This window comes from Chenggangzhangella methanolivorans, assembly GCF_042648545.1.
Taxonomy (GTDB): domain Bacteria; phylum Pseudomonadota; class Alphaproteobacteria; order Rhizobiales; family Methylopilaceae; genus Methylopila; species Methylopila methanolivorans.
Genome location: NZ_JBHRXS010000003.1, coordinates 997,044 through 1,052,492 on the forward strand (window position 1 = coordinate 997,044; position 55,449 = coordinate 1,052,492).

Sequence of the window (55,449 nt, forward strand, 5' to 3'; positions counted from 1 at the left end):
TGCGGAAACGTGGGCCTTAACGGTCGAAAGCCCAACGTTGAGTTCGTAAGCGATCTGCTTATTGACCATGCCGTTTTTAATGCAGGTCAGAACTTTAAGCTGCGCACTGGTCAACGTGCGGATCCGCTCCGCCACTTCGGCTTCGCGCGTGAGAGCGGTTGTCAAAGGCCGTGAAGACCGCCTCCGGAGAGCGCTGGGCACGTAGACCGCACCAGTAAGCATTGCGTCCACCGCAGCGTCGAATGTTAACCGCTCGGCTCGCTTGCTCACAAACCCGGCCGCGCCGAACCTGAGCGCAGCCCGGATCATATTCGGATCGTCAAGCCCCGACAGAATGGCGACGCGTGCTTTTGGCAGTCGCTCTCGGATCCCAAGTAGGCCTTCGAAACCCGTGACGCCTGACATTGCCAATTCTGTCAGGATGAGATCGATCTCAAGCCCATATGCGGCGTCACAGGCGGCGGCGATAGAGCCAAACTCGAGAACTCCGCACTCGGAAAACCGGGTGCGGAGACGATTGGCGACGGCCTCCCGGAAAATCGGATGATCATCGATCAAGAGAAAGCGCATCGAAGGCGTCCGTCACTGGCGTTCAGGGGAATTGAGTGCTCCGACGCCGCGCCAGGAGAAATTTGGCGCGGCGTCGGTCCGGGCGGGACAGGGGAAGACTTCGCCCCGCCCGTGCTCGTGTCAGCGGATCGCGACTTCCTTGGGCAACTTGAAGGCCCAGAAAGATCCGCCCTGATTGATGCCGGCGGTGGTCTTCGCCACGTCGCCGCCCCACAACGGAACGGCGCCGCCCCACCCAGCCGCGAAGCCTATCCACTGCTCGCCGTCCTGTTCCCAGGTAATCGGCGACGAGACGACGCCGGTGCCGACGTTAAACTTCCAGAGTTCATCGCCCGTCTTGGAGTCGAAGGCCTTGATGTAGCCCTCGGACGTGCCGGTGAAGAGCAGTCCGCCTGCAGTGGTCAGAACACCGCCCCAGAGCGGAGCCTTGTTCTTGTACTCCCACACGACCTTTCCGGTCGCCGGATCCATCGCCTTGAGCGAGCCGATGTGGTCCTCGAAGGTCGGCTTGATTTCGAAGCCTGCGCCGAGATAGGCCGCGCCCTTCTTGTAAGCGATCGGCTCGTTCCAGATGTTCATTCCCCACTCGTTGGATGGAATATAGAACAGTCCGGTATCGGGGCTGTAGGAAACTGGGTTCCAGTTCTTGCCGCCGAGGAAACCCGGAGTCGCGCGAACCACAACGCCCTTCTTGCCATCGGCCGACTTCGACGGGTCGCCGGGACGGTTCGCCTCGATGTAGATCGGGCGACCCTCGGGCGTGTACCCACTGGCCCAGTTGACGTTCGCTACGAACGGCGTAGCGGAGATGAACTTGCCGTTGGTGCGGTCAAGGACGAAGAAGAAGCCGTTGCGGTCGGCGGTGGCTCCGGCCTTGATGGTCTTGCCGTCCTTCTTGAGGTCGAACGACACGAACTCGTTCACGCCGTCATAGTCCCAGCCGTCATGCGGGGTGGTCTGGAAGCCCCACTTGATCTCGCCGGTATCCGGGTCAAGCGCGATGCGCGACGACGTCCACTTGTTATCGCCGGGACGCATCCAGCTGTTCCACGGGCCGGGGTTGCCGGTGCCGAAGTAGATCAGGTTCGTTTCGGCGTCATAGGTGCCACCGAGCCACGTGGCGCCGCCGCCGTACTTCCACATGTCGCCCGGCCAAGTCTCGTTTGTCTTGCCAGTCACAGTCGAGGGCTTGCCGTTAAGCTCGCCCATATGACCCTCGATCACCGGACGCTTCCAGATGATCTCGCCGGTTTCCGGATCGCGTGCTTCGACGCGGCCCACGACGCCGAACTCGCCGCCTGAGACGCCCGAGATGAGCTTGCCCTTCACGATCATCGGTGAGGCCGTGTAGGAGAAGCCGGACTTAAAGTCGTCGATCTGCTTCTTCCACTTTACCTTGCCGTTTTTGGCGTCGAGCGCGACCATCTGCGCGTCGAGCGTGCCGAAGATGAACATATCTTTGTAGAGCACGCCGCCGCGGTTCACGACGTCGCAACAGGGCAGGATGCCCTCAGGAAGGCGGGCGTTGTATTCCCAGATTTTCTCGCCGGTGCGGGAATTGATTGCCCAGGCGCGGCTATACGAGCCGGTGACGTAGATCACGCCGTCCTTGACGAGCGCCTGGCTCTCCTGGCCGCGCTGCTTCTCGCCGCCGAAGGAGAATGAATAGGCCGGAATAAGGCCCTTGATGTTGTTGCGGTTGAGCGTCTTCAGCGGGCTGTAGCGCTGGCCCTGGTTGCCAAGGCCGTTGGTGACGACGTCGTTGGTCGTCGCGGCGTCGTTGGCGATGTCCTCGTCGGTGACCGCGAAAGCAGGCGTCGAAAGGCCTGCGAGGAGCGCCGTCGCGGCGCAGGCAGCGAGAAATGCGGAACGAGATGTCATTTAGGTCTTCTCCCGAATTCGTCCTTCTGGACGCTTTGTGTTCGTTTGATCGTCTGCAGAGGCCGTCGCCGCTTCGGCTTCGGGTCCGAGAACCCGAAGACCACCCCATTGTCGCGGCGGCGGTCGTTGTCGCGCCCTCTCGGGACGTCCCGTCGCTCGGGCGGGAAAGATCTCCTTTCAGGTCAAGACGGCTCTGAGCGCCGTCGATTGCGGAACCGCTCCTGCGGAGCCGACGTCGCGGCCGCGCGAGAGAATGAGAAACCGGGGCCTCGATCGATCGAGGAGGGTGCGGCCCCCGCGCGGTCCTGTCCGAAAGGACGGAAAGCGCGGGGGCCGCGAGGCGCGCCAGGCAGGAGCGCGTCAGCTCAACCCGCGAGGGTCACGCGTCAGTCGTCGAGCGCGAACACCCACACAGTGCCGCCCTGCGGGGAGTCCTTCTCCCAGCCGTAGCGATCGGCCATCAGGTTCTGAACCCACGCGGCGTCGACGCCCCAGCCGGAGACGACGGCGATGTACTGCTTGCCGTCGACAGAGAAGCTGGTGGGGGGCGAGATGATGCCGGAGTTGGTCTTGAACTCCCACAGCAGGTCGCCGGACTTGCCGTCATAGGCGCGGAACATGCGGTCGTTGGTGCCGCCGGCGAAGATCAGGCCGGTCGAGGTGGTCATGATCGACCCCCAGTTCCACGACCCGGGATAGGTCGTGCGCCACACTTCCTTCGTGCTGGCGGCGTCGACGGCCTGAATGCCGCCGATGAACTTGAAGCCTTCCTCGATCGTGATCTTGATGTCCTGAGGCTCCACGCCCGCGTACCACTGACCCGGAACGCGCTCCTGCACCTTGCCGCCGTAGGCCATGCAGTGGTTGTCGTTGAACGGGACGTAGAGAATCCCGGTCTTCGGGTTGTACGCTTCGTACGGCCAGTCCTTACCGCCCCAGATGCTCGGGCAGTACATGCGCTCCTTGCCCGTGCCGGGCTTGGCTTCTTCGTTGTAGGTCGGACGGCCGGTCTTGGGGTCGACGCTCTTGAAGACGTTGTTCTTCACGAACGGGCGGGCGTCGACGAAGTTGATCTTGCCGCCGTCGGCCGCGTGATTGAGGCGATACAGGTAGCCGTTGCGCTGCGCGCTGATGAGGTTGGGCTGTTTGACGCCGTTCTTCTCGAGGTCGATCAGGGTCGGCGGGTTCATGGCCGCCCAGTCCCAGGAGTCGTTCCAGTGATACTGGAAGTGGCTCTTGATCTTGCCGGTGTCGGGATCCATCGCGATCGTGGAGGCGACGTAGAGGTTGTCGCCCGGACGCTGGTCGCCGACCCAGGGCGAACCGTTGCCGACGCCCCAGTAGAGAACGCCGTTCTTTACGTCGTAATTGCCCGGCATCCACATCGTGGCGCCGCCGATCTTCCAGGCGTCCTTCCACTGGCCTTCATGCGGCCAGGTCTCCGAGCCGGGCTCGCCCGGGGCCGGAATGCCGTAGGTCGTCCAGACTTCCTTGCCGGTCTGGGCGTCGAAGGCCTTCAGGAAGCCGCGGACGCCGAACTCGCCGCCCGACGGGCCGATGATGACCTTGCCGTTCACCGCGACCGGAGCCGAGGTGATGTAGGCGCCGTCCTGCCAGTCGCAGACGACGGATTCCCAGGCGACCTTGCCGGTCTTGGCGTCGAGGGCGGTCAGCTTGCAGTCCGCGCCGCCGACATAGACCTTGTCGCCCCAGAGCGCGACGCCGCGGTTGGTGACGTGAAACGCGCTGAAGCCTTCCGGGAACTCGCGCTTGTAGCGCCAGATCTGCTCGCCGGTGGCCGCCTTGATGGCGATCACTTGGTTGTAAGGCGTGGCCACGAACATGACGCCGTCATTGACGATCGCAGGCGCTTCGTGACCGGAGGTCACGCCGGTCGAGAAGCTCCAGACGGGCCGAAGCTTCTTGACGTTCTTGGCCGTGATCTGATCGAGCGCGGTATAGCTCCAACCGGCGTAGTTGCCCTTGGCCATCAGCCAGTTTTCGGGCTCCGGATTGGACATTCTTTCTTGAGTGACGGGTTTATAGTGTTCAAGCGGACCCGCATTCGCCGCTCCCGACAGAGCCAGCGCGGCAATAGCCGTCGCCGTCGCGAACTTAAGCATAGATGCATTCCCCCTTTGTCTTTTCTTGAGAAGGTCCGGCGTCCCGGCGCTTACTTGCGTTGCGCGCCGATGGGGCCGGAGAACGGACCCGCGACCACGATCGCGTCTCCGGTCGTCTGCAGAGGGAGGTTCGAGAGCCGGCGCTCGGCCGGGCCGTGAACCACCTTGCCTTTGTCCGCGATGTCGAATTCCGACTCGTGGCACGGACAGAGCAGTGTCTTGTCGTTGCGCATGCCCGTGACCGGGCAGCCGTTGTGGGTGCAGATCGCCGAGTAGGCGACGACGCCGTTCCAGGAAACCGAGCGCGTCTCCACCGACAGGACCGCGGGATCGACGCGCGTCAGGACCACCTGGTTGGTCCGCGCCTTGCGGGCCTCGCCGGATTCGGGATCGGCCGGGTAGGCGAGCCTTGGCGAGCCGATGACGAGGTCTTCGGGAACGACTGGCTGGCCGGCCTTGGGTCCAGAGAGATGGACGAAGCGGTCGCCCGGCTGGGGCGGCATCGGCGAGGCCGGCGTCTGGGCCCAGGCGGGCGTCACGGCGGCGGCGGCGAGCGCCGCGGCGGCTGTGGCGAGAACGTCTCTGCGTCCGAACTCGGCGGAAGATCCGCAGCCGCAGGGCGTCGCCGTCGCGCCATCAGGTGTCGTGCGATCGTCTTGAGTTCGTGTCAAGGTCTTTATTCCTATACTCTGGATGTCCGTGGTTCGACGCCGCTGCTTTGGCGTCGGCGCCGATGTCGCCGTCTGTCCTGGAAGATCCCCGGGACGCGACGGGATCGGGCCCCCGGCCGATCCCGTCGCGCTTGTCCCGCCGCCGCCCGCCGAAGGCCGAAGCCGGATGCCCGGCGACGGCTTTCAGTCAGCGGTCACGCGGGCGCGCCGTCACCCGAGGCGGGTGGTGATGGCCTTGGTCTCGAGGTAGTTGTTGAGCACGGCCTGGCCCATCTCGCGGCCCCAGCCCGACTGCTTGTAGCCGCCGAAGGGCAGCGCGGCGTCGAAGATGTGGTAGCAGTTGACCCACACGGTGCCGGCCTTCAGGCGATGCGCGATCGACTGCGCCTTGGCCGTGTTGGTCGACCACACGCCAGCCGCAAGGCCGTAGATCGAGTTGTTGGCTTCGGCGATCAGCGCGTCGTCGACGTCGTCGAAGGGCGCGGCCACCAGCACCGGGCCGAAGATCTCCTCGGCGACCACGCGCATGGAGGGCGTGGTGTTGGTGAAGATCGTCGGCGGCACGAAATAGCCCTGACCGCCCACGCCCGCGCCGCCGCAGACCGCGGTCGCGCCCTGCTGCCGGCCCGAGGCCAGCAGACCCGTTACGCGGTCGTACTGCACCTGGGAGACGAGCGGACCCATCTCGGTGTCGGGGTTGAGCCCGTGGCCGAGCTTGATCTTGGCCGCTTCCGCCGCCACACCCTCGACCACGCGGTCGAAGATTGAGCGGTGGACGAAGAGGCGCGAACCGGCGTTGCAGCACTGGCCGTGGTTGAAGAACACCGCGGCGGTCGCGCCTTGGATGGCGAGTTCCACGTCGGCGTCGGCGAGCACGATGTTGGGCGACTTGCCGCCCAGCTCGAGCGAGACCTTCTTGAGATTGCCGGCCGAGGCCTTGACGATCAGGCGGCCGACGTCGGTCGAGCCGGTAAACGCCACCTTGTCGACGTCGGGGTGCGCCGAGAGCGCCGCGCCCGCGGTCTCGCCGAAGCCCGCGATGATGTTGACGACGCCTGCCGGAACGCCCGCTTCGAGGATCAACTCGCCGAGGCGGAGCGCCGAAAGCGGGGTCTCTTCGGCGACCTTCAGGACCACCGTGCAGCCGGTGGTGAGCGCCGGGCCGAGCTTCCAGGCCGCCATCAGCAGCGGGAAGTTCCACGGGATGATCTGGCCGACGACGCCGATCGGCTCCGGGCGGGTCGCAGAGAAGAAGTCGACGCCGGGCGCTGCGAGCGCCGAGATCGAGATCGTCTTGCCTTCGATCTTGGTTGCCCAGCCGGCCATGTAGTGGAACATGTCGGCCGAGAGCGTCACGTCGGCGGCGCGGGCGACGTGCTTGGGCTTGCCGTTGTCGAGCGCCTCGAGGGTCGCGAGTTCATCGGCGTGCTCGAGCACGAGGTCGCCGAGCTTATGGATGATGCGTCCGCGCTCGGACGGGGTCATGCGGGCCCACGGGCCGCTCTCGAAGGCGCGGCGGGCGGCCTTGACCGCAAGATCGATGTCGGCGGCGTCGCCCTCGGCCACGTCTGCGATCTTCTCGCCGGTCGCCGGGTCGAAGACCGGAAAGGTCTTGCCCGAGAGCGCCGGAACCCACTTGCCGTCGATCAGCAGGGGGCGGGGCTGCGCGAGCCAGGCTTCGATCGACGGGCAGACCTTGGGTCGGCTGGTCGGAATGTTGACGTTGACGTTCATTTGCGTTTCTCCCGTTTGGTTTCTGTCGGACGCCGGACGCGGCTTTCCTCACGTCTCGATCGAGCGTCGCGGCATTGACGTGTGTGCGGATGACTTCTGGTCGGCGGCGGGCTTCAGCCGAGGCCCGTCGCCTTTGCCACGATGATCGCGAGCAGCGCGCCGACAACCGGGCCCACGACTGGGACCCAGGAATAGCCCCAGTCTGAGCCGCCCTTGCCGGCGATCGGCAGCACCGCGTGGGCAAGGCGCGGCCCGAGGTCGCGAGCCGGATTGATGGCGTAGCCGGTCGGCCCGCCGAGCGAGAGGCCGATGCCCCACACGAGGAAGGCCACCATCAGCGGCCCGAGAACGCCCGCGGCCCCTACCGCCTTGGCGCCGATCGCCACCACCACGAAGACGAGCGCGAAGGTGCCGATCACTTCCGTGAGCAGATTGGCCTTGGCGTCGCGGATCGCGGGGCCGGTCGAGTAGCAGGCGAGCTTGAGGCCGCTGTCCTCGGTCTTGGCCCAATGGGCGAGATAGGCGAGCCACACCAGAGCGGCGCCCGCGAAGGCGCCTGCGAACTGCCCCGCCACATAGGTCGGGACCGTCGCCCAGGATCCGGAAGAGTAAGCGAGCGCGACGCTGACCGCCGGATTGAGATGCGCGTTCGAGCCCGCTGCGATCGCCACGATCACGCCGGCCAGCACGCCGAAGGCCCAGCCGGTGGTGATCACCATCCACCCACCGCCGTTCCCCTTGGATTGCGTCAGAAGCACGTTGGCCACGACGCCGTTCCCGAACAGAATGAGGACCATCGTCCCCAGAAATTCACCGAGAAAACCCGGACCCATAACACCCCCCCTTGAAGGGCTCCGTCGTCTCCGACGAGCCCTGTTCTCGTTTTCTGCCAACGCCGGCTCGACGACCTGCAAAGACGCCTGGTCTCAGCCGCTCGCCAAACGTTGGCGTGAAGGCAAAAGCAGAGGACATGCCATGGTGCGCCGCAAACGAACTGTTTTGGCGGCGCAATAAGGATAATTCCCTTGAAATCCTCGAGATTTCAGAAGGGCCGAAGTTTATAGGTCAGGAACGACGCTCTGGACGGCCCAGTCTTTTGATGACAAGATCGAAATATAGAAGAACAACTACGGACAAATTTGTTCCGTTATAGAACAGTTCGTTAGGGGTAAGAGGATGTTGGGAGGCGCTATCATGAAGAAAGCAACCGCTTCCGGCGCTATTCAAGATCGCGGAGCAGTGCAACCGGACCATATCCGCCGCTCGTGGAGCAGGTGCGAAGCGTCGGGGCTTGAGGGTGAGGCGCCGCCTAGGATTGAACCACTGACGTCACACGAGCTCCGCAGCCGCATCGAACAAAGCGAAGAGCTCTATCGACGTTGCCGCCCCGAACTCGAGACACTCCGCCGGGTCGCGGTCAGCGGCGAGGGGGTTGCGATCGTCGCGGATCCGCTCGGCGTGGTGCTGGATTGCGTCGGAGCAGAAGACTTCGCTCGCCGCGCTAACCAGGTCTCGCTCAGCCCAGGCTCTTTGTGGACCGAGCAGTTGCGCGGAACTAACGGCATCGGGGCTGTGCTGATGGAGCTGAAGCCGCTCGTCGTCAGAGGCTCGGAGCACTTCTTCGCCACCAATCGTTTCCTTGACTGCGCCGCCGCCCCCATAATGACGCCCTATGGCTCAGTTGCGGGCGTTCTCAATGTCTCTGCTCCGGCGTCGACAACTTCTGCCTATGCGCTTGGCCTAGTGGAGCTCGCGATTGACCAGATCGAACACCGTCAGTTTGCGGAAGTTTTCGCTCATCACCAAGTCGTTCGGCTCCATGCCGACCCGCAGCTTCTCGGCACGGCGAGGGAAGGCGTTCTAGTATTCAATGACGACTTGCGGCTCGTCGCGGCTAACCGTCACGGCCTTGCGCTGGTCGACATCGACTGGAAGGCGCTTGGAGGCCGCAGCTTCGGCGAATTGTTCGATGTTTCGCCAGAAGATGAACCAGGTCGATACGCTGGCCGCGAGCTTAGGAGCTGGAGGGGTCGGCGTCTCCACAGCGGCGGTCAGGAGAAAGCATCGCCCGCGCGGCCGCTGGCCGGCCTACCTCGGTTCTCCCGGGCAAGCCTAACCACGCCAATCTACGATGAAGCTACCCGCGCCGACATCGAGCGGGCGCGCAAGGTGATGGAGTCCGGCCTGCCGGTAGTGGTGACCGGCGAGACCGGTTGCGGAAAAGAGGTGTTCGCTCGCCATCTGCACGCGCTGTCGTCGCGCGCGCTATGTCCATTCGTGGCCGTCAACTGCGCCGCGTTGCCAGAATCCCTAATTGAGGCTGAGCTGTTTGGCTATGTCGAGGGCGCTTTCACGGGCGCGCTGAAGAAGGGCGCAAAAGGTCTGCTGCGAGAAGCGGATGGCGGCGTGCTGTTGCTTGACGAAATCGGCGATATGCCCCTCCCCGCGCAGGCGCGACTGTTGCGTGCGCTACAAGAGCGGGAGGTCACACCCCTGGGTTGCTCGAAAGCCGTGCCGGTAGACTTCGCGTTGATATGCGCTACCCATCTCAAGCTCGAGGATCTCGTGGCTTCCGGCCGATTCCGGCGCGATCTCTTTTACCGAATTTCGCAATTTCACGTCCGGCTGAAGCCTATCCGAGAACACCCTCAACTCGCGCGCGTTGTCTCCAATCTATGGAGCCAGACCACTTCGGAAGACCCCGAATACAGGCTCGCACCAGAAACCCTTGGCCGGCTTTCCGGTTACGACTGGCCGGGCAACTTTCGCCAACTCGCAGGCGTGCTCCGGACGTTGTTCGTGCTTGCAGAGCGATCCGTCGAAGTCCCGTGTTCTGCGCTACCTGTTGAAATTTTGTCTACACCGGCGGAATTGCGAAATGAATCATCGGACCTTCAATCGAAAACGCGCCTTATCCTTCAAGACGCTTTAGACCGTCATGGCGGCAACATTTCTCGCGCTGCCCGCAGCCTTGGGGTCAGCCGGGGCACGTTCTATCGTCGGCTGTTGCAGGCGCAGTCCGTCGCTCCCTCAGAAATGGATTGATTAGTCGTCCTGGCACCGCAGTGACCGCTTGCCAGCCGAGATTATGATCCGCGCGAACGGACGCCGCATCGACGAGCGGAGCCCAGACCGACAGCTGCGTGAGTTGCCGGACAGATGGCGTCGCCTTTGCGCGTGTGAACGCCGTCGCCGCAGGCGGACCATCTCGGCGACAGGTGCCATGCTAGCAAGAAAGTTTCCGGCTGAGACGCGCCACAAGCAGACGTTTAAACAACCGCCGAGACAAGCCCTACAACCGCCACGTGCGCCACAAGTCGCCAAGGCGACGGCTAACTCTACTTAAGAGCCCCATTCAGCGTTGCAGAAACGTCACTCGTCGATGGCGAGATCGCCCAGATGCGGCTTCTTAGAATGGATCTAAAATATTGAAGTTGAAAGGAATTTTCTATCCGCGTAACTGGCGTGGAATGGCCTGATGTTAAGGCTAATCGGGGACCACAATGACTGGACTGCTGGTGCGGAACCTGCAGCGTTCGGAAGAGAGCAGGCTGCGCCGATTCTTCCAGCGTCGGTTCCGATGCCGCGAGGAAGCCGCGGACGCCACGCAGGAAACATTCTTGCGCATGCTCTCGCTCGGCCCGGAGACTGCGATCGACAATCCGCAGGCCTATCTCTTTCGCGTCGCGCGGTCTGTCGCTTATGCGTGGTCGGCGAGGCGCGCGGCCGACGACCTGTTGTTCGACCGCGACGCCGCCCTTGACCTCGCCGACGACCAGCCCGACGCCGAACGCGCAGTCGATGCGCGCCAGCGCCTGCGCGCCTTCTCCGAGACTATCGCCGCGCTGCCGCCGCGCTGCCGTGAAGCGTTTGTGATGAGCCGCTTCGAAGGCCTCGCCAACAGCGAGATCGCGCTTCGGCTCGGCATCTCGCGCAACATGGTTGAGAAGCATGTGATGCGCGCGCTGCTCGCGTGCCGCGCGACGCGATCGAGGCTTTCTTAGAGTCGCACGTCAGGTCATAGCAGCTCGCCGCGCTCTTAAAGTGCAGTGCGAAGCGGCTTTCCGCGCGCGAGAGGACCGATGGCGTCGCAGGGACCGACCGGAGACGAAGAACGCATAGCTGAGGAAGCCGCGCTTTGGGTCGCGCGGTTGTCGTCGGCTGACGCCAGCGCGGAAGATCGACGCGCTTTCGAACGCTGGCGCTCAGCCTTGCCAGCACATGCGGCTGCGTTCGACGATCTTTCCGAACTTTGGGGCGAACTTGGGAAAATGGCGCCCGTCAAGCCTGCCAAGCCAGGCGGGGGCGGCTTGATGGCGCTGCTTGCGGTTCTGGGTTTCGGCGCAGCGCTTTATCAATCCGGATTGATCGACCGGCTAAGTTCGGACCACTGGACCTCCGTTGGTGAGATACGCGCCGTGCGACTCGCTGACGGAACCGAGGCGACGCTGGACACGGACAGCGCGATAGCGCTTCATTTCGTGGCGGGGGAGCGGCGCGTGGAGGTCCTTCGCGGCCAAGTTTTTTTCAACGTCGTCCCCGATGCTGAGCGGCCCTTCGTCGTGATGGTCGACGGTCTTTCGGCGACCGCGCTGGGAACGCGCTACGAGGTAGCGCGCTCGCCGCGTTCAGGCCCCGAGGTGGTAGTTGAAGAGGGCGTGGTTGAGGTGCGCGCCGGCGCTGATCTGCTGCGTCTTGGGGCCGGCGACGGGGCGGCCCGCGGGGCTGACGGGCGGCTCGTCGAGACCGATCCGCCTGGCGGCGCCAGCGACGCCGTCGCCTGGCGCGAGGGACGGATCGTCTTTTCGGGACGTAGGCTTGGCGATCTCCTGGCCGAGATCGGCCGCTATCGGAACGGACCCATCCTTGTGCTCGACGATCGGGCGGCTGACCTCAAGGTCAGCGGCGTGTTCGATCTCGGCGACCCCGAGGCTGCTCTCTCTGCGATTGAGGCGACGTTCCCCGTCAGGATGATGCGGTTTGGCCGCGCGCTGACCCTCGTGCGATCCGCGAGCTAATTTTTTTCGGCAGCGACGTCAGGAGGCTGGCAAGAGGTTCGCTCTTACTCGTCATGTGGCCGCCGTCGCGGTCCGTTCGCGTCGGGGGACGAGATGACTGGCAGTAAGGGCGCCCACAGAACCGCTGTCACGGCTGCGGCAGCGGCGGCGATTATCGTGATAAGCGCGACCTCTATCGGAGCGGCCGAGCGCGGCGCAGCGCCAACGGCCGAAATCGCGATCCCCGCTGGCACCCTTGAAGATGGCCTGCTTGCGCTCGGCCGACAGTCGAAAGTGCGTCTGCTCTATGCGTCCGACGCCACAGTGGGCAAGCGCGCGAAAGCCGTGAAGGCCGACACCTTCGAAAGCGCGCTGCGTGAGCTGCTCGAGGGCACCGGTCTCGTTTACGTCTACACCGCTCCAGGCGTCGTGACCGTGCAGGATCTCGTCAAGGTCCAGGCCACGGGAGCGGTGGAGCTTGAGGAGATCAACGTCGAAGGGCGCGGCTCGGACGATGCGGCGCTAAACGGTCAAGGGGGGCAAAATCCTGTCGGTCATGTCAGCGGTTTCAACGCAACGCGCGCCGTCACAGCCACCAAGACCGACACCCCGCTGATCGAGACGCCGCAGTCGATCTCGGTCGTTACAAGCGACCAGCTCAAGACCCAAGGTGTTGAGTCGATAAACAGCGCGCTGCGTTACACTTCAGGCGCGCTTGGAGAACGCAACGGTGCTTCCGACACTCGCTTCGGCGGTTTCATTCTTAGGGGCTTCGAGGCGACGGGCAATTCGTTCTACAAAGACGGTCTCCGTATGCCCGGCACCCAGTTTACCGAGTTCCAGGGCCTTGATCCGTACGGCGCAGAACGCATCGAATTTCTCAAGGGACCGGCTTCGGTTCTATACGGTCAGAATGGCCCGGGCGGGATCATCAACTACGTATCGAAGCGGCCGACCGACTACGCCTTCGGCGAGGTCTCAGCGAGCATCGGCAGCTTCGACCGCTATCAGGGCGAGTTCGACTTCGGCGGGCCGGTCGCCGGATCAGACGAATTTTCCTACCGCCTGACTGGGCTGGTGCGCGAGGGCAAAACGCAGGTCGACACCGTCGATGACGACCGCATCTTTCTCGCGCCGTCTTTCACGTGGAAGCCCTCCGACGACACGACCCTGACGGTGCTAGGCGCCTACCAGCGTGACCGCGCGGGTTGGGGCCTTCAATTCCTCCCGGCGGACGGAACGGTCTTTCGGCGAAACGGGCGGCGCATCCCGGTAAATCGCTTTCTCGGGGAGCCGGATTTTGATCGGTACGACACCGACATGGCGATGATTGGATATCTGTTCGAGCACAGGTTCAGCGACGCGGTCACCGTGCGACAGAACTTGCGCTATTCCTATCTTAAGAACGAGCAGGACCAAGTTTACGGTTTCGGCTATGTCGACGCGAGCAGCAACCAATTCGGACGCTTTTCCAGCGTCGGCCGATCTGAACTTGACACCTTCGCGGTCGACAACAACGCTCAGGTCAAAGTCGACACGGGACCTTTCAGCCACACCGCGGTAATCGGTTTAGATTACCGCTACACAAGCCTCTCGGACTTCGGCGCCGAAGGGACAGCCGACTCGATCGATGTCTTCGATCCGATCTACGGCGGCCCGATCACGGTGGGCGCGCCATATCAGGACATCAATACGAAGCAGCGTCAGATCGGCGTGTATGCGCAGGACCAGATCAAGATCGACAAGCTGTCGATCGTTCTGGGCGGACGTTACGACTGGGCCGACACGAAATCGAAGGACGCAGTGTCGGCCGAGCCTGAAACCGACCAGATGGATCGCGCCTTCACCGGCAAGGCCGGGCTGATCTACAACTTCGACAATGGCTTGGCGCCGTACGTCAGCTATTCTGAATCCTTCTTGCCTGTGGTGGCCTCTCCGGGCGGAACGGCGCTGAAGCCGGACACAGGGCAGCAATATGAGGCGGGCCTCAAGTTCCAGCCGCCGGAATGGAACGCGACCTTCACGGCGGCGGTTTTTGAACTCACGCGCCAGAACGTACAGCAGTCGACTGGGCCCGTGACTGGGAACGTGATCGGAGAGGTCCGATCACGTGGTCTGGAACTGGAAGGCGTCGCCACTCTCGCCAACGGCGTCAATCTGCGGGCCGCCTATACGTATCTCGATCTGGAGATAACCAAAAACCCCTCCGCCCCTGAGCGGGAGGGCAACATGACGTACGGCATCCCGAAGCACGCCGGGGCGATCTGGGCGGACTACACACTCCAGACCGGCGCGCTGAAAGGTCTCGGCTTCGGCGGCGGCGTCCGCGCGCAGAGCTCGACCTTCGGCGACAACGACAACTCGTTCAAGGTTCCGTCCGTCGCGGTCGTGGACGCCCTGCTGAGCTATAAGCGCGACAACTACAAACTCGCGCTCAATGTCAGCAACCTGTTCGACAAGCGTTACGTTGCCTCCTGCTTCTCGAGGGATTTCGGCTGCTTCTACGGCGAGGGCCGCAAAGCGATCCTGAAGGCCACCTACACATGGTGAGGGCGAGCTGAGCGGCTTCAACGTCTCCCGCCGCGCGCTCGTGGCGGGCGCCGGGGCGGCGTGCCTTTCTTCGGGGGCGCAGCCCGCACGGGCCGCGCCCCAAGTGGTCTGCCTTGAATGGACCGCCGCCGAGATGGCGATCTCGCTCGGGCTTCAGCCGCTCGCGGTCGGCGATACGACGGCTTACGCCGAATGGGCCGTGGCGCCCGCCTTACCGTCAGGCGTTGCCGATCTCGGCTCGCGGACCGAACCAAATCTCGAGATGCTCGCTGCTTTACGCCCCGGCCTCGCGATCGGCGCGACGGGCTATGGCTATGAGAGCCTTCCGATCGAGAGATTCGCGCCGCTGCACACGCTTTCCATGCTTGTGACGCCCGGCGGCTCGGCGTTCGATAACGGCGTCGGCGAGTTGCGGAAGCTCGCGGAGAGGCTTTCGCTGAAGGATCGTGGGGAGGCCGTAGCCGCCACGGCGCTCGCGTCGATCGCGGCGGCGCGCGGCAGCCTCGCCGGACGGTCGCGCGAGCCGCTGCTCGTCGCGTCGATCTTCGAAGACCGTCATGTGCGGATCTACGGCGCGGGCGGCCTGTTCGACGACGTGCTGCGGCGGCTTGGTCTTGTTAACGCCTGGGAGAAGCCGGCTGGCCGCTGGGGCTTCGTCTACGCCGACCTCGAGCAACTCTTCGCCGTCGATCCGCGCGCCCGCCTCGTGATCCTCGACCCGATCCCGCCTCACATCCGCATCCGCCTTGATCGCAGCAGGCTCTGGAACGAGCTGCCCTTCGTGCGCGATGGGCGCTGGACCATGATCGGCGCCGTGTGGCCCTTCGGCGGCCCGGCTGCAGCGGCGCGTTTTGCAAGTGAGCTGGCCGACCGGCTGCCCGGCGCATGAGCGCTTCGGAAAAGTCGGCCTCGTCGTGCTTCAGCCGGGTCCGCTCTCCAGGCCTGCTCGCGCTCGCCGTCGCCGCGCCCGCCTTGGTCGCGACGCTGATCGCCTTCGATCGGATGCTGCCGCCGGAGCTTTGGATCGACGCCGTCCTGCATCCGGATCTCACCGATCTGCGGCAGGTCGCCTTCGCCTATTCGGCCGTTCCCCGTGCGCTCGTTTCACTCGTTGCGGGAGCGGCGCTCGGTCTCGCGGGAGCCCTGCTTCAGATCGCGCTCCGCAATCCGATCGCCGAACCTGCGACGCTCGGGACCTTCGCAGGCGCGGGCCTCGCGCTGTCGGCCGCGACGCTATTCGCGCCGTGGATGCTCGGCGCCGGCGCGGAGCTCGTGGCGCTCGGCGGCGCGGCGGCGGCGACCGGCCTCGCCGTCACGTTGGCCGGGAGACAGGCGTCGCCGGTGCGGCTCGCGCTCGGGGGCCTCGTGGTGACGCTGACCTGCGGCGCCGCGACCGCCGCCATGGTCACGCTGACGAGCGATGACATGGCGCCGCTCTTCGTCTGGCAAAGCGGATCGCTCGCTCAGGACGGCGGACCAGCGGCCTTCGGCCTCACGCTGCGGCTCGCCTTGGGCTGCGCGCTCGCGTTAGTGCTTGTTCGGCCATTGTCAGTGCTCGGGTTAAGCGACGCTGCGGCGGGCGCGCTCGGCGTGAGGCCCGGGACGATCCGCCTGGCGGCGGTCACGCTCGCGGTTGCGCTCTCGGCCTCCGTCGCCGCGATGGTGGGGGTGATCGGCTTCGTCGGACTTGCGGCGCCGGCGCTCGCGCGGCTCGGCGGTGCCCAGAGCGTTGGATCGCGTCTGTTCTGGTCGTCTGTTCTCGGAGCCGCGACGCTCTGGCTGGCTGACCGGTTCTCGTCCGCGCTTCCGTTTCCGCAAGAGGTTCCAACGGGCGCGGTTACGGCTCTCGTCGGCGCGCCGCTTGTCGTTCTCCTCTTGCGACGGCTGCGGGCGGACCCCTGGCCGCTCGATCCGCCTCGCTCAACGCCGCGGGACGCCAACTCCGCATTCCTCCTTTTGCTTCTCGCCGCGGGACTAGCGGTCGGCGTCGTCTCGCTTACCTTCGGCTGCGGGCTCGACGGCTGGGACTGGACGCGCCTCGACGGCGAGATCGCGGCTCTGCGCGCCCCGCGGGTCGCCGCCGCCTTCGGCGCGGGTGCGCTGCTGGGGATCGCGGGCGCGATCCTCCAGCGCGTGACTCGCAATCCGCTCGCAGCCCCCGAGACGCTCGGCGTGTCAGCCGGCGCGATGCTCGGCGTGCTTGCGATGCTCGTCCTGACGACCGGCTTCGACCGCGCCTCAACCGTCGTGGCTGCAAGCATCGGCTCGCTCGCGACGCTGGTGCTGGTCGCGGCTGCCGGCCGAGGGTCGGCTGCGACCCCGGAGCGTATCCTGCTCGCGGGCGTCGCCGCAGCCACCATGGCCTCGGGGTTTGCGGCGCTGTTCCTCGCAAGCGGGGATCCTCGCGCGCTCCTCGCATACGCCTGGATGGCCGGCTCGACCTACCGGACGGGCGCGCTCGAGGCAGGCCTCGCGCTCACCGCCGGGCTTACGGCGATTGCAGTGAGTCCGCTTGCTTCGCGCGTCGTTGAAGCGCTTGGACTCGGAGAGACCTCGGCCGCGTCCCTGGGTCTGGCTGTAGGAAAGGCGCGGGCCGCGCTGGTGCTTGGCGCGGCCGTTATGACCGCGCTTGCAACAGTCGCCATGGGACCGCTGACCTTCGTCGGCCTGCTGGCACCGCATGCAGCGAGACTGTTGGGCTTTCGGCGAGCTAGCGCGCACCTCCCGGCCGCCGGATTGGTGGGCGGCGGGCTTCTGACGCTCGCGGACTTCGCGGGCCGCAATGTGATCTTTCCCTGGCAAATCCCTGGCGGCGTGGTGGCTTCACTTTTGGGTGGGGCGTACATGCTCGCGCGCCTATGGCGCGAGTCCAGTCAGCGATGAAGCCGTCCACCGCTCTATCGGTGACCGCAAGTGCACACCTTCGTAATGGCTGCTTTGGGTCAGCGGCTGCTCCCGCCGCCGCTGACTTTGTAAGGTCGGATTGCCTCGTCCAACGACGGAAGCGGACATCGGCTGATTGCCCTTGGGCTCCTTCCGAGTTGTCGGTCTTACCGATGGGGCTCAAAGCTCGAGTTGTTCGGACAGCGCTAGAGCGTCGTCGACCTCGATGCCAAGGTAGCGAACCGTGCTCTCGAGCTTTCCATGCCCCAGGAGCAACTGGCACGCCCTCAGGTTGCCAGTCTTCTTGTAGATCAGCGACACCTTCGTGCGGCGCAGGCTGTGCGTGCCATATGCCGTCGGCTCGAGGTCGATCATACGGACCCACTTGTCGACCAACCGGGCGTACTGGCGCGTTCCGATGTGTTGGCCTGGCGTGCTCCGGCTCGGGAACAGCCAGTCATCCGGTCGACCACCTCTCACCCGCAGCCGGGCCGCGAGCGCATCTCTTGCAGGCTCGGTGATCTCGAATGGAACCGGTCGGCCGGTCTTCTGCTGCATGACCGTCGACCTCAGGCGGATCGATCCGCCCATAGCCACGTCGCTGATCCGGAGTTTGACCAGGTCACATCCGCGAAGCTTCGCGTCGAGGGCGCAATTGAACATCGCAAGGTCGCGGACCTGAGCGTTGGTCTTCAACTGTTGGCGGATCGCCCAGATGTGCTTCGGCTTCAGCGGCGCTTTTGGTCCGATGAGACGACCGGCGTTCCATGGCTTCTTGGGTAAGCGGAACAAGTCGGGCTGGCGCATTGCCTCCTCCTAGAGGCGGCCCCTCAACCCGATCATACACCCGCAATCGTTCAGCGACGCGCCATCAGCAGACATTGCATAATCGCCGAGAAGCGGACTGGACTTCCCCCTCGCGGCAAGGCGCTAAAGCGCAATATTTCCCCGAAACCTCATCATGGCCTTGGGTTCGCTGTCGCCAAAAGCCATCACGTCATAGGATTCGGGATCACGTCCCTCGACCTCCATGCCAGGCGAGCCGATCGGCATCCCGGGCACGGCGAGGCCCCGCACCTTCGGGCGCTCGGCGAGCAGCCTCGCGATCGCCGCCGCGGGAACGTGGCCCTCGAGCACGTAGCCGTCGATCTCGGCCGTGTGGCAGGACCTCAGGCCGGGGGGCACGCCGAGCTTCGCCTTGACGGTGTTGATGGCCGCGACCTCGACGACCTGCGCCTCGTAGCCGGCCGCGCGGACGTGATCGACCCAGGCCTCGCAGCAGCCGCAGGTCGGATCCTTGTGGACGGTCATCGCCGGAGCGGCGCGGACCCCGCCTGGGACAAGCAGCGCGGCGCCGGCCGCCAACAGCGTGAACGTCCTGCGGTTCATCGTCATGGGCGTCGCCCTCCTTCTTTCCCGGCCACCTTCGCACACGCCCGGCTCACGTCCAGTTGTCCGCTGATGTGGGACTTTCCACCCGGCGTATCCGGGCCTGCCCGCATCGTGGTCCCAAGCTCAAGACGAGCTTCCACAAGGGAGTAACCCACGATGAAGACCATGATCGCCGCCGCCCTCGTCCTGATGTCCTCGGTCGCGGCCGCGACTGCGGGGACCGGGCCCGCCAACTCGACGAACCAGCACTTGCGCGACAGCGCCGACTTCTACGACAGCGTGCCGGACTTCAGCGTCCTGTCCGGCGAGCGGACGGGCAGCGTGGACCGTGAGGCGACCAACCGCCACGACCCCAGCCGCGTGATCGCGCGCTGATCCGAACCGGCGCCGTCATTGGTCTCCAACCCTGACGGCGCCGCAGGGCCAGCCCCTCCTGGGGCTGGCCCGCCCAAACTCAGGGGTTCCAGCTAGGTCCGACGAGCCTCAGGCCATGGCGCTCCTTGCGGATGGCGCCTTGCCGCTCGAGACGGCTTAGCTCCTTGGTCACCGCCTCCCGCTGCGTCGCGATGCGCGAGGCGATCTGCTTATGGGTCGGCAGCCGTCCGATCGCGCGGCCCGACGGGTCGCAGGCCGCGAGCCGAAGCAACTCGGCCTCCAGCCTGCCCGCCATCGGCAGCGTCATGACTTCCGACATCCTCTGAAGCGTTCGGCACTGCCGACGGCACATCGCGCGCACCACCGCCTTGGCGAAAGCGGGGTGGCGCTCGAACGCGGCCGCGAAGTCGCGCGCCTCGAAACACCAGGCCTCGGACGCCTCGTCGGCCACCATCTCGAACGGTGTGTCGCAGCGCTCGAACGCGAAGGCCTCGCCGATCACGTCGCCCGGCTCGACGTCGGCCGCGAAGGCCTCGTGCCCGTCGGACGTGATCGTCTCGGCCGACAGTCTTCCCGAGGCCAAGACCAGCGTGGAGCCGTGCCGACCCGGCAGGTCGAGCTTCGTCCCGCGGGGAAGCCGGATCCGACGGGCGAGCAGCTCGATCTGGTGGCCCTCGATGGTCGCGAGCAGGTCGAGGTCGTCCGCTTGATGCGCGGGGTGCGCGCAGGATGAGTGGGTGATCATGTCTTCGTTCCCGGAGTCGGTCCTGCGTCCCGCTGACGGCGTCGGCCGTCGCGTCAGGGACGCGTCGCTGAAAGCAAGGTCGGCGGAACGGCGTCGCCGCATCCGCCGGACGGCGCGATCAGGCGATCCGGGGAGGCGGAGTGGCGAAGCCGACGTGGACGCCGTCGAGGCCGGGGCAGGGACACCGGGCCGACGGGGACCGCTGGGCGATCGCCGCCCATGAACCGAGGGCGGCCGGAAGCGGGGCAACGCACGGGGCGGAGCACTCGGCGGCGCCCGAGCCGGCATGTCCGAGCGCCGCGGACGAGCAGGGCGCGGAGGTCACGAGCACGGTCTGCTGGCCGGAGGCCGGCGAGAGGCGGGAGGCGTGATCGATCTCGACGTGGGACACTGCGAGCAGCAGCATGGCGACCAGCGTCGCAAGCGCCGCCGCCTTGCCCGCGAGCGCGCAGAAGAAACCCGCGGCGCGTGTCCCGGTCTTAGACCGCATGGGCAGGGGCCAGCGGACAGGAGCCCGTCGCGAGCTCGATCTGGATCGTCGGGTGGGCGATGCCGAAGCGCTCCTCGAGCTCCTGGGCTATCAAGCGCATGGCCGCGTCGCCCGGATGGCCCGAGGGCATGACGAGATGCGCGGTGAGCGCCGTCTCGGTCGTGCTCATCGGCCAGACGTGGAGGTCGTGGACCTCCACGACCCCGGTACGCTCTTCAAGGAAGGCGGCGACGGCCGCGGGGTCGATGCCAGGCGGGGTCGCGTCGAGCGACATCGTCACGCTGTCGCGCAGCAGACCCCAGGTCCCGATGGTGATCACCGCGGCGATCGCGAGGCTGACGACGGGGTCGAGCCATTGCCACCCCGTCTGCAGCACCAGGAGCCCCGCCACGACCACGGCGACCGAGACGCCCGCATCCGCCAGCATGTGGAGGTAGGCGCCCTTGATGTTGATGTCGCCCTTGCGGCCCGACATGAACAGGAACGCGGTGAAGCCGTTGATCAGCACCCCGATCGCGGCCACCACCATGACGGTGACGCCTGCGACGGGCTGCGGGTCGGAGAAGCGCTGGATCGCCTCCCAGGTGATCATGCCGACCGCGATCAGCAGGAAGATCGCGTTGAACAAAGCCGCCATGATCGAGGACGACCGCAGGCCGTAGGAGAAGCGCGGTGACGGTGGGGGCTTGGCGAGCGTTGCCGCGACCCACGCGACCACGAGGCCGAGCACGTCGGAGAGGTTGTGGCCCGCGTCCGCCACGAGGGCGAGGGAGTTGCTGGCGTAGCCGTAGCCCGCCTCGACGATCACGAATGCCGTGTTGAGCGCGATGCCGATCGCGAACGCCTTGCCGAAGCTCGCAGGCGCGTGGGAGTGCCCGCCCGGCCCGTGGGCGTGGCCGGAATGATCTTCGCCACCATGGTCGTGTCCGGCATGGTCGTTGTGTGTGGTCATCGTCGCCCGTCCTCAGCCGCGGCCCTGGCGCGCGTCCTTGAGCATCCGCTCGAAGAACTCGTGGCGCTCGTCATGGTTCTCGACGACGCCCTTCACCAACGGCTTCGCCGTCCCCTCGCAGAGCGCCCTGACCCTGTCGGTCTGCTCCTCGACCGATCCGCCGGAGAGCGAGCGGATCATGCCGAGGCCGACCGCGCGGGCCGCGCCTGCGGCGCTGACGACGATCTGCGCGGCCTCGTCGCGCGTTATCGTCGCGATGATCTCGTCCTTCATGTGGGCGATGACCTTGGAGGCGTCGCCATCCTTGCCGCCCGTCTCGCGGGCGAAGTCGGGGTCGACCTGCACGCAGACGGCCGTGAAGTTCTGGGCGAGGAACACCGAGGACAGGACGTTGCGCATCACGTCCTCGTTAAGCGCCCGCGCCGGGGACAAGGTCCCCAGCGCGAGAGCGAGCGCAGCCGCGCCGACGGCCGCGGCCCTCATGACGCGGCCGCCACGGCTGCATCCGGCTCGGGAGCCGGGTCCGGCTTCCGGCGCCGCGTGAACAGCACGTAGAGCGCAGGGAGCACGAGCAGGGTCAGGATCGTGGACGACACGATCCCGCCGATCACGACGGTGGCGAGCGGACGCTGCACCTCCGCGCCCGGCCCGGTCGCGATCGCCATCGGCACGAAGCCGAGCGAGGCCACCATCGCGGTCATGAGCACCGGACGAAGCCTGGTCAGCGCGCCCTCCTTCACCGCCTCGACCAGATCCAATCCCTGGTCGCGGAGCTTCTGGATGAACGCGATGATGACGAGGCCGTTCAGCACCGCCACGCCCGACAGCGCGATGAACCCGATGCCCGCGCTGATCGAGAGCGGGATGTCGCGGATCAACAGCGCAGCCACGCCACCGGTGAGCGCGAGCGGCACGCCCGAGAACACGAGCGCCGCGTCCTTGAACGAGCCGAGGCTCATGAACAGCAGCACGAAGATCAGCCCGAGCGCGATCGGAACGACGATCGTCAACCGCTGTGTCGCGGAAACGAGCTGCTCGAACTGCCCGCCCCAGCCGATCCAGTAGCCGGACGGCAGCTTCACCTGTTCGGCGATCTGCCTCTGCGCCTCGCCCACGAAAGAGCCGAGATCGCGGTCGCGGACGTTCGCCGAGACCACGATGCGGCGCTTGCCGTTCTCGCGGCTGATCTGGTTCGGTCCGGGAGCCACCTCGAGCGAGGCGAGCGAGGAGAGCGGCACGTAACGCGTGCGGGAAGACGGCGGGCCTCCCAGGATCGCCGGACTGGCCTGCGCCTCGTTGCCGTCCGGGGTCGGCAGCGGGACCGGGATGTTCTTCAGCGCCTCGATGTCGGTGCGGAGCCGCTCGGGCAGCCGCACCACGATGTCGAAGCGACGGTCGCCCTCGAAGATCTGCCCGGCTTCCTTTCCGCCGACCGCGATCTCGACGATCTCCTGAACGTCACCGACGCTCACCCCGTAGCGGGAGAGAGCGGTGCGGTTGAGTTTCACCGTGAGGATCGGCAGGCCGGTGACTTGCTCGGTCTTCACGTCCGCGGCTCCGGGCACCTTTTGAAGCACGGTCTGGACCTCGCCCGCGACCTTCAGCAGCGTGTCGAGGTCGTCGCCGAAGATCTTCACGCCGACATCCGAACGCACGCCCGAGATCAGCTCGTTGAAGCGGAGCTGGATCGGCTGCGAGAGCTCGTAGTTCGAGCCGGGGATCTCCTCGGCGGCCTTCTCCACGTCCTCCATCAGCTCGGCCTTGGTCTTCTTGGGGTTTGGCCACTCCGACCTAGGCTTCAGCATGATGTAGCCGTCCGAGATCGAGGGCGGCATTGCGTCGGTCGCGACTTCGGCGACGCCCGTGCGGGCGAACACCTCCTTCACCTCGGGATGCTGCATGAGGCGCTTTTCGAGCGCTCCCTGCATCTCCAGCGACTGGGTGAGGCTGGTGCCCGGCACGCGCAGCGCCTGGATCGCTGCGTCGCCCTCGTCGAGGCTCGGGATGAACTCGCCGCCCATGCGGGAGGCCGCGATCCCGGTCACGACGACCAGCGCGACCGCGGCCGGGGCCACGACCCAGCGCAGCTTGATCATGAGGCCAAGCAGAGGTTCGTAGGTCACGCGCGCGCCGCGCATGAACCAGTTCTCCTTCTCCGACACCTTGCCGGAGACGAAGATCGCGATCGCCGCGGGGACGAAGGTCATCGAGAAGATCGACGCGCCGAGCAGCGCCATCAGCACGGTGAGCGCCATCGGCGTGAACATCTTGCCCTCGACCCCCGTGAGAGTGAGCACTGGCAGGTAGACCACCGCGATGATCATGGTGCCGAAGAGGCTCGGCCGGATGACTTCGCTCGATCCCGCCAGGATCGTCGAGAAACGCTCCTGCATCGTCAGCAGGCGGCCCCGCCGCTCCTGCTCGTGGGCGAGCAGCCTCAGGCAGTTCTCCACGATGATCACGGCGCCGTCGATGATGATGCCGAAGTCGATCGCGCCGAGGCTCATGAGGTTGGCCGAGACCTTGTTCTCGACCATGCCCGTGATGGTGAAGAGCATGGAGAGCGGGATCACGAAGGCGGTGACGATGGCGGCGCGGATGTTGCCGAGCAGCAGGAACAGCACCGCGATGACGAACAGCGCGCCCTCGACGAGATTCTTCTCCACCGTCGCGATGGTCGCCTCGACCAGCGTCGAGCGGTCGTAGACGGAGCGAGCTTCGATCCCCTCGGGCAGCGACTTCTGGATCTCACCGAGCTTGTTCGCGACGCGCTCGGCCACGGTGCGGCTGTTCTCGCCGATCAGCAGCATGGTGGTGCCGAGGACGACCTCGTGGCCGTTGAGCGTCGCGGCCCCGTTGCGGAGTTCGCGCCCGTCCTTGACCTCGGCGACGTCCGAGACGCGGACCGGAGTTCCGGCGTGGGAGTTCACGACGATGCCGCCGACGTCTTCCGCCGTCAGCGCCTGGCCGGGCGTGCGGACGAGATACTGCTCGCCGTTCCGTTCGATGTAGCCGGCGCCGACATTGGCGTTGTTGGTGGCGAGCGCCGTCATCACGTCGCGGAACGTCAGCCCGTAGGCCATCAGCCGCGCCGGGTTCGGCAGCACGTGGAGCTGGCGCTCGTAGCCACCGATCGTGTTGACCTCGACGACGCCCGGCACGGTGCGGAGCTGCGGCGTGATGATCCAATCCTGGATCGTCCTGAGGTCCGCGGGGCTGTAGTCCGAGCCGTCGGGCTTCTTCGCGCCGGGCTTGGCGTCGACGACGTAGTTGTAGATCTCGCCGAGGCCCGTGGAGATCGGTCCCATGGCGGTCTCGATCCCGGCGGGCAACTGGTCCTTGGCCTGCTGCAGCCGCTCGTTCACGAGCTGGCGGGCGAAGTAGATGTCGGTCCCGTCCTTGAACACGACCGTGACCTGGGAGAGGCCGTAGCGCGACAGCGAGCGGGTGTAGTCGAGGTCCGGCAGGCCGCCGAGGCTGGTCTCGAGCGGGAACGTGATGCGCTGCTCGACCTCGAGAGGCGAGAAGCCGGGGGCGGTGGTGTTGATCTGGACCTGGACGTTGGTGATGTCCGGCACCGCGTCGATCGGCAGGCGCAGGAAGTTGAAGACGCCGAACCCCGCGACGGCCAGGCACGCGAACACCACCATCCACCGCTGCGCGATGGAGAACGCCAGGATCCGTTCGATCAGGCCATTGGGTTTGTAGTCGCCCGCCTCGGTGCGCGTCGTATCAGTGCTCATGGCTCGCGCTTCCCTTTGCGAGCTCTGCCTTCACGACGAAGCTGTTCCTCGAGGCGTAGGCCTCGCCTCCCTTCAGGCCCGTGACGACCTCGACGGACCGTCCATCCCGGCGGCCGAGCGTCACGTCACGGGCGGCGAAACGGTCGCCCTCGCGGACGAACACGACGTCGCGGCCCTCGAGCGACTGCACGGCGTCGATCGACACGGCGAGCGGCACGGACTGCTCGGCGGTCGCGACCGCGCCCGTCGCGAACAGGCCCGGCCTGAAGCGGCCGTCGTTCGGGATCACGGCGCGCGCCACCGCGCTCTGGGTGTCCGCGGCCCCGATCGGCGACAGGTAGGAGATCTGCGCCTCGATCGGCTCTCCGCCGTCCTCGGGGTCGATCCGCACGGTCTCGCCGACCGCGACCTTCGCGAGGTCGCGGCGGTAGACCGAGAAGTCGACCCAGAGCGTCGAGAGGTCGGTGATGACGAAGGCGGGCTTCTGCTCGGAGACGTATTCGCCGAGCGAGGCCTGCCGCTCGGTGACGACGCCCGCCATCGGGGCCTTCAGCTCGTAGGTGGTGAGGCTCTGGTTGCTCTCGACGACCGCGAGCAGCTCGCCCTTCTTCACCTGGTCGCCGAGGCGCTTCGACAGCGTGCGGACCACGCCGGGGAAGCGCGGCGTGACCTGCACGACCGCTTCCTGGTTCGCTTGCACGATGCCGTTGAGCTGGAGTTCCTCGCGGAGCGTCGAGGCGCCCGCCTTGCCGAGCGCGATGCCCGCGGCCTTCACCTTGGCCTCGCCCAGCTCGACGACGCCCTCGGGGAGCTCGGCCCCATGGCCGTGGCCGTCGTCCTCCTTCTCGGCGCCGTGGCCGTGCCCGTCGACCTTGGCGTCGACGGCCGCGACCTTCAGGGGCGCTTCCCCCCCGGCGTCGGCCTTCGGCTTGTCGTGGCCGTGGCCGTCATCCGCGCCATGCCCGTGCCCGTCATCCTTGCCCGACCCGTGTCCGTGGCCGTCGTCCTTGGAATGGGCGTCGTCCTTCCCATGGCCGTGCCCATCATCCTTGGAGTGCGCGTCCTCCTTGCCGTGACCGTGTCCGTCGCCCTCCTTGTGGTCGTCGGCGGCCACGACCTGGATCGGGGCACCTGCGTCGGCCTTGGGCTTCGGCTTGTCGTGGCCGTGCCCGTCGTCCTTGCCATGGCCATGCCCATCGTCCTTGCCGGAACCATGGCCGTGGCCGTCGTCCTTGGAGTGGTCGTCCTCCTTGCCGTGACCGTGGCCGTCGTCCTTCGAATGGCCGCCGTCCTTGCCGTGGGCATGGCCGTCGCCCTCCTTGTGACCGTCCGCGGCGGCAAGCGCCTTCGGGGCTTCGGCGTGTGCGTGGCCGTCACCGCCCATCAGGCCGGAGTAGAGCGCGAGCGCCTGGGTTGCGACCGCGGACGGTCCCTGCTGGGCGGCGTAGAGGCCGCCGGCCCCGATGAGACCCCCGACCACGAGTACGGCGGCGTCGCGTGCGAAGGAGCGGCTCATGACAGGTCTCCGGACAGGGCGTTGCGGGTCGCGGCGGTCGCGAGGTCGGCAGGGGTTTCTGGTTGGGCGGAAGCGCGGCGCACGTAGCAGGGGGGCTTCGTCGGGTAGCCCTTGAAGTTCCGCTTCGACCACTTGTGGCCGTGGCCGAGGTGGGCGTGGTCGGCATGCGTGTCGGCATGGCCGTCACCCGCGAAGTGGCGGACGCGGATGTCGCGGGCGTTGCAGGTCGGCGGCGTGCGGCCGTCATAGACCCAGGCGCCGTCGTAGCCGGGCAGCGGAACGACGCGGGGCGTCGATGCGGGCGCTGCGAAGGCGGAAGTCAGCGAGGCGAGCAGGAGCGCGGCCGCCACGGAAGTGGTCTTGAACGAGGTCATTTGTCTCTCCGGGACAGAACGAGGGCGGATCCCGTCAGGCCTTCGAGACTGGCGAGCGATGAGTGGAAGGAGACGAGGGCGTCGATCTCCTTGAGCGAGGCTTCCGAGAGCGCGGCGCGCGCGTCGAGCAGCTCGAGCAGCGAGTAGCGGCCCTCGCCGTAGCCGGAGCGGATGCTGTCCCAGGCCTCGCGGGCGACGGGCAGAACGTTGGCGCGGGTGAGCCGGGCCTCGTCATAGGAGCCCCTCAACGCCTCGTAGGCGTTGCCGACGAGCACCGTCAGGGTCCGCTGGGCCGCGGCCTTCTCGGCCTCGGTCTTGGCGAGCGTCTCGTTCGCCTCGATCACGCCGCCCTGGTTTCGGTCGAAGACCGGGAGGGGCACGCTGAGCGAGGCCATGACGGCGTTCGAGCGGTCCTCACGGTAATGCCGCCAGCCGACGCCCGCGGTGATGTCGGGCACGGCCTTCGCCTGCGCGGCCGCGAGCAGCGCCCGGCGCTGGGCCCTCACGGCCGTGAAGCGCGTGAGCTGCGGGGTCTGCAGCGCCCGAGACATCAGGCTGTCGAACGAGGGCGGCGCGCCGATGCGCGAGAGGTCGCCGCCGACGGAGGCGAAGGACGGCGCCTTCTCCCCGATCAGCACCGACAGCTCTCGCCGCGCCGCCTGGAACGAGGCCTTCGCCTTGGCGAGTTCGACGCGCGTCGTCTCGGTGGCGAGTCGGCCGCGCGAGATCTCCGCGCTCGAGGACGCGCCCGCCTCGACCCGCCGCTGGAGCAGCGGGGTCAGGCGGTCGAGGTCGTCGACCTGTTCCTCGAGCTCCGCCACGCGACGCTGGGCGCCGAGCGTCCTTGCGTAGGCCTCGGCCGTCTCGGCGAGGACCTGGAGCCGGGTCGCGGCCCGGTCCCAGCGCGCAGCGTCGATGTCGGCGGCCGCGATCGCCATCCGGGCCTCGCGCTTGCCGCCGAGCTCGAAGAGCTGGCTGATCTGGAGCGTGGTCTCGGCGGTCTCGAGATTGCGCTTGAGCTTCGAGCCGAAGGCGTTGTCGAGCTCGGCGGATAGCTCGGGGTTGGGGAAGACGCCGGACTGGAGGCTCCGTCCACCCGCCGCCCCGATCTCCCGGTCGGCCGCGGCAAGACCAGGGGAGGAGGCGACGGCGCGCGACAGCGCCTGTGACAGCGTAAGCGACCGCGACGACGGCGCGGCGTGAGTCGCCGGCGCGGGAAGCAGCGCGATCGCCACCCCCAGCGCAAGCGCGCGGGTTCTGAAAAGCATGACCTGACCTGATGAACTGACGAGCGGAGGCGAGCGCGTTCAGACGCGCGTCGACACGGATTCCGTCAGGTCAGGCTCGAGGCGGAGGAAGGTCGACGAGGGGTTCGCGCCCGGCGGTCGAGGGCACGGAGGCCCATGCCGGGGACGAGCCGAGCGCGCTCGGCGCGGCGACGACCTGCAGCATCCGCTCCGGGATCGCCGCGCAGCCATGGCAGCCGTGGCCGACGATCTGGCCGCTCGTGTCCACATCGCCGGACTGACCGTCGACGTGAATGCCGGAATGGTCGGTCGTGACGCTGGCCATTGTGTCGGCCGAGACTGCGTAGGTGAGCGCCGAATCGAGGCCCACGTGGCCCGCGAAGCTGCGCTCGACGGCGTCACCGACGCCAAAGACGACTAGGCAAAGGGCGAACGCAACCCGGACGCAGAAGCGCCAGGCACGCGTTGATCTCGCCTTCGACAGAACGTCCATGCTGCAACGCATCCGGGGAAACGGGGGGCGGTGTCAAGTCCCGTGGCCGCCACGACTCCGCGATCCGATGGTGGCCGGAAGCCGTCAACGAGTCCTTAACCGGGCGCCGCGATCAGTGCGTCGCCGGGCGAAAGCGCCTCGATGATCCGGCAGTCGCGAACCGACCCGTGTCCGCATTGCCGCACCATCCCGCGAAGCTCGTCGCGCAGCGCCTCGAGGTCGGAGATCTTGCGCTCGACCTCGGCGAGGTGGCCCCGCGCGATCTCGTCCACGGCCTCGCAGGGGCGGTCGCGCTGGTCCGCGAGGTCGAGCAGCGCACGGACCTGGTCGAGCGAGAAACCGAGGTCGCGCGAGCGGCGGATGAAGCTCAGGCGATTGAGGTGGCCGCGGTCGTAGGCGCGGTAGTTGCCCGAGGTGCGCCGCGGCTGGGACAGCAGGCCGATGCGCTCGTAGTAGCGGACGGTCTCGACCTTGGTGTCGGTCGCCCGCCCGAGCTCGCCAATCGCGAACGTGTCAGGCATCGCTTGACCCTGTAGTTGCTACAGGGTCCATATCGTGCGTCACGTCGGAATTGTCGAGGTGACGAAATGGCTGCCGCGAGCGCCCTGAAGCTCCGCATCGAGGGCATGGACTGCGGGTCCTGCGCCGCGAAGATCGAGACCGCCATGCGCCGCCTGCCGGGCGTCGCCGAGGTCGAGGTGAGCGTCGCCGCGTCCTCGATGTCGATCACGGTCGACGAGGACCGCACCAGCCGCGAGGCGATCCGGGCCAAGGTCGACAGTCTCGGCTTCAAGGCGATCGATTCGGCCGCGGCCGGCCCCACGGGTCACGTTCATCCGGCGACTGAGGGCCCGTGGTGGTCGACCGCGAAGGGCAGGCTCGTTCTCGCCTCGGGCGCGCTCCTCGCCGGGGCCTGGGGCGTCTCGTGGCTCGAACCGCAGTGGGCGGCGTGGCCCTACGTGGTCGCGGCTGTCGTCGCGCTCGTTCCCGTGGCTCGGCGCGCCGTCGCCGGCGCGCTCAACGGGACGCCCTTCAGCATCGAGACCTTGATGGCCGTCGCCGCCATCGGCGCGATCGCGATCGGCGAGGCGCCCGAGGCCGCGGTCGTGGTGTTCCTGTTCGCGGTCGGCGAGCTGCTCGAAGGCGTGGCGGCGAGCCGCGCGCGGGCAGGGGTGAAGGCGCTCGTCGACCTGATGCCGCGCTCGGCCCGCCGAATCCGAGGCGGCGACGTTGAAACCGTCCCGGCGTCCGAACTCGCGGTCGGCGACGTCGTGCTGGTGCGTCCCGGCGACCGCGTCCCGTCCGACGGGACCGTGGTGGAGGGTGCGTCCGAGCTGAACGAGGCCCCGATCACGGGCGAGTCCCGGGCCGTCTTCAAGGAGGTCGGCTCGAGCGTCTATGCAGGCAGCGTCAACGCCAACGGCGAGCTCCGCGTGTCGATCACGAAAACGGCCGCGGACAACACCATCGCGCGCATCGTCCACATGGTCGAGGAGGCGCAGGCGACCAAGGCGCCGACCGCGCGCTTCATCGAGCGCTTCAGCCGCTGGTACACGCCCGCCGCCATGGCGTTCGCGCTGCTGGTGATCGTGGCGCCGCCGCTCCTTGCGGGAGGCGACTGGCAGACATGGATCTACCGCGGCCTCGCCGTGCTGCTGATCGCCTGCCCCTGCGCGCTCGTGATCTCGACCCCGGCGGCCGTCGCGTCGGCGCTCGCGGGCGGCGCGCGTCGGGGCCTGCTGATCAAGGGCGGGGCCGCGCTGGAAACGCTGGGCCGGGTGAAGACGGTCGCGTTCGACAAGACCGGAACCCTGACGGAGGGCCGCCCTCGGGTCGTCGACGTCGTTGCGCTCGACGGGACCGTCGACGAGACGCTTTCGAAGGCTGCCGCCGTCGAGCGCGGCTCCAGCCATCCGATCGGGCTTGCCATCCTCGAGGAGGCGCAGTCGAGGGCGTTGACCGTCCCAAACGCCTTCGGAGGGACGGCGGCGCCCGGCAAGGGGGTGACCGCGCGCCTGATGTCCGGCTTCGTCACCGTGGGATCGCCGCGCCAGGCCGTCGAGAAGGGCCTGCTGTCGCCGGAAGCCGCAGGTCGGGTGACCGAGCTCGAGGGCGCCGGAAACACCGTGGTGGCCGTCAGCGAGGGCGCCCGGTTGCTCGGCCTCGTGGCGCTCAGGGACACGCTTAGGCCGGACGCGGCCACGGGGCTCGAGCGCCTGCGTGCGCTTGGCCTGCGGACCGTGATGCTCACGGGCGACAACGCGCGGGCCGCCGCCGCGATCGCGGCCGAACTCGGCGTCGAGCACCACGCCGAGCTGCTGCCCGCGGCCAAGCTCGAGGCGATCGCCGACCATCGCCGGGATGGCCCGATCGCGATGGTCGGCGACGGCGTGAACGACGCTCCCGCCCTCGCCGCAGCCTCGGTCGGCGTCGCGATGGGCGGCGGGACGGACGTCGCGCTCGAGACGGCGGACGCGGCGCTGCTCAAGGACCGCGTCGGCGGGGTGGCCGAGCTCGTGGTCCTGTCTCGGGCGACCCTGTCGAACATCTGGACCAACGTCACGCTCGCGCTCGGCCTGAAGGGCGCGTTCCTGATCGCGACCCTCTTCGGCTTCACGCCGCTCTGGATGGCGATCCTCGCCGACACCGGGGCGACGGTGCTGGTGACGGCCAATGCGCTTCGGCTCCTGCGCTTCGATCCGTCTGGGCCGGCCCGGTGAGTGTCCTTCGCATCCTGCGCCTCGGCCTCTGGGGGCTGGTCGCCATGGCGCTGGTCGGGCTCGGTGGACTTGGCCTCGGAATCTGGCGCCTGCCGGCGCCCGAGACGAACCGCACGGTCTCGCTCGCGTCCGAGATCGGCGGGCCGTTCAGGCTGACGAGCCACCACGGCGACGTCGTTTCCGACGCCGACCTGCGCGGCAAGCCGTACCTGCTGTTCTTCGGGTTCACCCACTGCCCGGACGTGTGCCCGACGACGCTCGCCGAGCTGTCGCGCAGGCTCGAGCAGCTTGGTTCCGACGCAGACCGGGTCAGGACGCTGTTCGTGACGGTCGATCCCGAGCGCGACAGCCAGGAGGCGCTCGCCTCTTACATGACGAGCTTCGACCCGCGGATCCTCGCGCTGAGGGGTGACCAGGCGCAGACCGACGAGGTGGTGCGCTCGTTCAAGGCCGCCGCCCGCAAGGTCCCGACCAAGGGCGGAGGCTACACGATGGACCACAACGCGATCGTCTACACGATGAACGCCGACGGGACCTTCGTGGGCTCGCTCGACTCGCACGAGGCTGAGGAGATCCAGCTCCAGAAGCTGCGGCGGCTGATCGCGGACTGAGCTCTACTCTCGTCGCTGATCTGTGGCCCGCCTGAGTGCGGCGAAGGAGACGTCCCTAAGGTCGGCTATGGGTCAGCGACCGCAGTCCCATAGCCGTGGAGCGCCATCCGCGCTCAGAGGCGCACAGCCGCGGAGCGCCATAAGCGGCCCTCGGCGAACGGCCGAAAACCAGACATTCGATCTGGGTAGTTGCCTGCGTTCGAAGGCTCAGCGCGGTCGCTAACTCGGACTACCTTTATCTCATCGCGTGGTCGCGGATCGGAGCCACCCGGCTGCACGAAAGACTGGGTGAAGGGCTACGCTGGAGCCGCGCCTTTTGAGAGGCCTCGATCGCTATCTCGAACAAGTGGATGGCGCGCCGTCGGTGAGATATCGATCGGTTCTCTGCGCGTTCGTGCAGCGGCTCGCGTCAAGCAGCCAACTCATCAGAATGTCAGTCGGGCGTTCTCTTTGACCTCCTTCATGACAAAGAAAGTCCGAGTGTTCTGGACGCCTGGGAGCGCGATGAGGGTCTGGCTTTGGAGCTTGTTGAAATCGGCGATGTCGCGGGCGCGGATCTTCAAAAAGTAATCAAACTCGCCCGCCACTAGAATGCAGTCGAGGATCTCCTTCACCTTCAGCACCGCTTCCTCGAAATTGTTGCGGCTGTCGGGGGAGGAACGGTCGAGTATGACGCCAATCATCACCAGCGCTCCGAGACCTACCGAAACGGGCGCCACCTCTGCCCGAAACCCGGTGATGTGTCCGTTCTCTAATAACTGCTGCGTTCGCCTGTGGCAGGTGGCGGCGCTCACGCCCGCACGGACCGCGAGCTCGGCGTTCGTCAGCCGGCCATCGGCATGAAGCGCGCGAAGAATCTTCAGATCGATACGATCAAATTCAGCTGCGGAAGGATCTTTCATATCAGGCCTGATTGAGAAATTTTGTCGCTAAAAATTTGATGATTATGAATATAAAGCAAATGTAAAGACCAAAGTTAGGAAGCACCTTTCACGCGCGCTCCCTTATTGTCCGCCCTCTTCAGCGAAGGGGAAGCGCCTTGATCAACGCGATACAAACCACTGCCGCCGCCATTCTCACGAGCAAATCGCATCCGAAGCCGTTGCGTAGGAGACAAGCCATTCGCTTGTCCGCGCTCGCCGTGGCAGCGTTCCTTTCGACTGAGGTCGTCGCGGACCCTTCCGCCCACAAGCAGATGATCACCATCAAGGATGCGGCCGCGATCCAGTGGAAGCCTGCGCCGGCCGCCCTGCCGAAGGGGATCGAGATCAGCGTCATCATGGGCGATCCGGACAAGCCCGGCCCGTTCGCGCTAAGACTCAGGATCCCGCCCTCGACCGTGATCGCACCTCACACACATGCGACCGATGAGACCGTCACTTTGCTAGAAGGCGCCCTCGTCCATGACATGGGCGAGAAAATGGTTGAGAGCCGCGGCGAACCGTTTGGAGAAGGCGGCTTCCTCTATCTGCCGGCTCTAATGCCGCATTCGCTTTGGACTAAAGATCAGCCTGCGGTGATTCAGGTCAACGGAACCGGCCCATTCGGCCTGAACTACGTCAATCCCGCAGATGATCCGAGCAAGGCTCGCTAACCACCGCGCGTCCTCCAAACCATTCCTGGGGTCGATGACCCGCTAGCTCCGATGCGCGCAAGGCCTGACATCCAGCTCGTCCGCGTGCGGATGTTGGATGTCGGGAAACTCCGGGTTCAACCGGCCTGCGGCCTCAGCGGCGAGGAAGCCTATGCTGAGGTCGTCCTAGCCGACGCGGGTCGTGCGGATCGCATGAGAATGGCCGACCGGATCGCCACGTAGCCGACCACGAGGTTCGCCACCACGAACAACGCTGGGGCGATCGTGGCCGCCGGTCCCGTGTCGCTACGCGCAACGAGCTTCAGCGCCGTCGACGCCAGCGCCGTCGCGCCGAAGGTGAAAGCCAATAGGAAGGCGCAAAGGGCTGTTTCGCGATCCAGGGCAGAAGCCGGACGAGCACCAGCGCCTGAAGAACGCCGTAGCCGAGAAGCGCGTGGGCCAGAATGTCGGGCGGGCCTTGCGTCACGGCCAGATAGGCGAGCGCGCCCACAGGCGCCGGCGCGAGCTGGATGCCGAGCGTCGGCCGCAGAGGCGGCGGCAATGGGTCGGCCGTCAGCAGACGGTGGATCAGCACGGACTCGATCGCGAGCCATGAGAACAGGCCGGCTCCGAAGAAGGCCTGTCCCCAGTCTGCGAGACCCAGAGCGCCCAGCGACGCCGCGGTGACGAAGCTGCTCGCGACCCTCGGCAGGCACAGCACAGGGGTCATCGTTGTGGGATCGCGACCTCCATTCCAGAGCTCGCGAGAAAGGTGCGCTTCGGGAACGATCCGGCGCTAGATTGGTTGATGTGGCGCGCTTCGCGTCGGCCCCCGCCCACGAACGGCGCCGGACGCATTCCCGCCCCTCTGTGTCCGGACGAACGAAGCATGGCCCGGTCCGCCTGGGGAGCGGCCGGGCCGCTTGATGGACTCGACAGTTCACGCCTGGGAACGGCCAGCAGCTTATTTTGCAGTTCTAGGCACCGTACCACTCATTTCCCGCGCTAAGCCGATCAACGCTTTGAACGCGGCCGACGTGTTCCTTCTGCTCGGGTAGTAGAGACAGAGGGGCGCGATCGGAGGAGTCCAGTCTTCCAGCACTCTGACAAGCCGACCGGCGGCGACGTCCTCGCGGACGTCGGCCTCCATGAAGTAGCCAATGCCAAACTCCGCCAGCACGGCAATCCGAAGCAGGCTCGCCTCGTCGAGGGTCAGAGCTCCAGCGACATCGATTTGATGGACCTCTCCAGCCTTCTCGAACTGCCAGCGATAGAGGCTTCCGTTCGGAAGCCTCGCGCGGATGCAGGAGTGGCTCATCAGGTCTGGCGGGACCAGCGGCGGCGTATGCTTTTCGAAGTATGCCGGAGCCCCGACCACGGCGTGGCCGCGAGGCGGTCCAAGCGGCACCGCGATCATGTCGGACGGCACGAGATCGAGCCGTCTCACGCCGAGGTCGAAGCCTTCAGCGACGATGTCGACTAGGCGTCCTTCCGTGACGAGATCGACGTGCACTTGTGGGTAGCGCCGCAGGAACTCGAGGATCAGCGGCGCGAACATCTCGCGCGCGGCGGTCGCGAAGGAGTTGATGCGAAGCGTGCCCGACGGCGTCGCCTGGTGTGAACGGACCGCGTTCATCGCCGCCTGAATGTCGCGCAGCGCCGGCCCGACCTGATCGACGAAGTTCCGTCCGGCGTCGGTCAGGGACACGCTGCGCGTCGTCCGATTGAACAGGCGAACGCCGAGATCTCTCTCAAGTTTCCCAACTGCATTGCTTAAGGCCGTCGTCGAGACGCCAAGCTCCAGCGCCGCCGCCCTGAAGGAGCCCTTCCTGGCAATGGCGAGCACGGCGTCGATCTCGATCAGACTGTGCCTGGACATTGTCCCGATTTTCGAAATGATCCATCACGAATTATGCCGATAGTCGGGGCAAAAATCTACTGTAAATTACTCAAGAAAGCGAAGACGAGAGCGAGAACGCGCACAGCAGATCGCTCCGAATTCGGCGCTATCGATACAAATATCATCAGCATTCGAGGAGTTTCGGCATGTCCATGCGTTTACCTCCGGTAATCCACGCATACTTCGATGCAGAAAAATCCAGGGACGCGGAGGCCGCATCGCGTCGCTTCGCCGAAACTGCGATCGTCAGAGACGATGGCGAATCCTATGTCGGCCGCGACTCCATTCAAAAATGGATGGCTGACTCGATCGAGAAACACGCGTGCACCGTGGAGCCATTCTCGGTCGCCGACGACGGCAGCAGGATCATCGTCATCAGCCACGTCGCCGGCGAGTTCCCCGGAAGCCCGGTCGACCTGAGGTACTTCTTCATTCTCGAGAACGACCGGATCGTCGATCTGGAGATCGTTCTCTAACGACATCTGACAACTGCCGGCCGTCGCGGTCATCCTAAAGGACGACCAGTCCCGACATGCTCGGTTGCAGCGACGTCGCCTCCGCCCATGAGGCGTCCGGCGAACCGACGGCCCAAGCGATCTACCTCGCAAAGTCGAAGTTCTGAAAACGGCGACCTGGCGATTGCGCCAGCGGTCGGGCCGAAGGAACGCGATCGGCCAAATTCCAAAGCAGTGAAATGCCCCAATCGACGAAACAACAACCTCATACATCTGGAGATAAGCTAATGAACGACTTTCTGAACGTTGCTGGTAAGCGTGTACTCGTCTCGGGCGGAACGAAGGGCGCCGGCGCCGCCATGGTCACCCTATTTCGTGAGCTCGGCGCGCATGTCCTGACCGCCGCCAGATCTCGACCTGACGATCTGCCGAGCGAGCTCTTCATCGCCGCCGATCTCACCACGGACGAAGGTTGCGCGACCGTCGCCGACATCGCGCGTCAGCGGCTCGGCGGAATCGACGTCGTCGTGCATAACCTCGGGGGCTCGTCGGCTCCGGGCGGCGGGTTCTCCGCACTGACCGACGACGAGTGGCGAAAAGAACTCGACCTCAACCTGTTCCCCGCCGTCAGGCTCGATCGGCTGCTCGTTCCGGACATGATCGCCCGCGGGAGTGGCGTCGTCATTCATGTCTCCTCGATCCAGAGGCTCCTGCCCCTACCGGAGTCGACGACGGCGTACGCGGCGGCGAAGGCCGCCCTCTCGACTTACAGTAAGTGCCTCTCGAAGGAGATCTCTCCGAAGGGGGTTCGCGTCGTGAGCGTTGCGCCCGGCTGGATCCTTACAGAGGCCTCGCACGAGTTTGCGGCGCGTCTGGCGGAGCAGGCCGGCACCGACCTCGAGGGCGGCAAGCAGATCGTCATGTCGGCGCTCGGCGGCATCCCTATCGGACGCCCGGCCAGTCCGGAGGAGGTCGCGAACCTGATCGCGTTCCTGGCTTCCGAGCGCGCGGCGTCGATCACGGGAACCGAATACATCATCGACGGGGGAACGGTTCCGACAGTCAAATAGAACTCCGGTCAAATCTATGAGCAGGCAGATGCACGACTTTTAATTATAAACCAGGCAAAAGAGAACGAAGATGAACGCGAAGTCCATTCTTGCGGCCGCCGCTGCCGTGGGGATCTCAGCCGCCACGCCGGCAAACGCCGCCGAGCCCATTCCGGCCAGCCAACAGGTCCGAAACGTCGTCCTGGTGCACGGCGCATTCGCCGACGGCTCGGGATGGCGCAGGGTCTATGACGAGCTTACGCAGCGCGGCTACAAGGTAACCATCGTCCAGAACCCACTGACGTCTCTCGCCGACGATGTCGCCGCGACCAAGCGCGCCCTGAGCCGTCAGGATGGTCCGGCCATTCTCGTCGGCCACTCGTGGGGCGGCACGGTGATCACCGAAGCGGGAGTCGATGAGAAGGTCGCGGGCCTCGTCTACGTGTCGGCGCTCTCACCCGACGCCGGCGAGTCGACGGCGCAGCAGTATGCCGGTTTCGAGACCCCGCCGGAGTTCGTTCTGGACGTGACCGCCGACGGCTTCGGCTTCATCCTTCCGGGCACGTTCAAGGCCGGCTTCGCCGCCGACGCCAGCGACGTCGATGCGGCCTTCATGCGGGACTCGCAAGTCCCGATCAACATGTCGGCCTTCGAGACGAAGCTCACGCAGGCCGCCTGGAGGACTCGGCCGAGCTGGGCGGTGATCGCGACCGATGACAAGGCCTTTGATCAGCGCATGCTTCATGACATGGCCAAGCGCATCGGCGCGAAGGTGACCACCGTGCCCGCTAGTCACGCGGTGTTCATGACGCAGGCGAAGGTCGTGTCCGACGTGATCGACGAAGCCGCCCGCGCCTCGCGATCCGCCACTCGCTAAACTGAAGTCCAGGCCACGAATTATGCAGGTGGAACGAATGCTCCGCCTGCATCGTACTATGAGGCTACGCCAAAAAAAGTCTGCGGCCGAGGCGCGCCAGACACCGGCATTGTTGCCACCGCCGCAAACAGAAGTTCGGTCTACCTCGGAGAGCGCCGCTATGCCGTCGCGGCGCTTAGATCTTCGGCGCATAGAAACTGTTTACTTCCCCTCAGCCGGATGGTTGGCTGCGGACTCCGTGGGCAATCATTTTGCGGCGCGCAGTGCGGACCTTCATGATGGATGTTCTGGTACGCTCCTACCGTGACGAAGACGCGGAACCTCTTGCCGGGGTGCTTTTCGACGCAGTGCATGGAACGGCCCGCGAGTTCTACAATAAAGATCAGGTCGTCGCTTGGGCCCCTGAGGTGCCGGGCGTCAAGGCGCTCCATCGACGTCTAAACGATGGACGTTCGGTGTTGTGGCGGTCACGGGCGACGTCGCACTGTCGCATTCGGCGACTTTGAGAACGACTTCCACATCGACATGCTGTTCTGCCGAAGCGATTGGGGTCGCCGCGGCGTCGAAGCCGCGATCTACGCGCACATCGAAGCTCGGGGGAATGAACTCGCGCTTACCCGCTTGTTCGTGGAAGCGAGCGAAGCGGCGCGCGGACCTTTCGAGCGCTGGGGCTTCCGCGTGACTTGTCGGCAGGACCTCATCCGGATTGGGGTCGCCATCCACATTTACCAGATGGAACAGCGGCTTGGCTGAGGAGGCCTGCGCAGAGAGTTACGCTTTGGGTCGGATGGTATCCGGCGCTGCGACGGCAAGCTGCTGATTTTCGGTTTGAGACCGTCGATTCTGCCGGAATGAGCGTGGCGTCATGCCAAAGGCCGCGCCGAACAGTCGCCCGAAATTCGTCAGATCTGAAAAACCCCAGCCAAACGCGATCTCGCCGATCGTACGGTGATCCTGACTTGGATCTGCGAGCGCCTTTTTGCAACGCTCGAGTCTCAACCCGCGAATAAGCTTAGCGATCGAATTGCCATTGGCAGCCAACAAATCGTTGGCGTAGCGTACGCTCATGCCTGCTGCCCGCGCGGCTGACTCGCTGTTTAGCGAACTGTTCGACAATCGAGCGTCGATCGCCGACCGTAGCCTCATCAGTGCGAAGGTGCGCGGCGTCGTAAGTCGCTTGTTCTCACCAGCCATCGAACCAACGGCGTGGGTGAGAAGATCGACCAATTGGTTGCGAACCAGTTCCGACGTCGCCTCGTCGAAATCTGAAACGTGGGCTCTCAGGCCGTCGAGCAAATCGGAAAGAAAAGCGTTGAGTCCACTCTCGCTCGAAAGGCGCGCGCCAGCGAAATCTCTCATCGAACCAAAGCGGGATTCCAATATAATTCGAGGTATCTTTACCAATAGCATTTGCGACTTATCGGTAAAGCGAATGTTATATGCGAGATTTGAGTCAATGAGCGCCATGTCGCCGCGACGAAAGACATTGCGGCGCTCATTCTGGTCAAGCGCAAATTCTCCAGAACCATTACGACATAGGAAGAACTCACCTTCGCCGTCTGAGCGGATATGACGTCTCTCGCGCGCGCAGGCCATCGCTTGGTTCGTGAAGTCGAACATCCCGATGTCCGCGAGATCGGCGACCTTCAGCTCCGCGTCGAAGCGGTCGCGATGACTGGCTTGCGAGTCATGTCCCGTGATGATCTTGCCTGCGACCTCGTGCCAATAGGCGAACCGGTCGCGGGCATGGATGCCTGCTGTGGTGAATATCGGTTTCATCATCGCATTCCGACACTTTCACGCGAGCGGCAGACTAGAACACAAACCAACCAAACTTAACCCCCGGACGCGAAAATCGCGGCCCACCCCTAACGCCAATTTCGATCGTTGAGCCTCACTACGCACACGGCCCAAATAGTACTGAGCGGCCAGGACCTGAGCATTTGTTTTAAACTGCTAGCGGATCGCCCAGATGTGCTTCGGCTTCAACGGCGCTTTGGGTCCGATGAGGCGAATGGCGTCCATGGCTACTGAGGTAGCGGAACAAGTCGGGCTGGCGCATTGCCTCCTCCCAGAGGCGGCCCCTCAACCCGATCATACACCCGCAATCGTCCAGCGACGCGCCAAGAGCGGTCGTCGACGCCTTGCTCGGGATGCGACCTTTGAAAGTCTGCTGAACGCAGCTTGTCGATGACGTGCAGCGCCAGTCCAGCTATTTGCTGGTGGGCGCCTCCTACGATCCGGAGGCATTTCGAACAGGGCAATTGGGTTGCAGATTGCAGTTAGAGATGCGGAAGCCGGTCCGCGTCTGATCGGAGCCGGCGAAGTCGGCACGCTCGTTCTTGCTCAAGATTGGAGCAAGACGCCGCTTGGGCCAGTCGATGGCTGGCCGCAGGCGCTCCGCACCACCGTCGAACTGATGCTCGCCTCCAGACAGGCCATGTGCCTCATCTGGGGGCCAGAGCTCACGCTGCTTTACAACGACGCCTACGCGCCGATCCTCGGCCTCAAGCATCCCGCGGCTCTCGGACAGCCAATCCAGCAGGTCTGGTCGGAAGTCTGGACGGACATCGAGCCGCTCATCCAAAAGGCGCTCGCCGGCGAAGCCTTGTGGTTCGAGGACCTGCATCTCGTAATGGAGCGCAACGGCTACCGCGAGGACACCTGGTGGCAGTTCTCCTACAGCCCCACTCGCGACGACGACGGCCGCATCGTCGGGATGCTGAACGTCACCACGGAGACGACAGGCAAGGTCCAGGTCGAGGCGGCCTTGCGCGCCAGCGAGGCGCGTCTGCGCTTCCTAAGCGAGCTAGATGAAGCGCTGCGCTCGTCCCGGGACGCGCCGGCCGCCATGCTTTCAGCCGCAGCGCTGCTCGCGCGGCGGCTCGACGCCTCGCGTTGCGCCTATGCCGACGTAGACGCAGACAACGACCGCTTCGTCATACGCAACGACTTCACCGCGCCCGGCATTGCGAGTTCGGCCGGAACCTACAGTCTGGACCTCTTCGGCTCCCGCGCCGCGGCTGACATGCGTCTGGGTCGAACGCTCGTGGTCGGCGATGTCGCCCGAGAGCTCGCCCCCGAGGACGGTCGGGAGATGTTCCAGTCGATCGGCATCGACGCCATCATCTGCTGTCCCTTGATCAAGGACGGGCGCCTTGCGGTCATGATGGCCGTACATCAGGACCGGCCACGCGATTGGCGTGACGAAGACGTCGCCATCGTGGAAGCCGTGGTGGAGAGGTGCTGGGCGCATATCGAGCGCGTCGGAGCGGAGGCGCGGCTGCGGGAAAGCGAGGAGCGGCTGCGGCTTTCGGTCGAGCACGCGGAAATCGGCTTCTGGGATGTCGACCTTGTGCGCGACGAACTGATCTGGCCGCCGAGAACCAAGGCGCTGTTCGGAATAAGCCCTGACGTGCCGGTGACGATGGCGGACTTCTACGACGGGCTGCACCCGGAGGATCGCGACAGGACCAGCGAGGCGTTCGCGGCAGCCGCAGACCCACGGCGGCGGGCGATCTATGACGTCGAATATCGCACGATTGGCAAAGAGGATGGCGTCGTCCGCTGGGTCGCCGCGAAGGGCCGCGGCGTCTTCGACGATACGAAAAATGACGTGCGCTGTATCCGCGTCGCTGGCACGGCCGTCGACATCTCCGCGCGCAAGCGGGCCGAGGAGGAGCTGCGCGCTCTGAACACGCTGCTGGAGCAGCGCGTGGCCGAGCGAACCTTCGAGCTGCGCCGGTTCCGCGACATCGTCGATGCGACCCGCTCGCCGATCTGCGCCTTCGATCCCGAGTACCGGCTCATCGCCTTCAACAAAGCGCACAACGACGAGTTCCGACGCGTCAACGGTTTCGATACAAAGCTTGGCGACGTGTTCCCCGATCTCTTCATTCCCGAGCAGCGGCAGGTCATGCGCGCGCTGATGGCCCGCGCGCTGAGCGGCGAAAGCTTCACCGTGGTCGAGGAGTTCGGGCGGCCGGAATTCGGCCAGCCGTTCTGGGAGATCACTTACACGCCGCTGCTGGACGAGGAAGGTCGCATCATCGGCGCCTTCCATCTGGCGCTCGACATCTCGGATCGACTTCGCGCCGAGGTGGAACTCGAGACTGCCCAGGACGCGCTTCGGCAGAGCCAGAAAATGGAGGCGATGGGCCAGCTGACCGGCGGCGTCGCCCACGACTTCAACAACTTGCTGACTCCGATCGTCGGATCCCTCGACCTGCTTCAACGGCGGGGCGTGGGCGGAGAGCGCGAGCAGAGGCTGATCGGCGGCGCGATCCAGTCGGCGGAACGCGCCAAGACGCTGGTTCAGCGGCTTCTCGCATTCGCGCGCCGCCAGCCGCTTCAGCCGATCCCCGTGGACGTCGGCGGCCTCGTCGGCGGCATGGCGGAATTGCTCTCCAGCACCACCGGGCCGCAGGTTCGCGTCGTGGTCGAGGTCGCCGACGATCTGCCGCCGGCGAAGGCGGACCCCAACCAGCTCGAGATGGCGCTCCTGAACCTCGGCGTGAACGCGCGGGACGCGATGCCTGACGGCGGGACGCTGCGGATCACTGCGACGGGCGAGAGCGTCCGGACGCCCCGCGGCGATCTCAGGCGCGGCCACTACGTCCGCCTATCGGTCGCCGACACGGGCGTCGGGATGGACGAGGCGACCCTCTCCCGAGCCGTCGAGCCGTTTTTCTCGACCAAGGGCATAGGCAAGGGCACGGGTCTGGGGTTGTCGATGGCGCACGGTCTCGTCGCCCAGCTCGGCGGGGCGCTGACGATCCAGAGCCAGCCGGGCGTCGGCACGAACGTGGAGCTCTGGCTGCCCATCAGCTCTGCGACCGCGAGCGCCGCGGAGATTGCGCCGGCTCAGGTCGGGCCGGTTGGCAGCCGTGGCCTTGCGCTGCTCGTCGACGACGAAGAGATCGTCCGCGCCAGCACCGCAGACATGCTTGAGGAGATCGGCTACCGCGTGCAAGAGGCCTCTTCGGCCGAAGCTGCTCTTTCGATTGTTGCCGAGGGTGCGCGTCCGGACCTGCTCGTCACCGACCACCTCATGCCGGGGATGAGCGGCGTCGAATTGGCTCGCGTTCTTCGGGAGCAGATGCCCAGTCTGCCGGTGCTGATCGTGTCCGGTTATGCGGAGGTTGAGGGGATCGCGCTCGACCTGCCGCGGCTGACCAAACCGTTCCGGAGCGCTGAACTCGCTTCGAGCGTGGCGTCTCTGACGATAGGGCCAGATAGCGCTTAAGGGCTGGAAAATACGGCACAGCTCAAAAGTCTGCACGTATTCCAACGCCGCGCGCGAAAACGACGACGTTGGATTGAAGCTCGGCTGACCAACGGTATGTCCGGAGCGAGCCGCGGACGAGAGGGCTCGGCGACTCCTTTTCGCCGTCGCAGGCCGAAATGTCGGACGAGGCGGTCCGACGACCAAAAACGCGGCCGTTCCGTCTGATGGCGGTCGGAAAACCAAGAAAGCTAGAGGAAATGCTCATGAAGAAGCTGGTTCTGCTCGCCCTTCCCGCGCTCGTCGGCATGACCGCCGCTGCAGCTGCCACCGAGGTTACCGAATCCATCGAGATAAACGCCGCGCCAGGGAAAGTCTGGGCGGCGTCCGCCAAGGACTTCTGTGGCATCGGCCAGTTCCACCCTGCGGTGGAGAAGTGCGCGCTGTCGAACGAGGGCAAAACGCGCACACTTTCGCTCAAGGGCGGCGGCACGATCGTCGAGAACCAGACGGCCATGAAGGAGGGTAGCAGTTATTCCTACGTGATCGTCGAGAGCCCGCTTCCGGTCTCGGACTACAAGTCGACCTTCTCGATCAAGGGCAGCGGCGAGAGCTCGACGGTGACCTGGACCGGATCGTTCATGCCCAAGGGCGCCGACGAGGCGACCGCCAAGAAGGCCATCGACGGAATCTACACCTCCGGCCTGAGCGCGCTGAAGTCGAAGCTTTGAGTGCGTAATAGTAGATCGCCCGGGTCCAAGGCTTCAGCCGATGACCCGGGCTATCTCGAGTGCTGCGCGCCGGCAGGATCCAGCTTGTCCGCGCCCACCGCGGAAGTCGAAGGCGTTCCGGGAAGCGGATGTAGTTTCAGCCGGTATCTTCAGGGAGCGGACTTTCTTCTGAGCGACCTTTTCGCCAATACGTGAACGGCAGCACAGCCTTCCGGTTGATCTCCAGGTCTTCGATCTAGTAGCGCCGGATCGCTCTGAACGCTGCATATTCGAGGCTGGCCATGGCGTGGATGCGGACGTCGGCCGGGCATATGTGCCCACCGCTTACGGCGTCGACGAGCAGGCTATGAATACCTCCGCGACTGGGTGCGGAAAGAAGTACGTTGGGGGATTCGCGACCCGCATCACACCACGGTCTGGCCGCCTGCGACGGTGAGCAGCGCGCCCGAGGTGTAGCTCGCTTCGTCTGAGGCCAGCATGACGTAAGCCGAGGCGAGTTCGGCCGGCTGCCCGGGGCGGCCGAACGGCGTCTTTGAGCCGAAGGTCTCGACCGCCTCGGGCGGCATTCCCGCCGGGATGAACGGAGTCCAGATCGGACCGGGCAGGATCGCGTTCACCCGGATGCCGTTCTCGGCAAGCAGTTGCGCGAGGCCGACCGTCAGGTTCGCGATGGCTCCCTTCGTGGTGGCGTAGGGCAAGAGCTGCGGGGACGGATCCTTCGAGTTGATCGAAGCGGTGTTGATGATCGAGCCACCGGGCTTGATGTGGCGCGTCGCGAGTTGCGTCAGGTGGAAGGTCGCGTGGACGTTGGTGTCGAACGTCTTGGTCCACTCCTCGAGCGAGACCTCGTCGAGCGACTTAAAAGGTTTCTGGTACGCCGCGTTGCTGACCAGGATGTCGAGGCCGCCAAGCTCCGCGATGGCGCGCTCCACGACCTGTTCGCGGAAGCTCGCGTCGCTGATGTCGCCGGGCGCCATCACTGCCTTGCGGCCGGCCTCTTCGATATGGCGACGGCAGGTCGCGCCATCCTCGCCCTCGCTCGGCAGGTGCACGACCAATAGGTCGGCGCCCTCGCGGGCGAACGCGATCGCGACCGCGAGCCCGATCCCGCTGTCGCCACCCGTGATGATCGCCTTCTTGCCCGCGAGCTTGCCCGAGCCCTTGTAGCTCTCCTCGCCATGGTCGGGCCGAGGATTCATCTTCTCGGTCAGCCCCGGGAAGGACTGCGGCTGCTTGGGAAACGGCGGCTTCGGGAAGTGCTTCATCGAATGCTCCTGTGTCTTGGAGCAAACGGCCCACGCCCGGAATTCGTTCGGGCGCCGATCAGCGAAGAGCCCATCGCCGGGGTCATGCGACCGCGGCGACGGGCCCACGCTAGGTTCAGCCGATGAACTGGATCAGGTCGCGGTTCAGCCGCTCGGGATCGGTCGCGAACAGGCCGTGGGGCTCTCCGTCGTACTCGATGTAGGTCGAGCCCGGGATGCCCGCGGCGGCTGCCTTGCCGCTTGGCTTGATCGGTACGGTCGCGTCCGACGCGCCGTGGATGACCAGGGTCGGCTTGGTGAAGGACTTCAGGTCCGGCCGGAAGTCGGTCCGCCCAAACGCGTCCACGCAGTCGAGCGTTGCCTTCGGGCTCGCCATCAAGGCCAGCGTAAATGTCCAGTCGAGCAGCGCCGAGCTGACGGGTCGGGAGATCACGCCGACGCCGTAGAACTGTTTGGCGAACGTCTGCAGGAAGGCGAAGCGGTCCTTGCGGATCTCGCTCTTCATGTCCTCGAACACGCTCGCGTCGACGCCGTCGGGGTTGCTGTCGTCCTTCAGCAGGTACGGCACGACCGAAGCCATCAGCACGGTTTTCGCGACCCGGTCGGAGCCATGGCGGGTGAGGTAGCGGGCGATCTCGCCACCGCCCATCGAGAACCCAACGAGGTTCGCCTCGCGAACGTCGAGCTTGTCCAGCACGGCCGCCAAATCGTCGGCGAAGGTGTCGTAGTCGTATCCGGTCGCGGGGTGCGCGGACTGGCCGAAGCCGCGGCGGTCGTAGGTTATGACCCGGTAGCCCGCCTCGAGCAGCGCCAGCGTCTGGTACTCGAACATGTCGCCTGTCAGAGGCCAGCCGTGGATCAGGACCACGGGTTTGCCCTTTCCGGCGTCCTTGACGTGCAGATGCGCGCCGTCTCGGCTCTCGATGTGCATGCGTTCTCCTTGATGCGTTCAGTCGCGCCGGGTGATGCTCCGGTTTGCAGAAGCAACGCCGACGCGCGTCGAACGGTTCTCCGCCACCGCTCCTCGGGATCGAAACCTTGCCAGCGCCGTTGGTCAGGGCATTCGCACCCCGCGCCCGGAGAAGGCGCGCGGCATTCGCATGGAAGGAGACGGCCATGAGCCTTCAAGGCAAGAAGATCGCGATCCTGATCGCGCCGCGCGGCACGGAGGAGCCGGAGTTCGCTAAGCCCAAGGAGGCCGTCGAAAAGGCCGGCGGCGAGGTAACGGTCGTCAGCATCGAGGCTGGCGAGGCGAAGACGGTGAACAGCGACCTCGACCCGGGCGGCAGCTACGCCGTCGACAAGACGTTCTCCGAGGTCTCGGCCGACGATTTCGACGGGCTGGTCGTGCCCGGCGGCTGCGTGGGCGCCGACAAGCTCCGGGGCGATAAGGACGCGATCGCGTTCATCCGGGCGTTCTTCGAGCAGGCCAAGCCGGTCGCCGCAATCTGCCACGCGCCGTGGACGCTGATCGAGGCTGGCGTCCTGAAGGGCCGGACCATCACGTCCTACCCGACGCTCAAGATTGACGTCGAGAACGCGGGCGGGACCTGGGTCGACAAGGAGGTCGTGGTCGACAAGGGGCTCGTCACGAGCCGCAACCCGGACGACCTTCCGGCCTTCTGCGCCAAGCTCGTGGAGGAGTTCGCCGAGGGCAAGCACCCCGAGCAGGCCCGCAGCGCCTGACTTCAACCACAGCCACACACGACGGCCGGCGCCCCGCACATGATGCGGGGCGCTTTCGCCCGTGCGGCGTTCAGCTCAAAGGAGGCTGGCCGTTCGAGGCCGACAGGCCGCCATCGACGGGCAGGTTCACGCCCGTGATGTAGAGCGCGTCGTCGCTGGCGAGGAACGCGATGGCGCCGGAGATGTCGGACGGCTGCGCCCCGCGGCCCATCGGGATCCGCTCCTCGAACTTCGCGATCAGCTCGGGCTGGTCCTTCATGCCAGAGATAAGCGGGGTGTAGGTCAGCGACGGGTTGACCGCGTTGACCCTAACCCCGTTCTTAGCCTCGTCGATCGCCAGCGCGCGGGTGAAGTTCGTCACCGCGCCTTTGGCCGCGCAGTAGAAGCTGTGGTTCCAGTCGCCGCCGAGACCCGACACCGACGACACGTTGATGATCGAGCCCTTGCGAGTGCGCAGCGTAGCGATCGCCGCGCGGCTCATCTGGACCACCCCGTAGAGGTCGGTCTCGATGACCTTCGCGAAGTCCGCGAAGTCACCATCGTCGAGCTTGCCGAGGTGGTCGACACCCGCGTCGTTGACGAGCACGTCGATCCCGCCGAACCGCTCGACCGCGCGCGCCACCAAGGCTTCGCACGAGGCCATCTGGGAGACGTCGGTCTCAACCGTCTCGACCGCGTCGCCTGACAGGTCTGCGGCGACCTTCCGTAGTCCTTCGACGTCGATGTCGCCGAGGACCAGGGTCGTGCCCTCCTCGGCGAAACGACGCGCCGCTTCTTCGCCGATGCCGGAGGCGGCCCCGGTTATCATCACGACCTTGTTCTCGAATCTCATGGGGCTCTCCATCTGTCTTGCTTGGGCCGCCGTTCCACGAAGGCACGCTCGGCAGAGCGGCGATCTGAAAAGTCACGCCGCGAGCATGAGGTTCCCGCAGATCGGATTGCCCATCGGCTACTTCCGCATCGCTTGCCGTGGCGGCCGGCGACGATAACCTGGCCGGATGACGAGCATCCCGGATTGCCTTGCCGCGTTCTCGGTGGCGGCCATGACCAACACGCATGATGCGGAAGAAAGGGGCCGCGCGGCGATCGACGCGTACCTGCTCTGCGTGCCCAACGACCCGCTGCGTCGCCTCGCGGCGCTTCACGAACTTCTCGCCGCCTATGTGGAGCTCGCGCTAGACAGCACGGCCGCCATGGCCATCAGGGCCGACCTCGAAAACAGGATCGTCGAGGCCGCGGGGCCTCCAAAGGAGCAACTCGGCTCGGACCAGCACGCCTGAAGCAAGAAGACTGGCTCCAGCGGCCAGCCGTCGCGATGACCGCGTCCCTAATGCGCCATCCTGCGCATCATCGCGATTACTGCCGGGCGTTCGTACGGCTTCGAGAAATAGACAGCCCGCTCCGGCAGATTGAGATCAGCCGCGCTCAGGGACGCGCAGCCGTATCGGCGCCAGTTGCGGACATCCGCTGATGTCTGCAAAACGGTCACTCAGGTGAGCGATCAAAGCGCAAAGCTGCCCCACGGGGCGCTGGTCACTTCAGGGCATGCTCGGAAGTGACAAAAGTGCGGCGCGCGGTTAATTCTTTCGAAGGGTTGGAGTGCGCTCGCATTAGGCCCATGTCTTTTGATGTCGTACTATTCCAGCACGGATAAATCGGAACGATTCACCGCGAAGACCCTTGTCCTCCAGAGAACGACATTTGCATCGTTCGTGATGGGAGGACTTATGTCCAATATTTTCAAGCTTAGCGCCGCTGCTCTGCTCGTCGCCGCATCCGCTTCGGGCGCGTTTGCTCAGTCGACCGGCACTGAGAACAACGCGTCATCCAGCTCCGGCGCAAGTTCGTCGGAACAGCAGGGCAAGACCGGTTCGGACAATAAGGATGGAATGAGCACGTCTACCGGCATGGACACCAAGGGCGACAAGCCGACTTCGGCGGGAACCTCGAACGATCAGGCCAAGGACCTGCGCGGCCATAGCGAGACTCCGAAGGGATCGAGCAAATAACGTTCACCCGGATCACGCGGCCCCGGCTTTTAAGCCGGGGCTTCTCGTATCTGCTGCTCATCAGTGACGCGGAATCGAGTGATGGAGACCGACATGCTGGACGATCAGGATCGACCGTCGATCGAAACGGAAGAGACGCCGACGCCGCCGAAAGGGCAGAACATCAAGGCTTGGTGACACTCGGCGACGACGCAGTCGAGGAAGCGCAGCACGAAGAGGAAGCGCCTCCAAAGGGCGCGGCGGAAAATGACGCGGAGAAGCCGAGCGGCGAGCTAGCGAAAGACGCTCCAGCCTCGATCACCGGCTTGGCGGGCTGACGAGGCCGAACGAACTAGCCTGACCGGTCCGAGTGCTCCGCAAGGCACTTTTCGATCTCGGCGATGATGCGCTTGGTGTAATCCACCGCATCTGGAACACGGTCCATCTGCTGGCCTCGGGAATATTCGTAGGACCGCATGGTGCCGTCCTCGAGCCAGATCAGGCGCTGCCGAAAAATCGCCAGATCCTCTTTCAACTTCTCACGAAATTCCAAGTGTTCCTCCCTTGGTCTGAGGAGGGAAGCGCACTGGCGGCCGTTCGTTCCAGCGCGGATCACGATTGTCGGTCTGGTGAGTTCTATCGCCGGCCTGTGGAACGAAGGTGCTAGGCGCGTGTTTCGCGGATGACCCGATGCGCTCGGAGATCAGTCGAGGGAGCCACCGCAATGAGCCATCGAGAAACCCGTATCAAACAGCGCGCCTACGAGCTTTGGATTCAGGCGGGTGAACCGGAAGGGACCTCCGAGCAATTCTGGTATCAGGCGGAAAAGGAGATTGATGGCGATGATCCCGCCGCCTCTGGCAAGGGCGCGGCTCTGACGCCGGACGAAGAGCTTGAGAAGCAGCTGGAAGAAACGATCCCGGCGAGCGATCCGCCCTCGGCCACGCAACCGTAGGGCGACCATATCGCGCGCCATTGGTTTTGATCCCGGGCGCAAATTGCCCATTTGGTCGGGAGCTCGAATGAGGCAGCGCGGTGCATCTTCGTAGACCCGTTATTCTTTTCATGGGACTAGCGGTTCTCATTGCAGCGCTCTGTACGCTAATGTGGATGACAGTGCTTTAGTCATTCCCTCTCACATGACGGATCATCGGCCGGACGACCCGAGCATTCCGACAGAAGAAAAGCCTGCCAGACGAGCAGGTGGTTGGTTGATCGTAGCTGCGATAACAGGGACGTTTCTGGTTTTGGGCCTGTTCGCTTGGTTCGGGACGGACACATTCAATTATGATGGCCGTTGGCGCTGAGATCCGCGGACACGATGAACCAAGAGATCGAGCTGAATCGCTTTTTAAACGAGTGGGCGACCAGAGCGCTTGCGGCCGCGCGAAAAGAGACGGCCACGACGTGCCGCGAGAGTTGCATCTCAAGGGCGGCTGCGCGCCTTGGTGAGGATGCAAGGGCTGCAGGCATTTATGACCAGGTGAACGCCACCGCTCAGAAGCACGGCGGATTCATTCCATTTGTCCGCAGCTTGCTCTGATCGTGCAGACCATCTGTCTTTTTCTGATCACCGAGATTTGGGTAGTTGGCTCAGCGGCTCACGGTCGCCCTACGCGCGCTAACGCGGCTGTCCAGTTCCATGGCTGACTTGCGGGCCATTCTGGAGCCGCTCTCGCGCTTCATCGACGGAACGCAAACCATCCTCGGTCAGCAGCCAGTTATTGCCTTGGCGTTGGATCAGGCCGGTGCTTTCCACAGCGCGAAGAACGCTGTCGGACAAAAGGGGGCTGCCGGCACCCTTCATCAGGGTTTCCAAGATCGCGACGCCTTCAGGCGACAGCGTTCGCGTATCAACCATGTGGCGTTTCTCCCGAGAATTCGGTCCTAGGCACGGAGCACGCTGCCCGATCGGGGATCGGTGTTGCGATCGATCGCAAACTTGCCTGCCTCGGTGAGCGCCCACGCGCGCTCTGACCACTCAATTAGGCCTTCGTCCTCAAGATCTCGCAGAACAGCGTCGACCCCGTTCAGCCAGTGCGACTCCACCGCCTTGAGCGCGCAGACTGACTCAATGGAAAGATAGTCAAGGCGCGCGGTCATATGGTGGGTTCCGTGCTGCGATGCTGGCTTAACAGAACCGAGGAAAATTCGTTCCGCTGATAGCGTCGGAACATTTCGCGCCCGCGGGCCTTCTCCTATCGAGACTTAATTGAGGAGAGTGACATGGCCCCCGGTGGTGGAGACCTTTGGCTTTTGATGACAGTTCTTGGCGTGAGTCTGCTGGGCATCACGATCGCCTACGCCGCGTTCAAGAGCCGCCAGAATATGACGCCAGCCAAACGTGACGTTGCCGATCGCGGAGCCGAGCGTGTCTACGCGGAAGAACAGCGCGATCCGGCGAATCGAGGAGCTTGATATGAACGACCAGCCATCGGTCTACGGAACAGATACGTCCAAGCCGAAAGAGAAAGCTGGCGTTGAAGTCGGCGGTGGAGACAAGGCGGCTGCGGCCACCGATGCCAAGGCGCGGAAGGAAGCCGAGCCGGGAAGCGCCGACGATGATCGGGAGCCGCCGGCGCTGGAAGATTCCGAAGAGGCTTAGTCGCCGACGTAAGGCCGGGAACCCATCGCCCCGCCCGCGCGTCTAACGAGTGCGGCGGCTTTAGTCCCCGCTGCAAACTCCCAATGAGAAGCCCGGCGCGTCAGCCATCTTCGCGTCGGGCTTTCTGTTGCGCCCTGCGTGGTTGACTAGTCAGCAACCCCTAGCCATCACGTGTATCGGCGAAAATCACTCGTTTGGGCATCGACGGCTGAGGGCTTCGCGCTCACGGTCATTGACGCGGGAGACGCATGTGCCGCGCTACCATTTCAACGTACATGACGGTGTGGAAATCCCCGACAGTGTGGGCATAGACCTACCGGATATCAGGTCCGCCCGTCGTGAGGCCATGAAATACGCGGGCGTGCTGCTCGACGAAGCTGAAGATCGGGAAAGCCTTGGCGAAGAGTGGCGCCTGGACGTCACCGATGACAGCGGCACGGTACTTTTCAGCTTGAATTCGTCGTCAGAGAGCAGTCGCCATCCTAAGCGCTAGGTAGTTTTCCCTACGCGACCGGTGGTATGCCAGCCATGTCGCAATCGTTATGGTAGAGTGAATTATCACTCGTTAACTACGCGCCATGTCGTTCGTGATCACACATGGGCCCCTCGGCGTCGAGCACGAGGTGGGCTGCGAAAGTGCTGTCGAGGCGCTTTCGATTTTTCGGGATCTTATGCAGCAAGGCGCTGTCGGAGTGATGCTGACGGTCTTCGAGATCGGGGACGAGGCTCTTGCTTTGCTCCAGCTACTTGTTGAAGCTGAAAAAGGTCAAATCTCCGAGCCGGCGGCGTGAGCCGCTCTGCAAGAGCGGCCCGACCGCTCCCCAGCGACCGGGCCATGCTTCAGTTGTCTGGACAGAGAGGGGCGGAAACCTGTCCAGCGCCTTTTCCTGGCGGGGGCCACCCGAAGCACCGCGATCCTACCGCATCCGTGATGAACATAAGATAATTCTAAGATGCAGGTGGGGTTCACGAACCTGTCATCCGACAGTCAGCCGGCAGTCTGTTTGCGAGCTACATAATCGCTCCGATGCGTCCCATGCGTCGGGCTTTTTCATGCGCGCCCTGATAGAAGTTTCTCGCCGAAACGAGCTAGGGAGAGAGCGTCCCGCGGGCCCGCCGAGGGTTTCCCCCGATTCCTCTCGGCGGGCCTCATCCAGCGCCCCGGAACCGATCACATCGCTCGCGCGTATAGCTCTCGAAACGTACCTCCCCGTATCGTTTCGCCTTGAAGAGCCCGACGCGCCCGTCACCGTGCGTCGGGCTTTTTGCTGCGCTGGCGACGCTGAGGGCAGTCAGATACGGTCCCCAAAACTTCGCGGGGACACTGCCGGCAATGGCCGCTGACATCGATGGGACGCTTGCGGTCTTTGCTGTTGCCGCCTGGGCGGACGGGGACGAGGGCAGGCGCACGTGCGCCCAAGCACTGGACGCTTATATCGAAGCGGTCGGGGGAAGCGCCTCCGACAGGTACGACGCGCTTCAAAAGCTCCATCGCGAAGCGCGGTCGATCGTCGGATCTCAGGACCATTCGGCGATGATCATGAAGCTGATCAACGTGCGGCTCACCGAGGTCACTGCCTCGATGGTGGGCGTAGGTGTGCCGAGTGTGTCGTCGCCACTTTAAAGGGAGGCGGGGCTAGCCCTCAATCGCGCTGAGCATACACGTGGATATGTCCGTCCACGTTTGTGGTGTGTGATCCGGCGTGGAATTTTGACCCCGTAGGTCGGGGGATCGGCGTCCAATTTTGGGTCTGACTCATTCTCGATGAAGTTGGCTGGTGGCTTTCGCCTCCCTTGCGGAGGAGGACCGTCATGGCCTTTGGCTTTCGAACGAACGCGTTGGCGCCGGCCGGTCTTATCGTGGACCGGGTGACGGTTGAAGCGGACGCGATCGAGGTTTGCGTCCGATCGCCGGCGGTGATCGCCCGGTGCCCTCTCTGCTCTTCGCCAGCGCGGCGGATCCACAGCCGCTATGTCCGCCGGGTCGCGGACCTACCCTTCGGTGGGCGTCCCGTTCGGCTACGCCTGACGGCGCGGCGGTTTGTCTGTGAGCAGGCGCGGTGCCCGCGCCGGATCTTCGGCGAGCCCTTCGCCGGTGTCCTGGGGCGTGGAGCCCGCCGGGTCGAGCGGCTGGAGACCGTTGTCCATCATCTGGGCCTTGCGCTGGGTGGGCGGCCGGGAGCCGGCCTCGCCCGGCGGCTCATGCTGCCGGTCAGCAACGACACGCTGCTGAGGGTCGTGCGAAGGCGAACGATGAGGCCAGACGCTCCGCTGCGCGTCGTCGGTGTCGATGACTGGGCGTTCCGGCGCAACTGCCGCTACGGATCAATCGTCGTCGATCTCGAACGCCGGCGTCCTGTCGCTCTGTTGCCTGATCGAGAGATCGCGACCGTCGCTGCGTGGCTCGGCGATCATTCCGGTATCGCCGTCGTCGCCCGCGACCGCGGAGGAGGCTATGGCGAGGCGGCGGCGCGAGTTCTGCCCCATGCCGTCCAGGTCGCGGACCGCTGGCATCTGATGGAGAACGCCAGCGCCGCCTTCCTAAACGCCGTCCGCGCCGCCATGACGCCGATCCGCCGGACGCTCGGCGCGACGCGCATCGATCCGAAGCTGCTGACGGTCGCGGAGCGGCTGCAGTATGAGGGCTATCTGCGCCGCGCGAGAGCCGACGAAGCCGTTCTCAGCATGGCGCGCGAGGGACTGTCGATCAAGGCGATCGCCCGGCGGGCGGCGCTCGCACGCGGCACGGTGCGTAGGATCCTGCGTGGCGAGCACGGCGACGCCTTCCGAACGCGACAAAGCTCGCTCGAAGCCTGGTTGCCGGTCCTGGCCGCCGAATGGACCGAAGGCTGCGCCAACGGCGCAGAGCTGTGGCGGCGTCTTCGGCGGCGCGGCTTCCAGGGCTCTCTCCGCGTCGTGACAGAATGGGCGACCAGACGCAGGAGGTCGGAAGCCAAAGGCCTTCGCCAACTGCAACGGGCGCCGTCGGCGAAGACCATCGCCAAGGCGATGACGATTGAACGCGACCGGCTCACCAAAGGCGACGCGATCCTCGTCGCGTCGATCGAAGCGGCAGCGCCGGAACTTGCGAAGGCGCGCGTCCTGCTCGACCGCTTCCACGCGATGGTCCGGCGCCACGCCGCGCAGGAGCTCGATCCCTGGATCGCAGACGCTTCGCCCAGCCTGCTCGGCTCATTTACGCGTGGCGTGGTCCGGGACCAAGCCGCCGTCCGAGCGGCCCTGGGCGAGCCCTGGTCCAACGGACAGACCGAGGGCCAGATCACAAAGCTCAAGCTCATCAAGCGCCAGATGTACGGTCGCGCCAAGCTCGACCTGCTCGAGGCCCGCCTTATTGGTGCCGGATGATCCCGTCGCGCATCATCGAAAATGCGTCAGACCCAACATTGGACGCCGATAAGGGGTCAAAGTTCAGCGCCGATTGACAGCTCGCAGATCTCGATAGGCGCATTGAGAGGCAGCGGAAGGCTTTGGAGCGGCTTCACGCCCGGCAGGGCGCCACCGCAGTGGCCCAGGCGTCTTTGCGGCTCCTTGAACTCAATAGAGCGTTTGTCGAGGCTCACATCACATTGCTGATGGATGGTGAGGAGCCGTTGGCCGAGATCAACTCGCAGGCTTGAAGCGAAAACCGCCCCGCCGACCTTTATGGGCCAGCGGGGCGGGAGCTCTTCGCATCGAACTTGCGGGACCAACGAACCAACAACGGGTTCGTTCGAACGTCGGCTAGCCGTTACCAGCCGAACTTGTAGGCGACGCCCGCCATCACGCGGTGCTCGTCGTACTTGCTGCGGACCGGAACGCCGGCCAGGCGGAAGGTGTCCTTGCCGAGATCGGTGTAGCGATACTCAGCGCGGACCACGACGTTGTCGGTCACAGCCGACTCGACGCCGCCGCCGATCGTCCAACCGACCGCAGTCTTGTTGTCCTTGGCGCCAAGCCGACCGGCGCGGACCTTCACTTCGCGATCCGCATAAGCGACGCCGCCCGCTGCATAGAAGAGGACGCGGTCGA

General features: G+C 65.3%; 55 protein-coding genes (2 of these 55 running past the window's edge). 26 read left to right on the forward strand and 29 right to left on the reverse strand.

The window, feature by feature from the left end; genetic code table 11:
* From ACFOWB_RS05010 to ACFOWB_RS05035, 6 genes are all read right to left on the reverse strand, one after another.
* Positions 1-570, reverse strand: the 5' portion of a protein-coding gene (locus tag ACFOWB_RS05010; protein ID WP_378145993.1) for a response regulator. 228 nt of this gene lie to the left of the window's left edge; only the first 570 of its 798 coding nucleotides appear in the window; the start codon lies at positions 568-570; the stop codon falls past the left edge of the window.
* A 120-nt stretch (positions 571-690) separates the two neighbouring features.
* Positions 691-2,451: a PQQ-dependent methanol/ethanol family dehydrogenase gene (locus tag ACFOWB_RS05015; protein WP_378145995.1), complete on the reverse strand. Its 1,761-nt coding sequence runs from the start codon at positions 2,449-2,451 to the stop codon at positions 691-693.
* A 386-nt stretch (positions 2,452-2,837) separates the two neighbouring features.
* The gene (locus tag ACFOWB_RS05020) at positions 2,838-4,574 is read right to left on the reverse strand and encodes a PQQ-dependent dehydrogenase, methanol/ethanol family (RefSeq protein WP_378145997.1); all 1,737 of its coding nucleotides are present in this window, start codon (positions 4,572-4,574) and stop codon (positions 2,838-2,840) included.
* Between the two features lie 50 nt (positions 4,575-4,624).
* A complete protein-coding gene (locus ACFOWB_RS05025) occupies positions 4,625-5,245 on the reverse strand; it encodes a QcrA and Rieske domain-containing protein (protein WP_378145999.1) in 621 nt (206 codons plus the stop codon).
* A gap of 210 nt (positions 5,246-5,455) precedes the next feature.
* On the reverse strand, positions 5,456-6,979 hold the full coding sequence (locus tag ACFOWB_RS05030) for an aldehyde dehydrogenase family protein (protein WP_261405545.1): 1,524 nt from the start codon (positions 6,977-6,979) through the stop codon (positions 5,456-5,458).
* Between the two features lie 113 nt (positions 6,980-7,092).
* Positions 7,093-7,812 (reverse strand): MIP/aquaporin family protein, encoded by a 720-nt coding sequence (locus tag ACFOWB_RS05035; RefSeq protein ID WP_378146001.1) that lies wholly within the window; start codon positions 7,810-7,812, stop codon positions 7,093-7,095.
* 361 nt (positions 7,813-8,173) lie between these two features.
* On the opposite strand from ACFOWB_RS05035, the gene ACFOWB_RS05040 reads away from it, so the two are divergent.
* The 6 genes from ACFOWB_RS05040 to fhuB all read left to right on the forward strand — a co-directional run bounded on the left by ACFOWB_RS05040 (position 8,174) and on the right by fhuB (position 17,409).
* A complete protein-coding gene (locus tag ACFOWB_RS05040; RefSeq protein ID WP_261405543.1) occupies positions 8,174-10,024 on the forward strand; it encodes a sigma-54-dependent Fis family transcriptional regulator in 1,851 nt (616 codons plus the stop codon).
* 458 nt (positions 10,025-10,482) lie between these two features.
* Entirely contained in the window at positions 10,483-10,983 is a 501-nt protein-coding gene (locus tag ACFOWB_RS05045) for an RNA polymerase sigma factor (protein ID WP_261405542.1), read from the forward strand.
* A gap of 78 nt (positions 10,984-11,061) precedes the next feature.
* Entirely contained in the window at positions 11,062-11,997 is a 936-nt protein-coding gene (locus ACFOWB_RS05050) for a FecR family protein (protein WP_261405541.1), read from the forward strand.
* Between the two features lie 93 nt (positions 11,998-12,090).
* Positions 12,091-14,526, forward strand: a complete 2,436-nt coding sequence (locus tag ACFOWB_RS05055; protein ID WP_378146005.1) for a TonB-dependent siderophore receptor — start codon at positions 12,091-12,093, stop codon at positions 14,524-14,526.
* A 103-nt stretch (positions 14,527-14,629) separates the two neighbouring features.
* Positions 14,630-15,415, forward strand: a complete 786-nt coding sequence (locus ACFOWB_RS05060; protein WP_378146007.1) for an ABC transporter substrate-binding protein — start codon at positions 14,630-14,632, stop codon at positions 15,413-15,415.
* Positions 15,412-17,409, forward strand: coding sequence for a Fe(3+)-hydroxamate ABC transporter permease FhuB (gene fhuB / locus ACFOWB_RS05065; RefSeq protein WP_378146009.1), 1,998 nt, complete (start codon positions 15,412-15,414; stop codon positions 17,407-17,409). Before ACFOWB_RS05060 ends, fhuB begins: the two co-directional genes overlap by 4 nt.
* Positions 17,410-17,589: 180 nt before the next feature.
* Here the strand turns inward: fhuB and ACFOWB_RS05070 are convergent, their stop codons facing one another.
* Entirely contained in the window at positions 17,590-18,216 is a 627-nt protein-coding gene (locus ACFOWB_RS05070; protein WP_261405537.1) for a tyrosine-type recombinase/integrase, read from the reverse strand.
* A gap of 123 nt (positions 18,217-18,339) precedes the next feature.
* Positions 18,340-18,804, reverse strand: a complete 465-nt coding sequence (locus ACFOWB_RS05075) for a DUF411 domain-containing protein (RefSeq protein WP_261405536.1) — start codon at positions 18,802-18,804, stop codon at positions 18,340-18,342.
* Between the two features lie 153 nt (positions 18,805-18,957).
* On the opposite strand from ACFOWB_RS05075, the gene ACFOWB_RS05080 reads away from it, so the two are divergent.
* Positions 18,958-19,176: a hypothetical protein gene (locus ACFOWB_RS05080; RefSeq protein ID WP_261405535.1), complete on the forward strand. Its 219-nt coding sequence runs from the start codon at positions 18,958-18,960 to the stop codon at positions 19,174-19,176.
* Between the two features lie 79 nt (positions 19,177-19,255).
* Here ACFOWB_RS05080 and ACFOWB_RS05085 read toward each other — a convergent pair whose 3' ends face one another.
* From ACFOWB_RS05085 to ACFOWB_RS05130, 10 genes are all read right to left on the reverse strand, one after another.
* Positions 19,256-19,921 carry a Crp/Fnr family transcriptional regulator gene (locus tag ACFOWB_RS05085; RefSeq protein ID WP_378146012.1) on the reverse strand — a complete coding sequence of 222 codons (666 nt, stop codon included), beginning with the start codon at positions 19,919-19,921 and terminating at the stop codon, positions 19,256-19,258.
* Positions 19,922-20,039: 118 nt separating this feature from the next.
* Positions 20,040-20,411 (reverse strand): hypothetical protein, encoded by a 372-nt coding sequence (locus tag ACFOWB_RS05090; protein WP_378146014.1) that lies wholly within the window; start codon positions 20,409-20,411, stop codon positions 20,040-20,042.
* On the reverse strand, positions 20,401-21,363 hold the full coding sequence (locus ACFOWB_RS05095) for a cation diffusion facilitator family transporter (RefSeq protein ID WP_261405533.1): 963 nt from the start codon (positions 21,361-21,363) through the stop codon (positions 20,401-20,403). The genes ACFOWB_RS05090 and ACFOWB_RS05095 overlap by 11 nt, the downstream gene beginning before the upstream one ends.
* 12 nt (positions 21,364-21,375) lie before the next feature.
* The gene (locus ACFOWB_RS05100) at positions 21,376-21,846 is read right to left on the reverse strand and encodes a hypothetical protein (protein WP_261405532.1); all 471 of its coding nucleotides are present in this window, start codon (positions 21,844-21,846) and stop codon (positions 21,376-21,378) included.
* On the reverse strand, positions 21,843-25,055 hold the full coding sequence (locus tag ACFOWB_RS05105) for an efflux RND transporter permease subunit (protein ID WP_378146090.1): 3,213 nt from the start codon (positions 25,053-25,055) through the stop codon (positions 21,843-21,845). The genes ACFOWB_RS05100 and ACFOWB_RS05105 overlap by 4 nt, the downstream gene beginning before the upstream one ends.
* 40 nt (positions 25,056-25,095) lie before the next feature.
* A complete protein-coding gene (ihpB, locus tag ACFOWB_RS05110) occupies positions 25,096-26,622 on the reverse strand; it encodes a divalent metal ion exporter adaptor subunit IhpB (RefSeq protein WP_378146017.1) in 1,527 nt (508 codons plus the stop codon).
* Positions 26,619-26,996, reverse strand: a complete 378-nt coding sequence (locus ACFOWB_RS05115) for a hypothetical protein (RefSeq protein WP_261405531.1) — start codon at positions 26,994-26,996, stop codon at positions 26,619-26,621. The genes ihpB and ACFOWB_RS05115 overlap by 4 nt, the downstream gene beginning before the upstream one ends.
* Positions 26,993-28,264, reverse strand: a complete 1,272-nt coding sequence (locus tag ACFOWB_RS05120; protein WP_261405530.1) for a TolC family protein — start codon at positions 28,262-28,264, stop codon at positions 26,993-26,995. The genes ACFOWB_RS05115 and ACFOWB_RS05120 overlap by 4 nt, the downstream gene beginning before the upstream one ends.
* A gap of 70 nt (positions 28,265-28,334) precedes the next feature.
* A complete protein-coding gene (locus ACFOWB_RS05125) occupies positions 28,335-28,736 on the reverse strand; it encodes a hypothetical protein (protein WP_378146020.1) in 402 nt (133 codons plus the stop codon).
* A 95-nt stretch (positions 28,737-28,831) separates the two neighbouring features.
* On the reverse strand, positions 28,832-29,257 hold the full coding sequence (locus ACFOWB_RS05130; protein ID WP_378146022.1) for a MerR family transcriptional regulator: 426 nt from the start codon (positions 29,255-29,257) through the stop codon (positions 28,832-28,834).
* Positions 29,258-29,323: 66 nt separating this feature from the next.
* Between ACFOWB_RS05130 and ACFOWB_RS05135 the strand changes: the two genes are divergently transcribed.
* The gene (locus ACFOWB_RS05135) at positions 29,324-31,456 is read left to right on the forward strand and encodes a heavy metal translocating P-type ATPase (RefSeq protein WP_378146024.1); all 2,133 of its coding nucleotides are present in this window, start codon (positions 29,324-29,326) and stop codon (positions 31,454-31,456) included.
* The gene (locus tag ACFOWB_RS05140) at positions 31,453-32,067 is read left to right on the forward strand and encodes an SCO family protein (protein WP_378146026.1); all 615 of its coding nucleotides are present in this window, start codon (positions 31,453-31,455) and stop codon (positions 32,065-32,067) included. Before ACFOWB_RS05135 ends, ACFOWB_RS05140 begins: the two co-directional genes overlap by 4 nt.
* A 425-nt stretch (positions 32,068-32,492) precedes the next feature.
* Here the strand turns inward: ACFOWB_RS05140 and ACFOWB_RS05145 are convergent, their stop codons facing one another.
* Positions 32,493-32,969, reverse strand: a complete 477-nt coding sequence (locus tag ACFOWB_RS05145) for an Lrp/AsnC family transcriptional regulator (RefSeq protein ID WP_261405525.1) — start codon at positions 32,967-32,969, stop codon at positions 32,493-32,495.
* A gap of 137 nt (positions 32,970-33,106) precedes the next feature.
* Between ACFOWB_RS05145 and ACFOWB_RS05150 the strand changes: the two genes are divergently transcribed.
* Positions 33,107-33,661: a cupin domain-containing protein gene (locus tag ACFOWB_RS05150; RefSeq protein WP_261405524.1), complete on the forward strand. Its 555-nt coding sequence runs from the start codon at positions 33,107-33,109 to the stop codon at positions 33,659-33,661.
* A gap of 301 nt (positions 33,662-33,962) precedes the next feature.
* Here ACFOWB_RS05150 and ACFOWB_RS05155 read toward each other — a convergent pair whose 3' ends face one another.
* Both ACFOWB_RS05155 and ACFOWB_RS05160 read right to left on the reverse strand, forming a co-directional pair.
* On the reverse strand, positions 33,963-34,370 hold the full coding sequence (locus ACFOWB_RS05155) for an SLAC1 family transporter (protein ID WP_315855197.1): 408 nt from the start codon (positions 34,368-34,370) through the stop codon (positions 33,963-33,965).
* 234 nt (positions 34,371-34,604) lie between these two features.
* Positions 34,605-35,519 (reverse strand): LysR family transcriptional regulator, encoded by a 915-nt coding sequence (locus ACFOWB_RS05160; RefSeq protein WP_261405523.1) that lies wholly within the window; start codon positions 35,517-35,519, stop codon positions 34,605-34,607.
* 167 nt (positions 35,520-35,686) lie between these two features.
* Between ACFOWB_RS05160 and ACFOWB_RS05165 the strand changes: the two genes are divergently transcribed.
* The 4 genes from ACFOWB_RS05165 (at position 35,687) to ACFOWB_RS05180 (ending at position 38,674) form a co-directional block, all read left to right on the forward strand.
* On the forward strand, positions 35,687-36,016 hold the full coding sequence (locus tag ACFOWB_RS05165; protein WP_261405522.1) for a nuclear transport factor 2 family protein: 330 nt from the start codon (positions 35,687-35,689) through the stop codon (positions 36,014-36,016).
* Between the two features lie 266 nt (positions 36,017-36,282).
* Positions 36,283-37,065 carry an SDR family oxidoreductase gene (locus tag ACFOWB_RS05170; RefSeq protein WP_378146030.1) on the forward strand — a complete coding sequence of 261 codons (783 nt, stop codon included), beginning with the start codon at positions 36,283-36,285 and terminating at the stop codon, positions 37,063-37,065.
* Positions 37,066-37,135: 70 nt separating this feature from the next.
* On the forward strand, positions 37,136-37,921 hold the full coding sequence (locus tag ACFOWB_RS05175; protein ID WP_261405521.1) for an alpha/beta fold hydrolase: 786 nt from the start codon (positions 37,136-37,138) through the stop codon (positions 37,919-37,921).
* 444 nt (positions 37,922-38,365) lie between these two features.
* Entirely contained in the window at positions 38,366-38,674 is a 309-nt protein-coding gene (locus ACFOWB_RS05180; RefSeq protein WP_378146033.1) for a GNAT family N-acetyltransferase, read from the forward strand.
* A gap of 18 nt (positions 38,675-38,692) precedes the next feature.
* Here ACFOWB_RS05180 and ACFOWB_RS05185 read toward each other — a convergent pair whose 3' ends face one another.
* A complete protein-coding gene (locus ACFOWB_RS05185; RefSeq protein ID WP_261405519.1) occupies positions 38,693-39,700 on the reverse strand; it encodes an AraC-like ligand-binding domain-containing protein in 1,008 nt (335 codons plus the stop codon).
* 490 nt (positions 39,701-40,190) lie between these two features.
* Between ACFOWB_RS05185 and ACFOWB_RS05190 the strand changes: the two genes are divergently transcribed.
* Both ACFOWB_RS05190 and ACFOWB_RS05195 read left to right on the forward strand, forming a co-directional pair.
* Positions 40,191-43,166, forward strand: a complete 2,976-nt coding sequence (locus tag ACFOWB_RS05190; protein ID WP_378146035.1) for a PAS domain-containing protein — start codon at positions 40,191-40,193, stop codon at positions 43,164-43,166.
* A gap of 245 nt (positions 43,167-43,411) precedes the next feature.
* Entirely contained in the window at positions 43,412-43,876 is a 465-nt protein-coding gene (locus ACFOWB_RS05195; RefSeq protein ID WP_261405516.1) for an SRPBCC family protein, read from the forward strand.
* 404 nt (positions 43,877-44,280) lie between these two features.
* Here ACFOWB_RS05195 and ACFOWB_RS05200 read toward each other — a convergent pair whose 3' ends face one another.
* Both ACFOWB_RS05200 and ACFOWB_RS05205 read right to left on the reverse strand, forming a co-directional pair.
* On the reverse strand, positions 44,281-45,141 hold the full coding sequence (locus tag ACFOWB_RS05200) for an SDR family oxidoreductase (protein ID WP_378146038.1): 861 nt from the start codon (positions 45,139-45,141) through the stop codon (positions 44,281-44,283).
* A gap of 115 nt (positions 45,142-45,256) precedes the next feature.
* On the reverse strand, positions 45,257-46,072 hold the full coding sequence (locus tag ACFOWB_RS05205; RefSeq protein ID WP_261405515.1) for an alpha/beta fold hydrolase: 816 nt from the start codon (positions 46,070-46,072) through the stop codon (positions 45,257-45,259).
* A 185-nt stretch (positions 46,073-46,257) separates the two neighbouring features.
* Between ACFOWB_RS05205 and ACFOWB_RS05210 the strand changes: the two genes are divergently transcribed.
* Complete coding sequence (locus ACFOWB_RS05210) at positions 46,258-46,827, forward strand: type 1 glutamine amidotransferase domain-containing protein (protein ID WP_261405514.1); 570 nt, start codon at positions 46,258-46,260, stop codon at positions 46,825-46,827.
* Positions 46,828-46,897: 70 nt separating this feature from the next.
* On the opposite strand, the gene ACFOWB_RS05215 is transcribed toward ACFOWB_RS05210, so the two are convergent.
* On the reverse strand, positions 46,898-47,659 hold the full coding sequence (locus ACFOWB_RS05215; RefSeq protein WP_378146041.1) for an SDR family NAD(P)-dependent oxidoreductase: 762 nt from the start codon (positions 47,657-47,659) through the stop codon (positions 46,898-46,900).
* Between the two features lie 166 nt (positions 47,660-47,825).
* Here ACFOWB_RS05215 and ACFOWB_RS05220 point away from each other — a divergent pair, with 166 nt between their 5' ends.
* A complete protein-coding gene (locus ACFOWB_RS05220; protein WP_261405512.1) occupies positions 47,826-48,107 on the forward strand; it encodes a hypothetical protein in 282 nt (93 codons plus the stop codon).
* Between the two features lie 348 nt (positions 48,108-48,455).
* The gene (locus ACFOWB_RS05225) at positions 48,456-48,836 is read left to right on the forward strand and encodes a hypothetical protein (protein ID WP_261405511.1); all 381 of its coding nucleotides are present in this window, start codon (positions 48,456-48,458) and stop codon (positions 48,834-48,836) included.
* A 331-nt stretch (positions 48,837-49,167) separates the two neighbouring features.
* Here ACFOWB_RS05225 and ACFOWB_RS05230 read toward each other — a convergent pair whose 3' ends face one another.
* The gene (locus ACFOWB_RS05230) at positions 49,168-49,368 is read right to left on the reverse strand and encodes a hypothetical protein (RefSeq protein ID WP_261405510.1); all 201 of its coding nucleotides are present in this window, start codon (positions 49,366-49,368) and stop codon (positions 49,168-49,170) included.
* Between the two features lie 171 nt (positions 49,369-49,539).
* Between ACFOWB_RS05230 and ACFOWB_RS05235 the strand changes: the two genes are divergently transcribed.
* Positions 49,540-49,770, forward strand: a complete 231-nt coding sequence (locus ACFOWB_RS05235) for a DUF2934 domain-containing protein (protein WP_261405509.1) — start codon at positions 49,540-49,542, stop codon at positions 49,768-49,770.
* Between the two features lie 666 nt (positions 49,771-50,436).
* On the opposite strand, the gene ACFOWB_RS05240 is transcribed toward ACFOWB_RS05235, so the two are convergent.
* Together ACFOWB_RS05240 and ACFOWB_RS05245 are read right to left on the reverse strand one after the other, a co-directional pair.
* Positions 50,437-50,676: a hypothetical protein gene (locus ACFOWB_RS05240; protein WP_261405507.1), complete on the reverse strand. Its 240-nt coding sequence runs from the start codon at positions 50,674-50,676 to the stop codon at positions 50,437-50,439.
* Between the two features lie 26 nt (positions 50,677-50,702).
* Positions 50,703-50,918 carry a hypothetical protein gene (locus ACFOWB_RS05245; protein WP_261405506.1) on the reverse strand — a complete coding sequence of 72 codons (216 nt, stop codon included), beginning with the start codon at positions 50,916-50,918 and terminating at the stop codon, positions 50,703-50,705.
* A gap of 123 nt (positions 50,919-51,041) precedes the next feature.
* Here ACFOWB_RS05245 and ACFOWB_RS05250 point away from each other — a divergent pair, with 123 nt between their 5' ends.
* The 6 genes from ACFOWB_RS05250 (at position 51,042) to ACFOWB_RS05275 (ending at position 54,786) form a co-directional block, all read left to right on the forward strand.
* The gene (locus ACFOWB_RS05250) at positions 51,042-51,233 is read left to right on the forward strand and encodes a hypothetical protein (RefSeq protein WP_378146045.1); all 192 of its coding nucleotides are present in this window, start codon (positions 51,042-51,044) and stop codon (positions 51,231-51,233) included.
* Position 51,234: 1 nt separating this feature from the next.
* The gene (locus ACFOWB_RS05255) at positions 51,235-51,420 is read left to right on the forward strand and encodes a hypothetical protein (protein WP_261405504.1); all 186 of its coding nucleotides are present in this window, start codon (positions 51,235-51,237) and stop codon (positions 51,418-51,420) included.
* Between the two features lie 250 nt (positions 51,421-51,670).
* Positions 51,671-51,913 (forward strand): DUF6894 family protein, encoded by a 243-nt coding sequence (locus ACFOWB_RS05260; protein ID WP_261405503.1) that lies wholly within the window; start codon positions 51,671-51,673, stop codon positions 51,911-51,913.
* An 85-nt stretch (positions 51,914-51,998) separates the two neighbouring features.
* Positions 51,999-52,211 carry a hypothetical protein gene (locus tag ACFOWB_RS05265; RefSeq protein ID WP_261405502.1) on the forward strand — a complete coding sequence of 71 codons (213 nt, stop codon included), beginning with the start codon at positions 51,999-52,001 and terminating at the stop codon, positions 52,209-52,211.
* A 542-nt stretch (positions 52,212-52,753) separates the two neighbouring features.
* Positions 52,754-53,044 (forward strand): hypothetical protein, encoded by a 291-nt coding sequence (locus tag ACFOWB_RS05270; RefSeq protein WP_261405501.1) that lies wholly within the window; start codon positions 52,754-52,756, stop codon positions 53,042-53,044.
* 188 nt (positions 53,045-53,232) lie between these two features.
* Complete coding sequence (locus tag ACFOWB_RS05275) at positions 53,233-54,786, forward strand: ISL3 family transposase (RefSeq protein WP_261405500.1); 1,554 nt, start codon at positions 53,233-53,235, stop codon at positions 54,784-54,786.
* A 382-nt stretch (positions 54,787-55,168) separates the two neighbouring features.
* Here ACFOWB_RS05275 and ACFOWB_RS05280 read toward each other — a convergent pair whose 3' ends face one another.
* Positions 55,169-55,449, reverse strand: partial view of an outer membrane protein gene (locus ACFOWB_RS05280; RefSeq protein ID WP_378146049.1) — the final stretch only. 388 nt of this gene lie beyond the right edge of the window; the window shows 281 of its 669 coding nt (coding positions 389-669); the start codon falls outside the window, past its right edge — the gene reads right to left on this strand; it ends in the stop codon at positions 55,169-55,171.

Excerpts from the sequence above, each read along its gene's own strand:
- ACFOWB_RS05145 (WP_261405525.1), bottom strand. The coding sequence starts at position 32,969 with ATGAAAGATCCTTCCGCAGCTGAATTTGATCGTATCGATCTGAAGATT.
- ACFOWB_RS05185 (WP_261405519.1), bottom strand. The coding sequence starts at position 39,700 with ATGAAACCGATATTCACCACAGCAGGCATCCATGCCCGCGACCGGTTC.
- ACFOWB_RS05205 (WP_261405515.1), bottom strand. The coding sequence starts at position 46,072 with ATGCACATCGAGAGCCGAGACGGCGCGCATCTGCACGTCAAGGACGCC.
- ACFOWB_RS05250 (WP_378146045.1), top strand. The coding sequence starts at position 51,042 with ATGGCCCCCGGTGGTGGAGACCTTTGGCTTTTGATGACAGTTCTTGGC.
- ACFOWB_RS05085 (WP_378146012.1), bottom strand. The coding sequence starts at position 19,921 with ATGATCACCCACTCATCCTGCGCGCACCCCGCGCATCAAGCGGACGAC.
- ACFOWB_RS05120 (WP_261405530.1), bottom strand. The coding sequence starts at position 28,264 with ATGCTTTTCAGAACCCGCGCGCTTGCGCTGGGGGTGGCGATCGCGCTG.
- ACFOWB_RS05070 (WP_261405537.1), bottom strand. The coding sequence starts at position 18,216 with ATGCGCCAGCCCGACTTGTTCCGCTTACCCAAGAAGCCATGGAACGCC.
- ACFOWB_RS05195 (WP_261405516.1), top strand. The coding sequence starts at position 43,412 with ATGAAGAAGCTGGTTCTGCTCGCCCTTCCCGCGCTCGTCGGCATGACC.
- ACFOWB_RS05225 (WP_261405511.1), top strand. The coding sequence starts at position 48,456 with ATGTCGTACTATTCCAGCACGGATAAATCGGAACGATTCACCGCGAAG.
- ACFOWB_RS05080 (WP_261405535.1), top strand. The coding sequence starts at position 18,958 with ATGAAGACCATGATCGCCGCCGCCCTCGTCCTGATGTCCTCGGTCGCG.
- ACFOWB_RS05075 (WP_261405536.1), bottom strand. The coding sequence starts at position 18,804 with ATGACGATGAACCGCAGGACGTTCACGCTGTTGGCGGCCGGCGCCGCG.
- ACFOWB_RS05180 (WP_378146033.1), top strand. The coding sequence starts at position 38,366 with ATGGACGTTCGGTGTTGTGGCGGTCACGGGCGACGTCGCACTGTCGCA.
- ACFOWB_RS05125 (WP_378146020.1), bottom strand. The coding sequence starts at position 28,736 with ATGGACGTTCTGTCGAAGGCGAGATCAACGCGTGCCTGGCGCTTCTGC.
- ACFOWB_RS05100 (WP_261405532.1), bottom strand. The coding sequence starts at position 21,846 with ATGAGGGCCGCGGCCGTCGGCGCGGCTGCGCTCGCTCTCGCGCTGGGG.
- ACFOWB_RS05235 (WP_261405509.1), top strand. The coding sequence starts at position 49,540 with ATGAGCCATCGAGAAACCCGTATCAAACAGCGCGCCTACGAGCTTTGG.
- ACFOWB_RS05270 (WP_261405501.1), top strand. The coding sequence starts at position 52,754 with ATGGCCGCTGACATCGATGGGACGCTTGCGGTCTTTGCTGTTGCCGCC.
- ACFOWB_RS05160 (WP_261405523.1), bottom strand. The coding sequence starts at position 35,519 with ATGTCCAGGCACAGTCTGATCGAGATCGACGCCGTGCTCGCCATTGCC.
- ACFOWB_RS05165 (WP_261405522.1), top strand. The coding sequence starts at position 35,687 with ATGTCCATGCGTTTACCTCCGGTAATCCACGCATACTTCGATGCAGAA.
- fhuB (WP_378146009.1), top strand. The coding sequence starts at position 15,412 with ATGAGCGCTTCGGAAAAGTCGGCCTCGTCGTGCTTCAGCCGGGTCCGC.
- ACFOWB_RS05035 (WP_378146001.1), bottom strand. The coding sequence starts at position 7,812 with ATGGGTCCGGGTTTTCTCGGTGAATTTCTGGGGACGATGGTCCTCATT.
- ACFOWB_RS05215 (WP_378146041.1), bottom strand. The coding sequence starts at position 47,659 with ATGAGATTCGAGAACAAGGTCGTGATGATAACCGGGGCCGCCTCCGGC.
- ACFOWB_RS05130 (WP_378146022.1), bottom strand. The coding sequence starts at position 29,257 with ATGCCTGACACGTTCGCGATTGGCGAGCTCGGGCGGGCGACCGACACC.
- ACFOWB_RS05020 (WP_378145997.1), bottom strand. The coding sequence starts at position 4,574 with ATGCTTAAGTTCGCGACGGCGACGGCTATTGCCGCGCTGGCTCTGTCG.
- ACFOWB_RS05265 (WP_261405502.1), top strand. The coding sequence starts at position 51,999 with ATGTCGTTCGTGATCACACATGGGCCCCTCGGCGTCGAGCACGAGGTG.
- ACFOWB_RS05200 (WP_378146038.1), bottom strand. The coding sequence starts at position 45,141 with ATGAAGCACTTCCCGAAGCCGCCGTTTCCCAAGCAGCCGCAGTCCTTC.
- ACFOWB_RS05240 (WP_261405507.1), bottom strand. The coding sequence starts at position 50,676 with ATGGTTGATACGCGAACGCTGTCGCCTGAAGGCGTCGCGATCTTGGAA.
- ACFOWB_RS05275 (WP_261405500.1), top strand. The coding sequence starts at position 53,233 with ATGGCCTTTGGCTTTCGAACGAACGCGTTGGCGCCGGCCGGTCTTATC.
- ACFOWB_RS05135 (WP_378146024.1), top strand. The coding sequence starts at position 29,324 with ATGGCTGCCGCGAGCGCCCTGAAGCTCCGCATCGAGGGCATGGACTGC.
- ACFOWB_RS05155 (WP_315855197.1), bottom strand. The coding sequence starts at position 34,370 with ATGACCCCTGTGCTGTGCCTGCCGAGGGTCGCGAGCAGCTTCGTCACC.
- ACFOWB_RS05045 (WP_261405542.1), top strand. The coding sequence starts at position 10,483 with ATGACTGGACTGCTGGTGCGGAACCTGCAGCGTTCGGAAGAGAGCAGG.
- ACFOWB_RS05115 (WP_261405531.1), bottom strand. The coding sequence starts at position 26,996 with ATGACCTCGTTCAAGACCACTTCCGTGGCGGCCGCGCTCCTGCTCGCC.
- ACFOWB_RS05015 (WP_378145995.1), bottom strand. The coding sequence starts at position 2,451 with ATGACATCTCGTTCCGCATTTCTCGCTGCCTGCGCCGCGACGGCGCTC.
- ACFOWB_RS05210 (WP_261405514.1), top strand. The coding sequence starts at position 46,258 with ATGAGCCTTCAAGGCAAGAAGATCGCGATCCTGATCGCGCCGCGCGGC.
- ACFOWB_RS05255 (WP_261405504.1), top strand. The coding sequence starts at position 51,235 with ATGAACGACCAGCCATCGGTCTACGGAACAGATACGTCCAAGCCGAAA.
- ACFOWB_RS05175 (WP_261405521.1), top strand. The coding sequence starts at position 37,136 with ATGAACGCGAAGTCCATTCTTGCGGCCGCCGCTGCCGTGGGGATCTCA.
- ACFOWB_RS05090 (WP_378146014.1), bottom strand. The coding sequence starts at position 20,411 with ATGCGGTCTAAGACCGGGACACGCGCCGCGGGTTTCTTCTGCGCGCTC.
- ihpB (WP_378146017.1), bottom strand. The coding sequence starts at position 26,622 with ATGAGCCGCTCCTTCGCACGCGACGCCGCCGTACTCGTGGTCGGGGGT.
- ACFOWB_RS05055 (WP_378146005.1), top strand. The coding sequence starts at position 12,091 with ATGACTGGCAGTAAGGGCGCCCACAGAACCGCTGTCACGGCTGCGGCA.
- ACFOWB_RS05030 (WP_261405545.1), bottom strand. The coding sequence starts at position 6,979 with ATGAACGTCAACGTCAACATTCCGACCAGCCGACCCAAGGTCTGCCCG.
- ACFOWB_RS05170 (WP_378146030.1), top strand. The coding sequence starts at position 36,283 with ATGAACGACTTTCTGAACGTTGCTGGTAAGCGTGTACTCGTCTCGGGC.
- ACFOWB_RS05245 (WP_261405506.1), bottom strand. The coding sequence starts at position 50,918 with ATGACCGCGCGCCTTGACTATCTTTCCATTGAGTCAGTCTGCGCGCTC.
- ACFOWB_RS05220 (WP_261405512.1), top strand. The coding sequence starts at position 47,826 with ATGACGAGCATCCCGGATTGCCTTGCCGCGTTCTCGGTGGCGGCCATG.
- ACFOWB_RS05040 (WP_261405543.1), top strand. The coding sequence starts at position 8,174 with ATGAAGAAAGCAACCGCTTCCGGCGCTATTCAAGATCGCGGAGCAGTG.
- ACFOWB_RS05095 (WP_261405533.1), bottom strand. The coding sequence starts at position 21,363 with ATGACCACACACAACGACCATGCCGGACACGACCATGGTGGCGAAGAT.
- ACFOWB_RS05050 (WP_261405541.1), top strand. The coding sequence starts at position 11,062 with ATGGCGTCGCAGGGACCGACCGGAGACGAAGAACGCATAGCTGAGGAA.